Annotated in this window: 51 protein-coding genes (1 of these 51 cut by a window edge); 22 read left to right on the top strand and 29 right to left on the bottom strand. The window is 63.6% G+C overall.

Going from position 1 to position 55,957, the window contains the following annotated elements; all coding sequences use genetic code 11:
* The 4 genes in view from AC1DS5_RS20510 to AC1DS5_RS20495 are tightly spaced (at most 60 nt apart) and all read right to left on the bottom strand, a layout consistent with a single transcriptional unit that may run on beyond the window.
* Positions 1–329: the 5' portion of a DUF4136 domain-containing protein gene (locus AC1DS5_RS20510; RefSeq protein WP_477720102.1), read on the bottom strand. Its footprint begins 292 nt before the window's first position; only the first 329 of its 621 coding nucleotides appear in the window; its start codon is at positions 327–329; its stop codon lies beyond the left edge, outside the window.
* Between the two features lie 59 nt (positions 330–388).
* On the bottom strand, positions 389–1,339 hold the full coding sequence (gene ttcA, locus AC1DS5_RS20505; protein WP_477720164.1) for a tRNA 2-thiocytidine(32) synthetase TtcA: 951 nt from the start codon (positions 1,337–1,339) through the stop codon (positions 389–391).
* A 20-nt stretch (positions 1,340–1,359) separates the two neighbouring features.
* Positions 1,360–1,731, bottom strand: coding sequence for a dihydroneopterin aldolase (locus AC1DS5_RS20500; protein ID WP_477720101.1), 372 nt, complete (start codon positions 1,729–1,731; stop codon positions 1,360–1,362).
* A gap of 60 nt (positions 1,732–1,791) precedes the next feature.
* Positions 1,792–2,559 carry an SDR family oxidoreductase gene (locus AC1DS5_RS20495; RefSeq protein ID WP_477720100.1) on the bottom strand — a complete coding sequence of 256 codons (768 nt, stop codon included), beginning with the start codon at positions 2,557–2,559 and terminating at the stop codon, positions 1,792–1,794.
* 65 nt (positions 2,560–2,624) lie between these two features.
* Here AC1DS5_RS20495 and AC1DS5_RS20490 point away from each other — a divergent pair, with 65 nt between their 5' ends.
* The 3 genes from AC1DS5_RS20490 (at position 2,625) to AC1DS5_RS20480 (ending at position 5,249) form a co-directional block, all read left to right on the top strand.
* Entirely contained in the window at positions 2,625–3,836 is a 1,212-nt protein-coding gene (locus tag AC1DS5_RS20490; RefSeq protein WP_477720099.1) for a class I SAM-dependent methyltransferase, read from the top strand.
* Positions 3,837–4,063: 227 nt separating this feature from the next.
* Positions 4,064–4,258, top strand: coding sequence for a DUF2905 domain-containing protein (locus AC1DS5_RS20485; RefSeq protein ID WP_011484968.1), 195 nt, complete (start codon positions 4,064–4,066; stop codon positions 4,256–4,258).
* Between the two features lie 19 nt (positions 4,259–4,277).
* A complete protein-coding gene (locus AC1DS5_RS20480; protein WP_477720098.1) occupies positions 4,278–5,249 on the top strand; it encodes an ROK family protein in 972 nt (323 codons plus the stop codon).
* A 71-nt stretch (positions 5,250–5,320) separates the two neighbouring features.
* On the opposite strand, the gene AC1DS5_RS20475 is transcribed toward AC1DS5_RS20480, so the two are convergent.
* The gene (locus tag AC1DS5_RS20475; protein ID WP_477720097.1) at positions 5,321–6,238 is read right to left on the bottom strand and encodes a LysR substrate-binding domain-containing protein; all 918 of its coding nucleotides are present in this window, start codon (positions 6,236–6,238) and stop codon (positions 5,321–5,323) included.
* 225 nt (positions 6,239–6,463) lie between these two features.
* Here AC1DS5_RS20475 and AC1DS5_RS20470 point away from each other — a divergent pair, with 225 nt between their 5' ends.
* The gene (locus AC1DS5_RS20470; RefSeq protein ID WP_477720096.1) at positions 6,464–7,279 is read left to right on the top strand and encodes a class II aldolase/adducin family protein; all 816 of its coding nucleotides are present in this window, start codon (positions 6,464–6,466) and stop codon (positions 7,277–7,279) included.
* A 155-nt stretch (positions 7,280–7,434) separates the two neighbouring features.
* Here AC1DS5_RS20470 and AC1DS5_RS20465 read toward each other — a convergent pair whose 3' ends face one another.
* Positions 7,435–8,073 (bottom strand): cysteine hydrolase family protein, encoded by a 639-nt coding sequence (locus tag AC1DS5_RS20465; RefSeq protein ID WP_477720095.1) that lies wholly within the window; start codon positions 8,071–8,073, stop codon positions 7,435–7,437.
* 109 nt (positions 8,074–8,182) lie between these two features.
* On the opposite strand from AC1DS5_RS20465, the gene AC1DS5_RS20460 reads away from it, so the two are divergent.
* The gene (locus tag AC1DS5_RS20460) at positions 8,183–9,229 is read left to right on the top strand and encodes a GlxA family transcriptional regulator (protein ID WP_477720094.1); all 1,047 of its coding nucleotides are present in this window, start codon (positions 8,183–8,185) and stop codon (positions 9,227–9,229) included.
* Between the two features lie 89 nt (positions 9,230–9,318).
* On the opposite strand, the gene AC1DS5_RS20455 is transcribed toward AC1DS5_RS20460, so the two are convergent.
* The 6 genes from AC1DS5_RS20455 to AC1DS5_RS20430 all read right to left on the bottom strand — a co-directional run bounded on the left by AC1DS5_RS20455 (position 9,319) and on the right by AC1DS5_RS20430 (position 16,902).
* Complete coding sequence (locus tag AC1DS5_RS20455; protein ID WP_477720093.1) at positions 9,319–10,290, bottom strand: branched-chain amino acid ABC transporter permease; 972 nt, start codon at positions 10,288–10,290, stop codon at positions 9,319–9,321.
* A gap of 60 nt (positions 10,291–10,350) precedes the next feature.
* Complete coding sequence (locus AC1DS5_RS20450; RefSeq protein WP_477720092.1) at positions 10,351–11,235, bottom strand: branched-chain amino acid ABC transporter permease; 885 nt, start codon at positions 11,233–11,235, stop codon at positions 10,351–10,353.
* Between the two features lie 82 nt (positions 11,236–11,317).
* Complete coding sequence (locus tag AC1DS5_RS20445; RefSeq protein ID WP_477720091.1) at positions 11,318–12,511, bottom strand: ABC transporter substrate-binding protein; 1,194 nt, start codon at positions 12,509–12,511, stop codon at positions 11,318–11,320.
* Positions 12,512–12,592: 81 nt separating this feature from the next.
* Positions 12,593–13,297, bottom strand: a complete 705-nt coding sequence (locus AC1DS5_RS20440) for an ABC transporter ATP-binding protein (RefSeq protein WP_477720090.1) — start codon at positions 13,295–13,297, stop codon at positions 12,593–12,595.
* Positions 13,297–14,103, bottom strand: coding sequence for an ABC transporter ATP-binding protein (locus tag AC1DS5_RS20435; RefSeq protein ID WP_477720089.1), 807 nt, complete (start codon positions 14,101–14,103; stop codon positions 13,297–13,299). The genes AC1DS5_RS20440 and AC1DS5_RS20435 overlap by 1 nt, the downstream gene beginning before the upstream one ends.
* A gap of 408 nt (positions 14,104–14,511) precedes the next feature.
* Entirely contained in the window at positions 14,512–16,902 is a 2,391-nt protein-coding gene (locus AC1DS5_RS20430) for a DUF6600 domain-containing protein (protein ID WP_477720088.1), read from the bottom strand.
* A gap of 454 nt (positions 16,903–17,356) precedes the next feature.
* Between AC1DS5_RS20430 and AC1DS5_RS20425 the strand changes: the two genes are divergently transcribed.
* The gene (locus AC1DS5_RS20425) at positions 17,357–18,427 is read left to right on the top strand and encodes a DUF6352 family protein (RefSeq protein WP_477720087.1); all 1,071 of its coding nucleotides are present in this window, start codon (positions 17,357–17,359) and stop codon (positions 18,425–18,427) included.
* A 24-nt stretch (positions 18,428–18,451) separates the two neighbouring features.
* Here the strand turns inward: AC1DS5_RS20425 and AC1DS5_RS20420 are convergent, their stop codons facing one another.
* Positions 18,452–18,763: a cupin domain-containing protein gene (locus AC1DS5_RS20420; RefSeq protein WP_477720086.1), complete on the bottom strand. Its 312-nt coding sequence runs from the start codon at positions 18,761–18,763 to the stop codon at positions 18,452–18,454.
* Positions 18,764–18,974: 211 nt separating this feature from the next.
* On the opposite strand from AC1DS5_RS20420, the gene AC1DS5_RS20415 reads away from it, so the two are divergent.
* The 6 genes from AC1DS5_RS20415 to AC1DS5_RS20390 all read left to right on the top strand — a co-directional run bounded on the left by AC1DS5_RS20415 (position 18,975) and on the right by AC1DS5_RS20390 (position 24,080).
* Positions 18,975–19,808, top strand: coding sequence for an aldo/keto reductase (locus AC1DS5_RS20415; RefSeq protein WP_477720085.1), 834 nt, complete (start codon positions 18,975–18,977; stop codon positions 19,806–19,808).
* A 251-nt stretch (positions 19,809–20,059) separates the two neighbouring features.
* Positions 20,060–20,998 (top strand): Bug family tripartite tricarboxylate transporter substrate binding protein, encoded by a 939-nt coding sequence (locus tag AC1DS5_RS20410; protein ID WP_477720163.1) that lies wholly within the window; start codon positions 20,060–20,062, stop codon positions 20,996–20,998.
* A 193-nt stretch (positions 20,999–21,191) separates the two neighbouring features.
* Positions 21,192–21,932, top strand: a complete 741-nt coding sequence (locus AC1DS5_RS20405; RefSeq protein WP_477720084.1) for a GntR family transcriptional regulator — start codon at positions 21,192–21,194, stop codon at positions 21,930–21,932.
* 47 nt (positions 21,933–21,979) lie between these two features.
* Complete coding sequence (locus AC1DS5_RS20400; protein ID WP_477720083.1) at positions 21,980–22,999, top strand: tripartite tricarboxylate transporter substrate binding protein; 1,020 nt, start codon at positions 21,980–21,982, stop codon at positions 22,997–22,999.
* A 5-nt stretch (positions 23,000–23,004) separates the two neighbouring features.
* A complete protein-coding gene (locus AC1DS5_RS20395) occupies positions 23,005–23,841 on the top strand; it encodes an amidohydrolase family protein (protein ID WP_477720082.1) in 837 nt (278 codons plus the stop codon).
* 74 nt (positions 23,842–23,915) lie between these two features.
* Positions 23,916–24,080, top strand: a complete 165-nt coding sequence (locus AC1DS5_RS20390; RefSeq protein WP_477720081.1) for a hypothetical protein — start codon at positions 23,916–23,918, stop codon at positions 24,078–24,080.
* Positions 24,081–24,379: 299 nt separating this feature from the next.
* On the opposite strand, the gene icmF is transcribed toward AC1DS5_RS20390, so the two are convergent.
* The 5 genes from icmF to AC1DS5_RS20365 all read right to left on the bottom strand — a co-directional run bounded on the left by icmF (position 24,380) and on the right by AC1DS5_RS20365 (position 32,726).
* Positions 24,380–27,673 carry a fused isobutyryl-CoA mutase/GTPase IcmF gene (gene icmF / locus AC1DS5_RS20385; protein WP_477720080.1) on the bottom strand — a complete coding sequence of 1,098 codons (3,294 nt, stop codon included), beginning with the start codon at positions 27,671–27,673 and terminating at the stop codon, positions 24,380–24,382.
* 202 nt (positions 27,674–27,875) lie between these two features.
* Positions 27,876–29,834, bottom strand: coding sequence for a TRAP transporter large permease (locus AC1DS5_RS20380; RefSeq protein WP_477720162.1), 1,959 nt, complete (start codon positions 29,832–29,834; stop codon positions 27,876–27,878).
* 2 nt (positions 29,835–29,836) lie between these two features.
* A complete protein-coding gene (locus tag AC1DS5_RS20375; protein ID WP_477720161.1) occupies positions 29,837–30,463 on the bottom strand; it encodes a TRAP transporter small permease subunit in 627 nt (208 codons plus the stop codon).
* A gap of 76 nt (positions 30,464–30,539) precedes the next feature.
* A complete protein-coding gene (locus AC1DS5_RS20370; RefSeq protein ID WP_477720079.1) occupies positions 30,540–31,664 on the bottom strand; it encodes a TRAP transporter substrate-binding protein in 1,125 nt (374 codons plus the stop codon).
* 132 nt (positions 31,665–31,796) lie between these two features.
* The gene (locus AC1DS5_RS20365) at positions 31,797–32,726 is read right to left on the bottom strand and encodes a PPK2 family polyphosphate kinase (RefSeq protein ID WP_477720078.1); all 930 of its coding nucleotides are present in this window, start codon (positions 32,724–32,726) and stop codon (positions 31,797–31,799) included.
* A 214-nt stretch (positions 32,727–32,940) separates the two neighbouring features.
* Between AC1DS5_RS20365 and AC1DS5_RS20360 the strand changes: the two genes are divergently transcribed.
* Together AC1DS5_RS20360 and cqsA are read left to right on the top strand one after the other, a co-directional pair.
* The gene (locus tag AC1DS5_RS20360) at positions 32,941–33,384 is read left to right on the top strand and encodes a rhodanese-like domain-containing protein (RefSeq protein WP_477720077.1); all 444 of its coding nucleotides are present in this window, start codon (positions 32,941–32,943) and stop codon (positions 33,382–33,384) included.
* Positions 33,385–33,657: 273 nt separating this feature from the next.
* Positions 33,658–34,911, top strand: coding sequence for an alpha-hydroxyketone-type quorum-sensing autoinducer synthase (gene cqsA / locus AC1DS5_RS20355; protein ID WP_477720076.1), 1,254 nt, complete (start codon positions 33,658–33,660; stop codon positions 34,909–34,911).
* Positions 34,912–35,070: 159 nt separating this feature from the next.
* Here cqsA and AC1DS5_RS20350 read toward each other — a convergent pair whose 3' ends face one another.
* On the bottom strand, positions 35,071–36,057 hold the full coding sequence (locus tag AC1DS5_RS20350) for a response regulator (protein ID WP_477720075.1): 987 nt from the start codon (positions 36,055–36,057) through the stop codon (positions 35,071–35,073).
* Positions 36,058–36,265: 208 nt separating this feature from the next.
* Complete coding sequence (locus tag AC1DS5_RS20345) at positions 36,266–37,561, bottom strand: sensor histidine kinase (protein WP_477720074.1); 1,296 nt, start codon at positions 37,559–37,561, stop codon at positions 36,266–36,268.
* A gap of 90 nt (positions 37,562–37,651) precedes the next feature.
* Here AC1DS5_RS20345 and AC1DS5_RS20340 point away from each other — a divergent pair, with 90 nt between their 5' ends.
* Positions 37,652–38,320, top strand: a complete 669-nt coding sequence (locus tag AC1DS5_RS20340; protein ID WP_477720073.1) for a helix-turn-helix transcriptional regulator — start codon at positions 37,652–37,654, stop codon at positions 38,318–38,320.
* A 93-nt stretch (positions 38,321–38,413) separates the two neighbouring features.
* Complete coding sequence (locus AC1DS5_RS20335; RefSeq protein ID WP_477720072.1) at positions 38,414–39,181, top strand: type III pantothenate kinase; 768 nt, start codon at positions 38,414–38,416, stop codon at positions 39,179–39,181.
* Between the two features lie 140 nt (positions 39,182–39,321).
* Here AC1DS5_RS20335 and AC1DS5_RS20330 read toward each other — a convergent pair whose 3' ends face one another.
* The gene (locus AC1DS5_RS20330) at positions 39,322–40,962 is read right to left on the bottom strand and encodes a wax ester/triacylglycerol synthase family O-acyltransferase (protein ID WP_477720071.1); all 1,641 of its coding nucleotides are present in this window, start codon (positions 40,960–40,962) and stop codon (positions 39,322–39,324) included.
* Positions 40,963–41,175: 213 nt separating this feature from the next.
* Between AC1DS5_RS20330 and AC1DS5_RS20325 the strand changes: the two genes are divergently transcribed.
* Complete coding sequence (locus tag AC1DS5_RS20325) at positions 41,176–41,430, top strand: acyl-CoA-binding protein (RefSeq protein ID WP_477720070.1); 255 nt, start codon at positions 41,176–41,178, stop codon at positions 41,428–41,430.
* A 323-nt stretch (positions 41,431–41,753) separates the two neighbouring features.
* Here the strand turns inward: AC1DS5_RS20325 and AC1DS5_RS20320 are convergent, their stop codons facing one another.
* Genes AC1DS5_RS20320 through AC1DS5_RS20285 form a run of 8 tightly spaced genes read right to left on the bottom strand, consistent with a single transcriptional unit; the run spans position 41,754 to position 49,979 of the window.
* Positions 41,754–42,728, bottom strand: coding sequence for a Bug family tripartite tricarboxylate transporter substrate binding protein (locus tag AC1DS5_RS20320; protein WP_477720069.1), 975 nt, complete (start codon positions 42,726–42,728; stop codon positions 41,754–41,756).
* A 33-nt stretch (positions 42,729–42,761) separates the two neighbouring features.
* Positions 42,762–43,154 carry a VOC family protein gene (locus AC1DS5_RS20315; protein ID WP_477720068.1) on the bottom strand — a complete coding sequence of 131 codons (393 nt, stop codon included), beginning with the start codon at positions 43,152–43,154 and terminating at the stop codon, positions 42,762–42,764.
* Positions 43,151–44,101, bottom strand: a complete 951-nt coding sequence (locus AC1DS5_RS20310) for a hydroxymethylglutaryl-CoA lyase (protein WP_477720067.1) — start codon at positions 44,099–44,101, stop codon at positions 43,151–43,153. Before AC1DS5_RS20310 ends, AC1DS5_RS20315 begins: the two co-directional genes overlap by 4 nt.
* The gene (locus tag AC1DS5_RS20305; RefSeq protein ID WP_477720066.1) at positions 44,098–45,333 is read right to left on the bottom strand and encodes a CaiB/BaiF CoA transferase family protein; all 1,236 of its coding nucleotides are present in this window, start codon (positions 45,331–45,333) and stop codon (positions 44,098–44,100) included. Before AC1DS5_RS20305 ends, AC1DS5_RS20310 begins: the two co-directional genes overlap by 4 nt.
* Positions 45,334–45,370: 37 nt before the next feature.
* Complete coding sequence (locus AC1DS5_RS20300) at positions 45,371–46,312, bottom strand: LysR family transcriptional regulator (protein WP_477720065.1); 942 nt, start codon at positions 46,310–46,312, stop codon at positions 45,371–45,373.
* A gap of 12 nt (positions 46,313–46,324) precedes the next feature.
* Positions 46,325–46,729, bottom strand: coding sequence for a polyhydroxyalkanoic acid system family protein (locus AC1DS5_RS20295; protein ID WP_477720064.1), 405 nt, complete (start codon positions 46,727–46,729; stop codon positions 46,325–46,327).
* 26 nt (positions 46,730–46,755) lie between these two features.
* Entirely contained in the window at positions 46,756–47,865 is a 1,110-nt protein-coding gene (locus AC1DS5_RS20290; RefSeq protein ID WP_477720063.1) for an aminopeptidase, read from the bottom strand.
* The gene (locus tag AC1DS5_RS20285; protein ID WP_477720062.1) at positions 47,862–49,979 is read right to left on the bottom strand and encodes a molybdopterin-containing oxidoreductase family protein; all 2,118 of its coding nucleotides are present in this window, start codon (positions 49,977–49,979) and stop codon (positions 47,862–47,864) included. The genes AC1DS5_RS20290 and AC1DS5_RS20285 overlap by 4 nt, the downstream gene beginning before the upstream one ends.
* A gap of 51 nt (positions 49,980–50,030) precedes the next feature.
* On the opposite strand from AC1DS5_RS20285, the gene AC1DS5_RS20280 reads away from it, so the two are divergent.
* The 5 genes from AC1DS5_RS20280 (at position 50,031) to AC1DS5_RS20260 (ending at position 55,485) form a co-directional block, all read left to right on the top strand.
* On the top strand, positions 50,031–51,176 hold the full coding sequence (locus AC1DS5_RS20280) for an ABC transporter substrate-binding protein (RefSeq protein WP_477720061.1): 1,146 nt from the start codon (positions 50,031–50,033) through the stop codon (positions 51,174–51,176).
* A 176-nt stretch (positions 51,177–51,352) separates the two neighbouring features.
* Entirely contained in the window at positions 51,353–52,219 is an 867-nt protein-coding gene (locus AC1DS5_RS20275; protein ID WP_477720060.1) for a decaprenyl-phosphate phosphoribosyltransferase, read from the top strand.
* Positions 52,216–53,199, top strand: a complete 984-nt coding sequence (locus tag AC1DS5_RS20270) for a lysylphosphatidylglycerol synthase transmembrane domain-containing protein (RefSeq protein ID WP_477720059.1) — start codon at positions 52,216–52,218, stop codon at positions 53,197–53,199. Before AC1DS5_RS20275 ends, AC1DS5_RS20270 begins: the two co-directional genes overlap by 4 nt.
* 79 nt (positions 53,200–53,278) lie before the next feature.
* A complete protein-coding gene (locus tag AC1DS5_RS20265) occupies positions 53,279–54,844 on the top strand; it encodes an ArnT family glycosyltransferase (RefSeq protein WP_477720058.1) in 1,566 nt (521 codons plus the stop codon).
* Positions 54,832–55,485 carry an HAD family hydrolase gene (locus AC1DS5_RS20260; RefSeq protein WP_477720057.1) on the top strand — a complete coding sequence of 218 codons (654 nt, stop codon included), beginning with the start codon at positions 54,832–54,834 and terminating at the stop codon, positions 55,483–55,485. Before AC1DS5_RS20265 ends, AC1DS5_RS20260 begins: the two co-directional genes overlap by 13 nt.
* Positions 55,486–55,957 lie beyond the last annotated feature (472 nt).

Here is a 55,957-nt window from a genome sequence, read left to right as displayed (position 1 = left end):
TCATAACCCACACCGTCATACAGCCCGCGGTCCACGACCTGGGTGTTGAGCACCACCTGCACGCTGTAGCGCGCCGCAGCCGGGTTCAGTTCCATGCCCACCCGGGACAGGGCCGTGCGCGCCATCGCCTCAACATGGTCCTGCTGCGCCCCGACGGCCTGCTGCGAGGGCAGGCGTTCAAACCGGTACGCGGTGCCGGGACGGGGTGGCGCGGCGTTCCATTTTGAAAAAGCCGTGACGTCGCTATCGACCAGGCGCGTGGTCGAGCAGCCCACCGTGAGGAGGGCGAGAAATGCGACTGAAATGATAGCTAAAAATACTCGTCTCATAGTCTTATAAGGACATCAAGTGATCAGGTGCAAACGGATTGTGCTGAAGACTTTCATGCCTACAGCGACGTGACGTCGATCACGGACAGGCCGGGGCGCAGGGGCTCGCTGAATTCTTCGGCATCAAAAGCCTTGTCCCCCTCGGCATCGGCAACACCGGTGGTACGGATGTTTTTGAAGTCATGGCGCTTGCTGTCCATCAGGTGGGAGGGCACGATGTTCTGCAACGCGGAAAACATGTTCTCCAGCCGCCCCGGGTGCTTTTTCTCCCACTCGCGCAGCATGTTGCCGACCTGCTTGCGCTGCAGGTTTTCCTGGCTGCCGCACAGCGTGCAGGGAATGATGGGGAAGTCACGCACCTGGGCCCAGCGCGTCAGGTCTTTTTCAGGCACATAGGCCATGGGCCGGATCACAATGTTCTTGCCGTCATCGCTGACCAGCTTGGGCGGCATGCCCTTGAGCTTGGCTGCAAAAAACATGTTCAGGAAAAAAGTCTGCAGCATGTCGTCGCGGTGATGGCCCAGCGCGATCTTGGTCGCGCCGAGTTCGCCCGCCACACGGTACAAAATGCCCCGCCGCAGGCGTGAGCACAGCGAGCACAGTGTTTTGCCTTCCGGAATCACGCGCTTGACGATGCTGTAGGTATCCTGGTTTTCAATGTGAAACGGCACACCGAGCTTGCCCAGATAGTCAGGCAGTACATGCTCGGGAAAACCGGGCTGCTTCTGGTCCAGGTTGACGGCGATCAGCTCGAACCTGATGGGCGCGCGTTTTTGCAGTTTCAGCAGGATATCGAGCATGGCGTAGCTGTCCTTGCCGCCGGAGACGCACACCATGACCTTGTCGCCCTCTTCAATCATGTTGAAGTCGACAATTGCGCGGCCGACTTCGCGGCACAGGCGCTTTTCAAGCTTGTGGTCCTCGCGCTCGATTTTCATGCTGTTCTGCACGCGCGCGGAACTCTCTTCGCGCTCGTGCCGTTCAACAGCCTCGTCCCACACGGCGTTCATGTCGTTGGCTCCCATGTCGTTCACCACTGTCCCGTCTCGATGCGAATCGCCACTTCGCAGTCGTCAAAAATTTCAAGTTTGGCAATCTTCACCCGCACCCCCAGCACGCCGGGCAGCAGCATCAGCCGGTGCGCCAGCTTGCCGATCAGGCTTTCCAGCAGGTTCACATGCTCGGCCGTGCACTCGTTGATGATGATCTGGCGCACCTTGCGGTAGTCCAGCACATGCATGATGTCGTCGTCGCTGGGCAGCAGCGGCTGCGTGCCCAGGCTCAGTTCGGCATCAACCTGGATCGGTTGCGGTGCGGTTTTTTCGTGATCCAGAATGCCCAGGTTGGCGTCAAAACGCAAACCGGTGAGCGTCAGGATCTGGGTGCCTAGGGTGTTGTACATGGGGGGGGCAGTCTGAGTGATTGGGGCCGGGGTGTGCAGGCGGTTTTGCAGCGTTTGCGTTCACATCAACGAGAAATCGCGCTCGAATTTCATCAGGTGCTGGCCGCCGTCCACCAGCAGGGTGGTGCCTGTCATGGAACTGTTTTCCAGCGCGAACTTCACCGCGGCGGCCACGTCGGCCGGCGTGGAGGAGCGGCCCAGCGGCGCGAGCTTGTGCCGCGCCTCGAATTGCTCGTCGCTCAGCAGGTGGCTGGTCAGGGTGAGGCCGGGCGCCACACCGACCACGCGCACCTGTGGCGCCAGGGCCAGCGCCAGCATGGTGCCGGCCGCTTCCAGCGCTGCCTTGGACAGGGTGTAGCTGAAGAAATCGGGGTTCTGGTTCCACAGCTTCTGGTCCAGCAGGTTGACGACGGCGCCAGTGGCGTTGCGGGCACTCACATGCGCGTGCAGCGCCTGGGCCAGCAGGATGGCCGCGCCGGTATTGCTGTGCAGGTGCTTGTCCAGGGCGGCAAAGCCAAAGCTGGCGGCGCTGTCCTGCTCAAAGGTCGAGGCGTTGTTGACCACCGCGTCAACGCGGCCGAAATGCGCGGCAACGTGGGGCAGCAGGGCGCGAACGCCGGCTTCCTGCTCCAGGTCACACTGAAAAGCGGCGGCAGCCCCCGACAAACGGGTGCAATCAGCGACCGTTTTCAGGGCATCTTCTTCAGAGCCGCGGTAATGCACCGCCACCTGCCAGCCGCCGGCCGCCAGCGCCAGCGCGATCTCGCGGCCCAGCCGCTTGGCGGCGCCGGTCACGAGAACAACGGGGAGGGAGGGGGTTGCGGTCATCAGGCTGGAGGTTGGGTTTTTGGGGTAGGGGCTGCTGCGGGGCCAGGGCGGTATCGCCGACAATCATGGGCGTGACAAACAACAGCCACCCCCCCATTTTAACGACCGGGCTGCAGGCCCACATTGCCAAGGCTATTGGCGATGCTGGCGGCTGGATCGGCTTCGACCAGTTCATGGCGCTGGCGCTCTACACACCTGGCCTAGGCTACTACGCCAATGATTCCCGCAAATTCGGCCTGATGCCCGGCGGCACCAGCGGCGGTGGCAGCGATTTTGTGACGGCGCCCGAGCTCACGCCGCGTTTTGGCCAGGCGTTGGCGCGCCAGCTGGCGCAGGCCCTGCAGGCCACCGGCACCTCGGAAATCTGGGAGTTCGGCGCGGGCTCCGGCGCTCTGGCGCAGCAGCTTCTGGACGCGCTGGGGCCGCTGGTGGAGCGCTACACCATCGTGGACCTGTCCGGCAGCCTGCAGGCGCGCCAGCGTGAACGGCTGGCGGCGCACGGCAGCAAGGTGCAGTGGGCGACCGAGCTGCCGCCGCAGATGCGCGGCGTGGTGGTGGGCAATGAGGTGCTGGATGCCATGCCGGTGAAGCTGCTGTCACGGCTGAACGCCGCCTGGCATGAGCGCGGCGTGGTCATGGCCCCCACGCTTGTCGCTTCGCGTACTTCGCTGCCCCCCGAAGGGGGCCGTGTTTCCCTAGGGGCGGCCCGTCGGGAAACGCACGAAGAACGCTTCACCTGGGCCGACCAGCGCACTGAGTTGCGGCCACCGCTGGAAGTGGCCGGCAGCCATGATTACCTCACCGAAATTCACCCGCAGGCCGAAGGTTTTATCCGCACGCTGGCCGACCGGCTGGAAGCGGGCGCGGTGTTCCTGCTGGACTATGGCTTTCCCGAGCATGAGTATTACCATCCGCAGCGCAGCATGGGCACCGTGATGTGCCATCGCGGCCACCTGGCGGACACCGATGCGCTGCTGGATGTGGGCAGCAAGGACATCACCGCCCATGTCAACTTCACCGGCATCGCACTGGCCGGGCAGGACGCCGGCCTGCAGGTGCTGGGCTACACCAGCCAGGGCCGTTTCCTGCTCAACTGCGGGCTGCTGGAGGGCATGGAAGGCGGCGTTGACAGTACCAACCTCGCCGAGCGCGCCATGGTGCAGAAGCTGATTGCCGAGCACGAGATGGGCGAGCTGTTCAAGGTCATCGCATTCTCAAAAGGTGCGCCGTGGGAACCCATGGGTTTTTCCGCTGGTGACCGTACGCATACCCTATAGCCCGTCCCGGGGGGCTGCCGGTGGTTACAGGGCTTGTTACAGGGCTTTTGCCGCTCCCTCCCCTTCCGGGGGAGGGTTGGGGTGGGGGCCAGCGACGACCAGATAAGCACGGTGGCTCGACGCCCACGTCGTGAGCCCCCATCCCGGCCTTCCCCCAGCGGGGGAAGGAGATGGTCGTCACTGCACGCGGTGTGCTCACTGAACCGTATTACCCCTAAACTAGCAACATGATCCGCTGGTTCATCGTCATCTTTCTTGCACTGGTTTTCATCAGCTGGTTCAGCCCGCTGCTGCAAAAACTGGGCTTTGGCAAGCTGCCCGGCGACCTGCGCTTTCGCCTGTTTGGGCGGGAATGGTTTATCCCGCTGACCACCACGATCCTGCTGAGCTTTGTCGCCAGCCTGATTGCCCAGTTGATCTGAGGAATGTGAGAGGCCTGCCATGAAAGCCTGCGTGGATCTGGGAGGCACCAAGGTAGCGATCAGCCTGACGGCCGGTTTGACCGAACCCCACGCGGTGCCGCAGCCCTCGTCGCTGTCGGCCCGCCGCTCCGAGCCCACCGCCAAGACCGGCACGCCGGACGCCGTCGCACGGCAGATCCTGCGGATGCTGGGCGAGGCCTGCGCGCAAGCCGGCATCGGCGAGCGTGACATCACGGATGTGGGCGTGTCGTCCTGCGGCCCGTTTGTGATGAAGGCGGGCATGATTGAGCTCGCGGCACCCAACATCTGCGGCGGCCTGGCGGGGCCGGCGCGCGGCCTGCCCAACGACTGGAGCAGTGCCTTGCTGGAGGCGCCGTTGCGCGAGAAGTTTCGCGGCACCTCCACCACGCTGCGCATTGAAAACGATGGCATAGGCGCGCTGGAAGCCGAGCGCCGCTGGGGTGCGCTGCAAGGCATGGGCAACTGCGCCTATGTCACCTGGAGCACCGGCATTGGCTGCGGCCTGTGTGTCGACGGCCGCGTCCTGCGCGGCAAGCACGGCAATGCCGGCCATGCCGGGCACATGTTTGTCAGCGACAACGACGATGCGCTGTGCGGCTGCGGCAACATCGGCGATCTCGAAGGACTGGTGGCCGGCAATGCCATCGCCAGGCGTTTCTCCTCGGGAGGCGCCGCGGATGCGGCCAGCATTTTGGCCAAGGCGCGCTCGGGTGACGCTGCCGCCGTTGCGATGGTGGATGAGTTGTGCCGGGTCATGGGACGTGCGCTGTACAACCTCATCATCACGCTGGACCTGGAGCGCATCAGCTTGGGCGGCAGCGTGTTCTGGCATCACCGCGACTACCTGCTGCCGCGCCTGCAGGCGCAGATTGCCGGCAAACTGCCGGCACTGACCAGCGGATGCACGCTGGTGCCTGCCGGCCTGGGTGAGCGGGTCGGCGATTTCGGGGCTCTGGCGCTGGTCAGTTAGCCCACCGCACTCCATCGGGGCCGGCTTGACGGCCTTGGGGCTCGACTCAAAATCACCCCAGGTATCCGCCTTCAAGGAATGGGCGCGTTGCCCCGGCCCATATCGACGCCTGCCGCCTTGAAAAGCCATTCACGGAAAAGCCTGACCTTTTCCATGTGCTGCTCATTCACCCGGCAGGACACAAAGTGGGTTTCTTCCGCAATGGGACAAAAAATGTCCCTTCCCAGTTCGACCAGTTCGCCGCGGGAGATTTCGCGCTCGGCAAGACGGACGCTTTCCAGGGCGACGCCCATGGCGTCGACGGCGGCCGAAATGGAGAGCGCGGCGCGGTCGAACGACGGCCGGGGCCGCGCAGGCAGCGTGAGCCCGTTGCGCGCAAACCAGCCAGGCCAGGTGATGGCGCTGAGCTGGGAGTCGATCAGGACCAGGTCACCGATTTGCTGGCTGATGGGACGCGTGCCATCCACCAGTTGCGGTGCACACAGGGGAACGATGCGCTCGCGCCCCAGGGCGATGGAGAGCACGCCCGCCCGTTCCTGCACACGCCCGTAGGCAATCGCGACGTCGATTTCCCGCATGCGGGTGAGGTCGACAGGTTCTGCGCCCGAGGTCAGCCGGATGGTGATGTCGGCATGGGCCTGCATGAATTCGGGCAGGCGGGGCCCCAGCCATTTGGCGGCAAAGCTGGGTGCGCAATGCAGCGCCAGCACCTGCGCGCGCGGTGCCAGCGCCACCTCGTCGCAGGCCGCCTCGATGACATCAAACACCCGCGAAAGACTGTCAAGCAGCCGCCGCCCCTCCGGCACCAGTTCGACGCGACGGTTGCGCCGGATGAAAAGGGGTCGGCCGAAATAGTCCTCCAGTTCTCGCACCTGGTGGCTGATCGCCGACTGGGTCAGGTGCAATTCACGCGCGGCAAGCGTAAAGCTTTCCAGCCTGGCCGCAGCCTCAAACGCCCGCAGCAGGACGAAATTCGGGGCGCGCCTCATACTGCTCCTTGATTCATGAATGAAGTTCATCTTTTCATGAACACCTATCGTTTGTCAATGTCTGAAAAGAGCGCGAACATGGCTTCACCAGAAAGACGGGTGCGCGGTATGCAGCGGAGTCCTCATGGCCTTGGTTCGATGTGAAACCGCAAGACGCCTTCCCATGAGATTGATACAGAGACCAAAGACCTTAAGACCCAAACCCGAACCCAAAAGGAGCAAGAAATGTCTGCAGTGCTTGAAGCGCGCATTTCCATCTACCAACCGGAGCAGGCTGGCCTGATTTATCCGGCAACCCCCTGGTTTTCAAATGCCGCCGAGGAGCGCCGGCACTTGAAAGAGCGGCTTGTCGCCGCGTGCCGTGCATTTGCCGTGCAGGGTTTCGATTACGGTTTTGCCGGGCACTTGACCGTACGCGATCCGGAGAACCCCGGCTTGTACTGGACCAATCCCATGGCCGTGCATTTTTCCCAGGTCAAGGTGTCCAATCTGATTTTGGCCGATCACAGCGGCAAGGTCGTCGAGGGCCGCCACGCGATCAATCGCGCCGGCTTTGTCCTGCATTCAGCCGTGCATGAGGCGCATCCGGATATCGTCGCGATGTGCCACGCGCACACCGTCTATGGAACCGCTTTTGCCTCACTGGGCAAAAAGCTGGAGCCGATCAGCCAGGATGCGGCAGCCTTCTTTGAAGATCATGTGGTCATTGGCGATGAGGCGGGCCAGGTTGCCGTGGAGGTCAAGGCAGGGCACAAGGTGGCCCAGGCCTTCAAGGGTGTCAAGGCGGCCATTCACCAGAACCACGGGCTGCTCACGGCCAGCCGCCACAGCATCGAGGCGGCCGCCTTCTGGTTCATCGCGCTGGAACGCTGCTGCAAGCAACAACTGATGATCGACGCTGCCGGCATTGCACCGCGCCTGGTGACCCCTGAGCGCGCCCGCTACAGCCGTGAACATGTGGGCAGCGAATACATCGGCTGGCTGCATTTCCAGCCGATCTGGGATCACCTGGTCAAAACGCAGCCGGACATGTTTGACTGATGACCGGTTGAATCCGGGCCCAAGGCAAAAGCGTGAAGGTGCGCTCGCTGGAAGATCCGGGCATGTCCGGCGCCCAGTCAAGCATGATTGAAGGCTGCGGCTTTTTTGGGGGCGTGAGCCGCTTGAAAAAAACTGGTCGTCCGCTATGCCGGAAACTACCTCCTCGCGATGGCCGCCTGATTCGACACCAGAATATTGCTTTTGTTTAGCGCCTGGCCGCCTTGCACGGCGACGGCCCAGTCAGCGGTGGAGCCGACAGCGGCAAAGCGCGTGTGAAACACCACGCTGAAGATGCGGTGGATTTCTTCCGCGCTGGCCTGGCCGGCTTCGTTGGCATAAGGGATGGAGCCGCTCGCGTCGTGCAAAAACTCCACGTGCAGGCCCCGGTGCGTGGCCTCGAAAATCGTGGACGCGTCGCAGTTGTGCGTCATGTAGCCGACGACCGTGAGGGTATCGATGCTGTTTTTCTCCAGCCAGCCGTCAAAGTCGGTGCCGGTATAGACGTTGGGCCAGGCTTTCTCGATGAAGTGGTCGCGCGGGCGGCTCGCAACGGTTTCATGCAACGCCCACTGGGCCGAACCTTTGGCAAACAGCGGCGCGGTGGCGGACTCGCTGTGTTGCACCACCACGACAGGGATACCTGCCGCACGGGCCGCATCCATCGCGCGACCAATATTGGGCAGCGTCTGCTCCACCGGCGGGTATTCAATCAGCAGGCCGCCGGTGAAATACTCCATCTGGACATCGATGACGACAAGGGCGCGGCGTGGAGATTTTGCATCAGTGCTGGACATGGTGTGTTTTCCTTCAAAAGTTGAAACAGGTGGTTGATGGAGGTGATTGTTGGGCTGGCGGTGTTTTGGTGAAAGTGGCCCAAATGTCAATAGTCGATAGAATCGGGCCATGTCATCCAAAGCGCCCAAAAAGACATTCGGCAAAGCCCCGGGCAAGGCCAGAGCCGGCAGCGCGGCCAGCCCGGCAGTCGGCTCCGTAGTCGGGATCCGCACTGTTGCGGTGGTTGCCTTTGACGGCATCAGTCCCTTTCACCTGTCCGTGCCGTGCATGGTGTTCGGCAACGATTTTTCGGGTACCGACCTGCCGCGGTTCAAGCTGCTGGTGTGCGCCGACAAGCCGGGCATGCTGCAAACCACAGCCGGCTTCACCATTGCCGTACAACACGGCCTGGGCGTGCTGGCCAAAGCCGATACCGTGGTGGTGCCGTCATGGCGCGACCCCATGGAGCGCCCGCCCGAGGCTTTGCTAAGGGCCCTGCAGGCGGCGCACCGGCGCGGCGCGCGCGTCGTCGGCTTATGCCTGGGTGCTTTTGTCCTGGCCGAGGCCGGCCTGCTGGACGGCCGGCCCGCCGCCACGCACTGGGCCCTGGCGTCCGCTTTCGCCGAGCGTTACCCGCAGGTGCAGCTCCAGCCGGATGTGCTGTATGTGGACGACGGCGACGTGCTCACGTCTGCGGGCACCGCAGCCGCCATTGACTGCTGCCTGCATCTGCTGCGCCGCGAGCACGGTGCGGAGGTGGCCAATCGCGTGGCGCGCCGCATGGTGGTGGCGCCGCAGCGGCAGGGCGGGCAGGCCCAGTACGTCGAGCGGCCCGTGCCTGCCACCAGCACCGGCCACCGGCTTTCAGTCATTCTGGCCTGGGTGCAGGAAAACCTGAACCAGCCGCACAGCCTCGATGCGCTGGCCGATCGGGCCTTCATGAGCCGGCGCACCTTCACGCGGCATTTCCGGCAGATCACCGGCACCACGGTGGGCCGGTGGCTCACCGGCCAGCGGCTGGCGCTGGCGCAGCGGCAACTGGAGGCCACCGACCGCTCGATGGACCAGATTGCCATCGATGCCGGCTTTGGCTCCGTGGTGTCCCTACGGCAGCACTTCGCGACGACGCTGGGCACCTCGCCCTCCACCTACCGGCGTGAGTTTCGGGGCAGGTAGCGGTTCTTTTGGGAAATGGCTGTGGACCTGCCGGCTATAAAAACAGTAGCAATTGCAGCTTGTGCCGCAGAAGGCACTTGCTCGCCGGTTCAGGCCGGCGGCGGGGCGGCCTCGGCTGAGGCCTGACGGCGGCGATCGCGGAAGGCCTGCAGCTCACCCACCACGCCCTTGCGGAAGGCCAGCACGCAGAGCACGAAGATCACGCCAATGATGACCGTGACCCAGGAGCCGACCTTGTCGGCCAGCAGGTTTTGCAGCGAGATCACGATGCCCGCGCCAAAGACGGGGCCAAAGAAGGTGCCCACGCCACCCAGCAGGGTCATCAGGATCACCTCGCCGGAAGTGGACCAATGTACATCCGACAAGGTGGCAAAACCCATGACCAGGGTCTTGAGCGAGCCCGCCAGCCCGGCCAGCGCGGCCGACAGCACAAAGGCCAGCAGCTTGTAGCGGTCAACCTGGTAGCCCAGAGAGATGGCGCGCGCTTCGTTCTCGCGGATCATCTTGAGCACCTGGCCAAACGGCGAGTGCACGATGCGCGAGATCCCCAAAAAGCACAGCACGAAGACCGCGACCACAAAGTAGTACATGGTGGTGTCGGATTCGAGCGAGAGCAGGCCCAGCAGGCGGCCGCGCGGCACGCCCTGCAAGCCGTCTTCGCCGCCGGTAAACGGTGCTTGCAGGCAGACAAAAAACACCATCTGCGCAATCGCCAGCGTGATCATGGCGAAGTAAATGCCCTGGCGCCGGATGGCGACCGCGCCGACGACCAGGCCAATCAGCCCGGCGGCCACGGTGCCGGCAAGAATGCCCAGTTCAGGCGTCCAGCTTTGCGACTTAATGAACCAGCCGGTGACATAGGCGGCCGAGCCAAAAAATGCGGCGTGTCCGAAGGACAACAAGCCGGTAAAGCCCAGCAGCAGGTTAAAGGCGCAGGCAAACAGGGCAAAGCACAGCAGCTTCATGACAAACACCGGGTACAAGCCGATGGCGGGTGCCAGCAGCGCCAGCGCCAGCAATGCCAGGTAGGTGATACGGGTGAATTTTGCGGCTTGAGTCATGAGAGGCTTGGTCACAGGGACAGTCACAGAAGCATTGGCAGAGGCGGTTGGGGTCATGGCTCAGGTTTCCTTGCCAAACAGGCCCGCCGGCCTGACCATCAGCACGATGACCATGACGATAAACACCACGATGTTGGACGCTTCGGGGTAAAACACCCGGGTCATGCCTTCGATCAGGCCCAGGCCCAGGCCGGTAATGACGGAGCCCAGGATGGAGCCCATGCCTCCGATCACCACCACGGCAAACACCACGATGATGAGGTTCGAACCCATCAGCGGGTTAACCTGGATGATGGGGGCGGCCAGCACGCCGGCCAGCGCCGCCAGCGCCGCGCCGGCGCCATAGGTCAGCATGACCATCATGGGCACATTGATGCCGAAAGCCTGCACCAGCGCGGCGTTCTCAGTGCCGGCGCGCAGGTAGGCACCCAGCCGTGTTTTCTCGATGATGAACCAGGTGCCCAGGCAAACCACCAGTGACACCAGCACCACCCACGCCCGGTAATTCGGCAGCACCATGAATCCGAGATTGGTGGCGCCGGACAGCAGTTCCGGTACGTTGTAATTCTGTCCCGACACGCCATACAGCTCGCGGAAAATGCCTTCCGCGATCAGCGCCAGGCCAAAGGTCAGCAGCAGCCCGTAGAGCGGGTCGAGCTTGTACAGGTGCTTGAGAAAGAGGCGCTCAATCACCACGCCGAGCGCGCCCACGATGAGCGGCGCCAGTACCAGCGCATACCAGTAATTGATGCCGAGTTTGTCGAGCATGATCCAGGCCGCAAAGGCGCCCAGCATGTAGAGCGCCCCGTGGGCGAAGTTCACAATGCCCAGCAGGCCAAAGATGACGGCCAGCCCGAGGCTGAGCAGGGCGTAAAACGCGCCATTGACCAGGCCCAGCAGCAGCTGGCCCAGGAACGCTTGATGGGGAATACCGAAAATTTCCATGGAGGCCCGTCAGTTCACGCCTTGAGCATACAAAAAAGTAAGTGACCGATCGCTTGCGCGGCCGGCCACTGGTCCAACCAACTTACTTCTTGACCAGCGCGCACTTGGATTCGGCCGCCGTGGTGAAGGCCTGCTCGCCCGGCACCTTGGCGATGGTTTTGTAATAGTCCCAGGGTGTCGTGGAATCCTTGGCCGACTTGACCTCGAACAGGTACATATCGTGAATCATCCGGCCGTCCGCGCGGATCTGGCCCTTGCTGTAGAAGTCATCAAACTTCATGCTTTTCAGCGCGCCCATCACCTTGTCGGAGTCGGTGGTGCCGGCGGTTTGCACGGCCTTGAGGTAGTTGGCGGCGGCCGAGTAATCGGCTGCCTGCAGGCTGGACGGCATGCGCTTGTACTTGTCAAAGAAGCGCTTGGCAAACTTGCGCGAGGCGTCGTCCTGGTTCCAGTACCAGCTGTCGGCCAGCTGCAGGCCTTCGGTGTTGGCCAGGCCCAGGCTGTGCACGTCGTTGATAAACACCAGCAGGCCGGCCACCTTCATGGACTTGGTGATGCCGAACTCCTTGGCTGCCTTCATCGCATTGGTGAAGTCGCCCCCCGCATTGGCCAGGCCCAGGATCTGTGCCTTGGACGTTTGCGCCTGCAGCAGGAAAGAGGAGAAATCGGACGCATTGAGCGGATGGCGCACCGTGCCGGCCACGGTGCCGCCGTTGGCCTTGACGACAGTCGCCGCGTCGCCTTCGAGCGAGTGGCCGAACGCGTAGTCAGCGGTCAGGAAGAACCAGTTCTTGGCGCCAGCCTTGACCAGCGCCGAGCCGGCCACCTTGGCCAGCGACACCGTGTCATAGGCATAGTGCACGGTGTACGGTGAGCAGTCTTCATTGGTCAGGCGGGCGGAGCCGGCCCCGATCACGATGAAAGGGCGCTTCTTTTCAGTGGCCACCTTGGACATGGCGAGCGCCGTGCCGGAGTTGGTGCCGCCCATCAGCATCGACAGGCCATCCTTGTCAATCCATTCACGCGCTTTGGAACTGGCGACGTCAGCCTTGTTCTGGTGGTCGGCCGTCAGCACTTCAATCGGGCGGCCCAACACCTTGCCGCCGAAGTCCTGTGCCGCCCACTTGACCATTTCACCGCCGGCCGGGCCGTCGATGTCCGCATAGAGGCTGGACATGTCGGTGATGAAGCCGATTTTTACCGGTCCCGTGTTTTGCGCGGAAGCGGCGGCTCCCAGGCCGATGGCCATGGCGGCGATAAGAGTCTTGAGTTTCATGAGAGTCTCCTTCTTGAGGTGGTGAGATTGGAACCGGGTAAGCAAAAAAACGGGTCAAGCAGGGGGCTGGCGGCGAACCGCCTACACCCCCAAATACTCCTGCAGCATGCCCATGTTTTGCGACAACTCGGCCTGGGAAAACTGCTTGACGATACGGCCATGCTCCATGACGTAGAAACGGTCAGCCAGTGGCGCGGCAAAGCGGAAGTTCTGCTCGACCAGCACGATGGTGTAGCCCTTGGCTTTGAGCGTCAGGATCATTTCGGCTAGCTTTTGCACGATGACGGGTGCCAGGCCCTCGGAGATTTCATCGAGCAGCAACAGCCGCGCACCGGTGCGCAAAATGCGGGCGACGGCCAGCATTTGCTGCTCGCCGCCCGACAGGCGTGTGCCGGGGCTGCCTGCACGTTCCTTCAGATTGGGAAACATGGCATAGATTTCGGCAACGCTCATGCCACCGGGGGCAATATTGGGCGGCAGCATCAGGTTTTCTTCGGCCGACAGGCTGGCGAAAATACCGCGCTCTTCAGGGCAGTAGCCAATGCCCAGCCGGGCCACCTTGTGGGGCGCCAGCTTGATCGCCTCTTCGCCGTTGATCCTGATCGAGCCCTTGCGGGCGCCGGTCATGCCGACAATGGCCCGCATGGTGGTGGTGCGGCCGGCACCATTGCGGCCCAGAAGCGTCACCACCTCGCCTTCATTCACGGTCAGGTTCACACCATGCAGGATGTGCGACTCGCCGTACCAGGCGTGCAGGTCTTCTATGCGCAGGAGTTCTTTGCTCATCAATGCGCTCCCTGCAATTCGGTGTTCGCTGTTCCCATATAGGCCTCGATCACCAGCGGGTTGGCCGAAACCTCGGCGTAGGGGCCGTCGGCAATGATGGCGCCGCGCTGCAGCACCGTGATGCGGTCGGCAATCGACGACACCACATTCATGTTGTGCTCGACCATCAAAATGGTGCGGCCGGCGGAAACCTTTTTGATCAGCTGCGTGACGCGGTCCACGTCTTCATGGCCCATGCCCTGGGTAGGCTCGTCCAGCAGCATCAGCTCGGGTTCGAGCGCCAGGGTGGTGGCCAGTTCCAGCGCACGCTTGCGGCCGTAGGGCAGGTTCACGGTCAGCTCATCGGCAAAACCGCCCAGATCGACTTCGGCCAGCAACTCACGGGCACGCTCGTGCAGGTGGAACAGGGTGCTCTCGGCTTTCCAGAAATGAAACGAGGTGCCGAGGTTGCGCTGCAGCGCTGCGCGCACGTTTTCCAGCACCGTCATGTGGGGAAACACGGCCGAAATCTGGAAGGAACGCACAATGCCGCGCCGCGCAGTTTGCGCCGGCTGCTCGTGCGTGATGTCGGTGCCGTTGTAGGTGATGGTGCCCGAGGTGGGGTGCAGGAATTTGGTGAGCAGGTTGAAAAAGGTGGTCTTGCCGGCGCCGTTGGGTCCGATCAGCGCGTGAATATGCCCGCGCTGGACTTTGAGGTCCACCTGGTTGACGGCAACGAATCCCTTGAATTCCTTGGTCAACCCTCGCGTTTCAAGAATGAACTCCACTGACAAATTGCTCTCCGGCAGATGATGGGGTGAACTCATGGAGTCGGTGTGGCCGACCAGGTGGGCACAAACCGTGGTCCGATGAAAGACAGTTGGTCATACTAGCTATCCGGTTCCGGTGGCGATACCGGGTAAGACCCTTAGGTAGTTTTGCGTGATGGGCAACCCGAGTTTCGCTGCCGGCGAAGGCGAGTGAATCTGTCCGGAGAGACGGTGCGTCACGCAAATTTCTCCAGTGACCCGCCGGCCGTCCAGAGCCAGACGCCTTCACCTGCCATCACCTGCCGGGGCTGGCCGCTTTCAGATCCAGACGCGGGCAAAGGTGTCATGGGCGGCATCGTGCTCAAAACCTTGAACCGGAAGCGGCCCGGGTCCGGTGGGCAGGACCGCTTGATGCTGTTAACGCTGGTTCAATCCAGGGCCGTGACGAATCATGAAGCAGAAGGGTTACTGTTCCCGGAACCGGCCGGGCAAGCCCTCCGGCCGGGGGCCGGGTGCGTTGGCCGCGTCCGCCTCACGCGCCTGTTTCCGTTGCTGGGCCTTGCGCTGTTCCTGCTGCTGCTGTTGCTGTTGCTGCAGTTCGTGGGCCTGGCGTTGCTGCGCCTGCGCCTGTGCTTGCGCTGCTTGTGCTGCTTGTGCCCGCTGCGCCTGCTCGCGCAGGGCGCGTTGCCCCTGCAACTCTTCGTTTTGCCGGCGCTGCTGGTCCTGCTGGCGGATCAGCTCCCGTTGTTGCCGCTCCTGCTCGCGCTGGAGTTGCTGTTGTGCCCGCTGCGCCTGTTCGACGGCGCTGCGTTCTGCTGCTGCGGCCCGTTCACGCTGGGCGCGTTGAATCAGCGATTCTTCGTTTTGCCGGCGCTGCGCCTCCTGTTGCTGCGCCGCTTCGTGCTGCTTGCGCTCCTGCTCACGTTGCAGTTGCTGCTGCTCGCGCTGGAGTTGCTGTTGTGCCCGCTGCGCCTGTTCGACGGCGCCGCGTTCCGCTGCTGCGGCCCGTTCACGCTGGGCGCGCTGAATCAGCGACTCTTCGTTTTGCCGGCGCTGCGCCTCCTGTTGCTGCGCCGCTTCGCGCTGCTGGCGTTCCTGCTCACGTTGCAGTTGTTGTTGCTGCTGCTCGCGCCGCGCGCGTTGCTCCGTGTCGATGGCATTACGTTCTGCCGCGGTCCGTGCGTCCGGGCTGGCAGCGGGCATGCCGCCCTGCTGCCGTTCCCGCTGGGCGCGCTGAATCAGTGACTCTTCGCCCGGCCGGCGCTGCGCATCCTGTGGTCGTGTGGCTTCTTGCTGCTGGCGCTCCTGCTCACGTTGCAGTTGTTGCTGCTCGCGCCGGGCGCGTTGTTCCGTGTCGGCGGCACTGCGGTCCTGCAAGGCGGGGGGGATGATCTGCCCCGGTCGTGCTGGCGGCTGCGCGCCGATCAACCCCTGGGTTGCCGGTGCGGCCGGCAAGGCAGGCTGTGCCCTGCCGTCACGGCGCTCCTCGCGGCGTTCGTCCCGACCGCGTACCACGGGCTGCGTGACCACCGGCGCGGGCGGCAGCGCAGCCGCTGCGGCAAGCCGGGGCCGCTGCACGTCGGGGCGCTGGGGTATTGCGCTGCGGTCGACCACCACCGGCGCCCGGTTCAGCTCGGCCAGGTTCAGCGCAAGGTTGCCGCGCACGGGCCGGCCGCGGGAAAAGTCATCCGCGCTCACCACCGTGACGGCCGCAGGTTGGCGCTGATAGCGGTAGACGTTGGTCACGTTGACCGTGGTGTTGACCACGATGTTCTGGTTCACCTGCGTCACGTAGCGCGGGCTCACCCGGTAAATCGGCCGGAAGGCCTCGCCCGGGGCCAGCGGAAACCAGCCCAGAGCGGGCCGCGGCGCGCCGCCCGAACCGATCGAGATGCTCCAGTTCACACCGCCGCTGCTGCCGCCCACAAAGACGACCAGTGCGGGTGCGTACACCGGTCGCGCTGTCAGCCGGCCCGGCACCCAGGCCCAGCGCTGACCGATCAGCGCCCAGCGGCCATAGTGACACGGTGCAAATCCCCAGGGGGCGTCGTCAATCCAGGTCCAGCCCCAGGGCGCTATCCAGCTCCAGTAGCCCATGCGGTACGGCGCCCAGTGCACCGGCACGGCGCGGGGCAGCCAGACAGCACCGTAGGTCGGGTCCTGGCTCCAGTCGCCATACAGGTCGAGCTGCTGGTAGCCGGTGACTTCGCGGGGCACATAGCGCGCCGATACCGACTGGTCCTCAAGCCGGTCACGTTCCAGAGCCCAGAGGTCAAAGCTGTCGAGCACGGTGGAGCCCGGCGCCCCGGGCGTCAGCTGCGTGCCGGTGAAGCTGGCCTGCTGCTGGCTGGCCAGCGTGACAGGCAGGCCGCTGTCGCCGTAGACGGTGCCGCCGCCGGACTGCACCACCACGCGTGTGGTGTCGGTGGCCAGGTTGGCGTCCAGCCGGTAGTCGCCCGGCTGCGAAATCACGAATGCCAGATTGGGTGTGTTGATCTCCAGGCGCTGGCCCTCAAACAGGGTGCGCACGCGCAGCCGCAGGGTGCCTTGGGCCAGGCGTAACTGGACCACGTCGTCGTCCAGCACCAGGAAGTCCAGGCTGGTCTGCTCGCTCATGCGTACGGCCGTCGAACCGATATGCAGTTCGGCGCGCGCACGCGAGCCCGTCCACAAGCGGTCACCACGGGTCAGGGGGCGGTTCAGCATGGCGGGCGTCCAGGCGCTGGCGTCCTGGGAAGCGGCGATGTCGGCCGGCGAAAAACTCACGGCCCCCTCCATCAGGTTGAGCCGGGCCACGCGGCCGGGGGGGTCGATGTATGAGCCGGGCGCCTGCGCCCAGGCTGTGGCCTGCAGCACGGCCAGCAGTCCCGCGGCAACAAGCGCCGGAAAGCTCCGGCAAGCGCGCGAAAACTGGAAACAAAAGCCGGATAAAAAAGCCGGTAGTCGTAGTGTCGGTTGCGGTAATGGTGTCACGTTGCACACTCTCTTCCTGTCGATATGGCCCCTATGGGGGAAACCCGGCCGTGACATGCGATACCCGGTACTGCCGCTCAAGGGGCCTGGATAGTCCTGAATGCACGACCCTCACCCTCATAACGCGCCAGATATAAGTTCGACAGCTAAGGGCCGGTAAAGATTGCACCATTTATGTGCCGCCCTGAAACAGGATGTAATACTGCCGACAAAAGAGCGGGAGTGGGGAGTGGGGAGTGGGGAGTGGGGAGTGGGGAGTAGGGAGTAGGGAGTAGGGAGTAGGGAGTGGGGCGACCACACCCACTCGGTATGCCACTCGGTATGAGACGATTGCGTGATGCAGAATTTCTGGCCCTCCAGCGGCTTTGACCACCTCCAGCGCAACGAACGTGGCTGGCTCCAGCCCACGGACGATTACCTGCGGCTTTTTCTGGCCCGGCCCGAACTGGCGCCCGTGCCCGAGTCGTGCCAGGCTGAACTGGCGCTGCACGCCGCACTGGTGGAAGCACCGGGACAGCCCGTGACGCCTGCGGCACTGCAGGCCCTGCAGGACGCCGATGCCCGCGAAAGCTATGGGCTGTTTCTGCGCTTTCGCGACGGCTTGCTGGCTGCCGGCACGCTGGAGGCCTACTACCTGAGCCTGTTTCCCCGCGACGGCACGGGCCAGATCAACATACCGCCGCTTTTCATCGACTTGCTGACCCAGGCCATCACGCGCAACCTCCTTGACGACGCCACCGATGCCTACGAAGTGCGCGCCGGCGAGATGCTGTTTCGCAGCCAGCGCATCAGCACGGAGGGCGGGCAGGTGCTGAGCGGCGACCGTGAAACGCTGGACATGCTCAACGAGACGGGCGGCCTCGGCGATATCGGGCGCTTTCTCGCGGAAGCGAAGGCGCCGCTACGCGATGTCGAGGTGCGCGTGCTCAGTGATGACAATGCGCCCGACTATTGGCAGCAGGGGGATCGCTACGCTTATCTGCTCGACCTGACCCACGAAGTCAGCAACGACCTGAGCCACGGCCTGGTACTGACGATGACCCGGGCCCGCTCGGGCCTGAAGGCGCTGGCGAGCGTGCTGCAAAAATGGGTGCGGCATTTTCTGGGGGTAGACGTCACCATCACACCCGTGCAAAAGGTGGACGACGAAGCCTGGCGCTGGCATGTGGGGCTGGATGCGGAGGCGACGGCCTTGCTCAACGACCTGTATGAAGGCCGGGACGTGGCCCCCGACCGCCTGCAGCGCCTGGTGAGCCTGTTCCGGCTGGAGTTCGCGGACCCGCGCGAGATGCGCGCCGATGTGGCGGGCAAGCCGGTTTACCTGGGGCTCATGATGAGCGCCGATGGCGTGCTCAGGTTGAAGCCGCAGAACCTGTTGGTGAACCTCCCGCTGCCCGCGGCTTCGTGAGCACAAAGCGCCTCTGCCTCTGCCTCAGTCGCTGTTCTCAACTTCCACCACCAGAACCCGGGCGGCACCTACAGGCGCCGCCACATGCGCAGTGCCCGCGCTGGCGAAGAAAATGTCACCGGTCTCCAGCATGACCGAGCACTGGCCGCCGATATCGCGGTAACGCATTTCGACCCGGCCATCCAGCACGGCGAAGACCTCTTCGCCTTCGTTGACGTGCCACTTGTAGGGCTGGTCGGTCCAGTGCAGCCGGGTGGTGATGCCGTTCATGTTGGCGATCGTCATGGCGCCCCAGGCGCGGTCTGCAGTGAAATCCTTGCTGCGGATGATCTTCATATTCGTGTGTCTCCATCGTTATCGTGATGATTGCGGCGGGTTGCGGGTTATGCATTGAAAGCCCTCGCAATACTAGGGCGGGGCGCGGATGAAGCCATGATTTCTTCGGGCTCTATTGATTCCATGAACGCATTAATCAATGCGGCGTGTGCAGGCTGGGTCTTTCGCGTCCGGAGCCAGTAAGGCGCAATGCGGCGCTACCATGGCTGCCATGAAAAGCGTATTACTGCCTTGTGGCGAAGCCGTGCCGGCACTGGGAATGGGCACGTGGTGCATGGGTGAGGCGCCGGCGCAGCGGGTCGATGAACTGGCCACCCTCAGGCTGGGCCTGGACCTGGGCTGCACGCTGGTGGACACCGCGGAAATGTATGGCGAGGGCAGCGCCGAGGAACTGGTCGGCGAAGCACTGCAAGGGCGGCGTGATGAGGCCTTCATCGTGACCAAGGTGTATCCGCACAATGCCTCTCGGGAGGGTGCGGTGGCCGCCTGCGAGCGCAGCCTGCGCCGGCTGCGCACCGACCGCATTGACCTTTACCTGCTGCATTGGCGTGGCTCCGTGCCTTTGGCGGAAACCCTGCAGGCCTTCATGGCGCTGCAAAAGGCCGGCAAGATCCGGCACTACGGCGTCAGCAATCTCGACATGGCCGACATGAAGGCGTTGTGGTTGCTGCCGGGCGGGCCGGGCGTGCAGACCAACCAGCTGCTTTACAACCTCACACGCCGCGGCATTGAGTGGGACCTGCTGCCCTGGCTGCGCGAACGCAAGGTTCCCGTCATGGCGTATTCGCCCATGGAACAGTCGCGCCTGTTGCGCCATGCCGGGCTGGCTCGTTTTGCCCGGCGCCATCAGATGCAGCCCGGCCAGGCCGCGCTGGCGTGGCTGCTGGCTCAGGACGGCGTCATGGCCATCCCCAAGACAGGCCATGCGACGCGGCTGCGGGAGAATGTGGCGGCTGCCGACATCGAACTCGGCGGTGAGCAGCTCGCCGAGCTGGATGCGATCTTTCGTCCGCCGGCAGGCCCTGCGCCGCTGGAGATGATCTGACGCGGAACGCAGGCAGACTTCCTCCTGGCCTTGCCCCCATCGCCGGACGAGAGGCTGGTCCCCGCGGATCACAGCCCATGGGCGGTCAGCACAGACGGGCCGGCGAATAAAATTGCAGGCTCAACCGACATCAGGCGCCAAGCGTCAGGCGTCAAGTATTACGCATTGGGCCGACGCGCTGCTTGCATGCGCGTTCCGCGCCCGCAGACCCCCAAGGAGAGCCCACCGTGCTTCGCAAGTTTTTTTCTTTCATGGCCCTCGTGCTGGCGCTGTGCGCCGCGCAAGCCCAGCCCTATCCCGCCAAACCCGTGCGCCTGATCGTGCCTTTCCCGCCTGGCGGTGGCACCGACATCCTGTCGCGCCTGGTGGCCAACAAGCTGACCGAAGCGAGCAAATGGACGGTGGTTCCGGACAACCGCGCCGGTGCTGGCGGCACCATTGGCATCGCCGAAGCCGTGCGCGCCGCGCCCACTGGCTATGACATGGTGATGGGGCAAAAAGACAATATGGTGGTGGCGCCCTGGCTCTACAAAAACCTCAGCTACGACCCGACCAAAGACCTGGTGGCGGTGGCGCATGTGGCCTACACGCCGGTGGTGATCGTCACCAGCACCGCGTCGCGCTTCAAGTCGCTGGCAGAGGTGGTGACTGCTGCGCGGGCCGCGCCGGACTCGATCACCTATGGCTCGCCGGGCAACGGCACGACGATTCATCTGGCCGGTGAGATCTTCAAGAATGCCGCCCACATCAACATCCGGCATGTGCCTTACAAGGGCTCCAACCCCGCCTTGATGGATGTGCTCGCCGGCAACGTGGACCTGATGGTGTCTTCGCTGCCTTCGGCGATGGCTCAAATCAAGTCGGGCAAGCTGCGCCCGCTGGCCGTCACGTCGGCCCGCCGCAGCACCTCGCTGCCCGAGGTGCCGACGGTGGCTGAACTGGGCTACAAGGACTTTGACGTCAGCACCTGGTATGGGCTGTTCATGCCGGCTGGCACGCCCAAGGAGATCGTGGCCACGGTCAATGCCGAGGTCAACAAGCTGCTGGCTACGCCTGACATGAAGGCGGCCATCCATGCGCAGGGCGCCGAAGTGCAGAACATGACGCCAGAGCAATTCTCCACCCTGCTGAAGGCCGACTACCAGAAGTGGAAAAGCATCGTGCAGGCGTCCGGCGCCACCATCGAATAAGCAGCGCAAGGCGCAATGCCTTGTGCGCAGGCGGCGCGCCGTGCGCCCGTCCTTGCCCTTTTGTTCTTTACCCTTCCTGCAGGCGGCCCAGGCCCGCCTGCAGAGCCCGACAAATCCCTCGATAGGTGGAAACCCTGACGGCGCTCTTGTTGTCCTGTGACATGATCTAGTCATCTATAGGACTAGATCAATCATGGCGATTCCTTCCCTGACCGTGGTGCCCACCGAACCGGGCCAAAGCCGTTATGCGGCGCTGGCCGCTGCCATGCGTGCGCGGGTGGTGGCGGGCGAATGGCCACCGGGCAGCGCCTTGCCGGCCGAGCAGACCCTCGCCGCCGAACACGGCGTGGCGCTGGGCACCTTGCGCCGTGCCCTGGAGTTGATGGCCGACCAGGGCCTGATTGAGCGCATTCACGGGCGCGGCACCTTCGTGCGGTCAGGCCTGACGGGCGCCACCATGATGCGGTTTTTCCGCTTTGGCGAGGGGACGGGCGAGGTGCCCGCCTCACACATCGTGTCGCGCCAGACGCTGGTCGCACCTGCCGAGGTGGCGCGCCGCCTGGGGTTGGCACGCGGTGACACCGCCTTGCGCCTGCTGCGGGTTCGTTCTTTCGCGGGCCAGCCCGGCGTCTATGAAGAAATCTGGCTGCCACTGGCACTCTTTGCCGAGCTGGCCGATGGCGACACCGGCGCCTGGGGCGATTTGCTCTACCCCCTGTTTGCCGAGCGTTGCGGTGTCCATGTGCACCGCGCGGTGGATGAAATTGCCTTTGGTGCCCTCACGGCGGCGCAGGGCCGGCACCTTGCATTGCCTGCGGGCCACCCGTGCGCGCTGGTCACCCGCAATGCGTATGACCTCGCGGGTCATTGTGTCGAAGTGCGCTTCACGCGGGGCGACGCCCATGCCTTTCACTACACCATCGCGATCACCTGAACCAATGTCCCCTTTGATCATTTCCAGAAACATCGAAAGACCCCACCATGAAGCCGATTCGAGCCCTTGAATCCACCCACTCAGGCCACTTTTCCCGCCGGCAGGTTTTGCAGGCTACGGCGGCGACAGTTGCCGCGCCCTGGACGCTGGCGCGAGCCGCCGGCCAGATTGCGGGCGGCAAAACCATCACGCTGGTGGTGTCCTATGCGGCAGGCGGCGGTGCCGACTTGATGGCGCGCCTGATTGCCCCGAAACTGGCTGAAGCCCTGGGGCAGACTGTGGTGGTCGACAACAAGCCCGGCGCCAGCGGCCAGATTGCGGCGGGACAGGTGGCGCGGGCCATGCCTGACGGTACCCAGTTGCTGTTGGATGCCTCGTCTTTTGCGGTGAATCCGGCGCTCTTTCCCAAACTGCCCTATGACTCGGACAAGGCCTTCACGCCGCTGGCGGTGTTGGCACTGTTTCCCAATGTGCTGGTGTGCACGCCCGGTTTTGAAGCCAAAAACGTGAAGGACCTGATCCGGATGGCCAAGGCCAAACCGGGGCATATTTCGTACGCGTCATCGGGCAATGGGTCGGCCCAGCATTTGGCGGGGGCCCTGTTTGAAGACCGTGCCGGTGTCAGCCTGGTTCATGTGCCCTACCGTGGCGGCGGACCCGCCATGAACGATGTCATGGCAGGCCAGGTACCGCTGTTTTTTGCCAATGTAGCGTCTTCGCTGGGGCAGATTCAGTCGGGCCGCCTGCGTCCGCTGGCGGTGACGAGCCGCCGCCGCACGCGCGCCTTGCCCGACATTCCGACCATGGAAGAGGCCGGTGTGCCCGCATATGAGGTGCTGGAATGGAACCCGGTATTGGCACCCGCCGGAATGGACCTCAACGTCAAAACCACTCTGGTGGCTGCCTTGCGCAAAGCGATGGCAGACCCTGAGGTGCTGGGCCGCATCCGTGCCTTGAGCGGCGAGGTATTTCCTGACGGTCCGGAGGGTTTGGTGCCCGCTTTTCTCAAGGCACAGCAGGCACAGTGGGGGCGGGTGGTGCGCGACCGCAAAATCACGGTAGGTTGACATCAATGCCCGGTGATGTTGTAGACGTGCTTGCAGCGGGCTGGGATAGCCATGTCCATGTGTTTGACGGTGACGCCAGCGTGGCGCCTGGCCACTACAAGCCGGTGCACCGGCCGCTGGCCGACATTGAGGCGCTGGCACAGGGTCATGGCGTTGGCCATCTGGTGCTGGTACAGCCCAGTGTTTATGGCACCGACAACACGGTGCTGCTGAATGCCCTGCGTGCCGGCAAGGGGCGGCATCGCGGTGTCGTGGTGCTGGCGCCATCGGCTGACGATGCGGCGCTTGAAGCCATGCATGCGCTGGGTGTTCGGGGCGTGCGCTTTAACCTGGTCTCTCCGGTGGGAGACAGCCTGAATGGGCTGAACGGCCAGGCCACGTCGAACAGCTTTCAGGCGTTGGCCCCCCGCTTGCATGCACTCGGCTGGCACGTGCAGTGGTACGCCCGCCCGGAGGATTTGTCCGCCATCGCGGCCCTGCATGCCACCAGCCCGGTGCCCGCCGTGCTTGATCACCTGGCGGGCCTGCATGCGGGCCTGCCCTCAGGCCATGCGGCCTGGCAGTCGTTGGCGCAACTGGCGGAGCTGGGCGCCTGGGTCAAGCTGTCGGGCTGGTACCGCCTGCATGCCGCACCGCCTTATGAGGCACTGGATGATTCGATCCGGAAAGTGGCGCAGCTGTTTGAAGGGCGCATGGTCTGGGGCTCGGACTGGCCGCACACGGCTTTCGCACCGGATGCCATGCCGGCTTACGCGAGTATGTGGGAGCCCGTGGCGCGTGCCCTGTCTGCGGCGCAAAAAAGCCATGCATGGGACCGGGCGCCCTCGATGCTGTATGCCTGAGCGGCTCCTGGCGCGGCAACGGGCGTGGAGTGGCTTAAAATCACAGGTTAAGCCATTTTTAACCGGAGTCTTCCATGCCTAAAAAAATCAGAGTCGAAGCCGACATCTGCGCCCCCAAGCCAATCCCTCCCAAGGGCTACACCATCACCTCTGGCCGCGGCCAGAAGATCAGCCTGGAGCGCGGCACGTCCACCCGCAGCAAGAAGAACCCCGGCAAGCGCCCGAAAAAAGGCGGCTAAGCCCTCCCGTTTTCCCCGAGGTCTGGTTAACAGGCTAGCAGCCGGTGCTTCTGCCCAGTGCAGGAGCCCGGCTTTATTTTTTGGGTGCTGCCGGAGTGTGAGTGTGTGTTTGGCCGTGGCAGCACAGCTGACCGATTCCGCTTTGGCGGCTACCAGGAAGGCATCCATCGGCTCCAGCGGCTGGCGTACGCTGGCTGGGACTTCTCTTGAGGGTGGAGGGGGTGTGTTTGCCTGCCAAATGTTGCCTCACAGACCAACTATTCGACCGAACGAAAAAGCTTTTTGGAGCCCGCACCCGTTCACATATTCCGCCGGTACTGCCCGCCGACCTCAAACAGCGCATTGGTGATCTGCCCCAGCGAGCAGACCCGCACAGCCTCCATCAGCACCTCAAACACGTTGTTGTTCTCAATCACCGCTTTCTGCAGGCGTTTGAGCATGGCCGGTGATTCGCTGGCGTGACGCTGCTGGAAGTCTTCCAGCCGTTTGAGCTGGCTCTGCTTTTCCTCGTCGGTCGAGCGCGCCAGTTCCAGCTTGTCCTGCACGGCGTCGCCATGCGGGTTGCGGAAGGTGTTGACGCCGATGATGGGCAGCTCGCCGGTGTGCTTGAGCATCTCGTAGTGCATGGACTCGTCCTGGATGCGGCCGCGCTGGTAGCCGGTTTCCATGGCGCCCAGCACGCCGCCGCGCTCGGCGATGCGCTCGAATTCCAGCAGCACGGCCTCTTCCAGCAGTTCAGTGAGCTCTTCGATGATGAACGCGCCCTGTGAGGGGTTTTCGTTTTTCGCCAGGCCCCATTCGCGGTTGATGATGAGCTGGATGGCCATGGCGCGGCGCACCGACTCTTCGGTCGGCGTGGTGATGGCCTCGTCGAAGGCGTTGGTGTGCAGGCTGTTGCAATTGTCGTAAATCGCGATCAGTGCCTGCAGCGTGGTGCGGATGTCGTTGAACTGGATTTCCTGCGCATGCAGGCTGCGGCCCGAGGTCTGGATGTGGTATTTGAGCTTCTGGCTGCGCTCGTTGGCGCCGTACCGTTCCTTCATCGCCACGGCCCAGATGCGGCGCGCCACGCGGCCCATCACGGTGTACTCCGGGTCCATGCCGTTGCTGAAGAAAAAGCTCAGGTTGGGCGCGAAGTCGTCGATGTGCATGCCGCGCGCCAGGTAGGCTTCGACAAAGGTGAATCCGTTGGACAGCGTGAAGGCCAGCTGCGAAATCGGGTTGGCGCCGGCTTCGGCGATGTGGTAGCCGCTGATGGAGACGCTGTAGAAGTTGCGCACGTTGTGGTGCACGAAGTACTGCGCAATGTCGCCCATCACCTTCAGGCTGAACTCGGTCGAGAAGATGCAGGTGTTCTGGCCCTGGTCTTCCTTCAGGATGTCGGCCTGCACGGTGCCGCGCACATTGGCCAGCACCCATTCGCGAATCTTGGCCGCTTCGGTGTCGGTGGGCTCGCGGCCGTTGTCGGCCTTGAATTTCTCCAGGTTCTGGTCGATGGCGGTGTTCATGAACATCGCCAGGATGGTCGGCGCCGGGCCGTTGATGGTCATGCTCACGGAGGTGCTGGGGCTGCACAGGTCGAAGCCGCCGTAGAGCACCTTCATGTCGTCCAGCGTGGCAATGCTGACGCCGCTGTTGCCGACCTTGCCGTAGATGTCGGGGCGCACGGCGGGGTCGTTGCCGTACAGCGTGACCGAGTCAAAGGCGGTGGACAGGCGCTTGGCGGCCATGCCTTCGCTCAGCAGCTTGAAGCGTGTGTTCGTGCGGAAAGGGTCACCTTCGCCGGCAAACATGCGGGTCGGGTCCTCGCCCTCGCGCTTGAAGGCGAAGGTGCCGGCGGTGTAGGGATAGCTGCCGGGCACGTTGTCGAGCATCAGCCACTGCAGCGTCTCGCCGTGGTCTTCGTACTTGGGCAGGCAGACCTTGCGGATGGGGGTGCCCGAGAGCGATTTGGTGGTGAGCGCGGTGCGGATTTCCTTGTCGCGGATCTTCACCACGTATTCATCGCCGGCATAGGCTTTTTGCATGTCGGGCCATTGGCCGAGCAGGTGGCGGGCGTCGGCGTCCATGCTTGCCTTGCGCTGGCCTGCCAGGTCGAGCGCGGCCTCTGCGGCAGGCGCCCGCTCGGGTTTGTCGAGCTTGAGCATGGTGGCGGCGGCCTGCAGCTGCTGGACTTCGCGCGCCAGCCTGGCCTGCTCGCGCGCCCGTTTCTTGTAGCCGCGCACCGTGTCGCTGATTTCGGCCAGGTAGCGCGTACGGGCGGCGGGCACCACCGGCGTCTGGTTGGTGCTGTGGCGAACCTCCACCACCGGCAGGCCGCCCGGCTCGAGCGCAAGGCCCAGCGCGGCCAGCCGCGGCTTGAGCGCCTGGTACAGCGCGGTGACGCCGTCATCGTTGAAGCGTGCGGCCATGGTGCCAAAGACCGGCATCTGGTCGGCTGGCGTGGTCCAGGCTTCCTTGTTGCGCTGCACCTGCTTGGAGACGTCGCGCAAGGCGTCGAGCGAGCCCTTGCGGTCAAACTTGTTGATGGCCACAAACTCGGCAAAGTCCAGCATGTCGATTTTCTCGAGCTGGCTGGCAGCGCCGAACTCGGGCGTCATCACGTACATGGGCACATCGACATGCGGCACGATGGCAGCGTCGCCCTGGCCAATGCCGGACGTTTCGACGACGATCAGGTCAAAGCCGGCGGCCTTGCAGGCGGCAATCACGTCTGGCAGGGCGGCAGAGATTTCACTGCCGAATTCGCGGGTGGCCAGCGACCGCATGAAGACGCGCGGTCCCTGGCTCCAGGGGTTGATGGCATTCATGCGGATGCGGTCGCCCAGCAGGGCACCGCCGCTCTTGCGGCGCGACGGGTCAATGCTGATGACGGCCACGCGCAGCTGGTCGTTCTGGTCCAGCCGCAAACGGCGAATCAACTCGTCGGTCAGGGATGACTTGCCCGCGCCGCCGGTGCCGGTGATGCCCAGTACCGGTATCTTTTTGGTAGCAGCTTGGGCTCGCAGGGCCTCAACCAGGGCCGGGTCGGCCTTGTCGTTTTCCAGCGCCGTGATGAGCTGCGCCAGCGCCCGCCAGTTCATCTCGCCATGGCCTTCTATGACATGGATGTCCTTGGGGGCAAGGCCGGTCAGGTCCTTGTCGCAGCGCATCACCATCTCGCCAATCATCCCTGCCAGCCCCATTTTCTGGCCATCCTCGGGGCTGTAGATGCGCGCCACGCCATAGGCATGCAGCTCGCGGATTTCGGGCGGAACGATCACGCCGCCGCCGCCGCCAAAGACCTGGATGTGCTGTCCGCCGCGGCTTCTCAGCAAATCGACCATGTACTTGAAATACTCCACATGCCCGCCCTGGTAGGAGCTGATGGCAATACCCTGTACGTCCTCCTGCAGGGCGGCCGTCACCACTTCGTCCACGCTGCGGTTGTGGCCGAGGTGAATGACCTCGGCGCCCATGCCTTGCAGGATGCGCCGCATGATGTTGATGGCAGCATCGTGACCGTCAAACAGCGACGCTGCCGTGACAAAACGCACCTTGTGCGTGGGGCGGTAACTGGCCAGTGCCTTGTATTCTGCGGACAGATCGGTCATGAGTTGTCTCCGGGGTTGGCGCATATCAGGCGCCGGTGATCTTGATTGAGCGTGATTGACGTTTACGTAAACGTCAATCTTACCGTTTCGCGGGATGCCGTCAAGTTTCGCCTTCACGGTGTACCCTGGACACGGGCCATGAAGAAGAAAAAAAGGGCGCTTGCGCGCCCTTGATTCCCGAACGGCCACTGTGGCCGGGTGCTTATCCACCATAAAGGTATTTCGGCAGCCAGAGTGTCAGCCCCGGCCAGATGTACATGAACACCATGCACAGGATCACGATGAGCATGTAAGGCATCATGCCCGCGAATATCTGGTTGATCGTCACATGCGAAGGTGACACCCCTTTCAGATAGAAGGCCGACATGGCCACCGGTGGCGACAGGAAGGCCGCCTGCAGGTTGACGAACACCAGTACACCCCACAGCATCGGGTCGATCTGGAAGTGTTGCAGGAGCGGCAGGAAGATCGGCACAAAAATGACGATGATCTCGGTCCACTCCAGCGGCCAGCCCAGCACGAAGATGATGGCTTGCGACAGCAGCAGGAACTGCATTGGCGACAGGTCCATGGACAGCACCCATGTCTCGACCAGGCGTTGGCCGCCCAGAATCGCAAACACGGCCGAGAACAACGCCGAGCCGACAAACAGCCAGCACACCATGGAGGTGGTCTTGGCGGTCAGGAACACCGCTTCCTTGATCTTCTGGAAAGTCAGCGACTTGGCCTGCCAGGCCATCAGGAAGGCGCCAGCCGCCCCCACCGCCGCCGATTCGGTGGCAGTGGTGATGCCGAACAGGATCACCCCCAGCACCACAAAGGTCAGAATTCCCAGCGGTGCGACCGAATGGATCAGCATGGAGACAATCTCATACTGCTCGGCGTCGAACTGCCAGTAGTAGTAGCCCAGCAATGCCAGCGTGATGACGCAGGTAATCAGGAAGCCGTAGTAAAACTCCTGGGGCACCGGCTCGGTTTTAGGTGCGTTGGTCGCTTCCCCGCTGCCCATGTCCTGCAGGGGTTCATCCTTTTCGACCTTGGCGTCGCGCGGCGCGGAGCCGGGCGGCTCCGCCACGTCGCCAGAGTCAGGAGGTGCCTGCAGGGCACCTTCAGCCGGCGGCTCCTGCACGGCTCCCGTATCCGCCGGTGGCTCCTGCAGACCCCCGGTTGCCTCAGGCACTTTGGGTACTTGTACTTCGGTGCCTGCGACCTTGGCCTTCTGCGCCAGCTGCACAGCCGCGACGGGCGCCGGCTCGTCGCCCTGTTGCGAGTAGATGGTCACATACCACCAGACCGAGCCCAAGGTGACTACAGCCAGAATGACCGGCCCCAAAGCGCGCATCAGGGCGGCCAGCAAGCGCCACCAGTTCAGGTTCACGCCCTCGACGCCTTTGCGTAAAGCCTTGGCGGGCGAGAGCACCGCCGCCAGCAGCGCGGGCAGCATGAAGCGCGAATAGCTGGACGAGATATGCGCGACCCAGGGCGAGATCGGGGCCTTCATCTGCTCCGGCGGCAGCTTGGGCGCAATTCTTGGGTTGATCATGCACCAGCCGATCACATAGATCAGGTACAGAAAGGCCAGAAAAAAGCCTGGAAACATGGCGGCTGCATACAGCTTGACGACCGACTGACCCGCCACGGCCGCATAGACGATGATCATCACCGAAGGCGGGATCAAAATACCCAGCGTGCCCCCGGCGGTGATCACACCCGCGGCCAGCCGCGTGTCATAGCCTGCGTTGAGCATGGGGCGCATGGCGATCACCCCCATCAACACCACCACGGCGCCGACCAGGCCGCTGGCGATACCCCAGAAGGTGCAGATCACCAGCGTGGTCACGGCCAGCGAACCGGGCAGCTTGCGAAACGCGAGTTGAACGCTGTGAAACATTTTGTCCACCAGCGCGCCACGTTCCATGACGTAGCCCATCAGCACGAACAGCGGAATCGACAGTAAAACGTCGTTGTTCATGGCGCCGAAGGCGCGCTGAACCATCAGGTCGAAAATCTTGTTGTCCAGCCAGGGCGTGGCCGGGTCGTAAAAGGCAACGAAGCCAAACATCATGCCCAGGCCCATGAGCGTGAACGCGGTGGGAAAACCCATCATGATCACGACCACGATCAGGCACAGCATGGTTAAACCGAGTGCGGCGTGGCTCATCATCAACCCTTCATTCCTTTGGATTTCTCGATGGCCAGCCGCTTGGCTTCCTCATCGACGTACTCGCTGCTCGCCAGCTGCTGCGCCACCACATCAGACTCCTGGGCATCCTGGAGTCGGGGCGTCCACTCGCCGGTTTTCAGGCAGACCAGGCAGCGGATGATTTCGGAGATACCCTGCATCAGCACCAGGGCGCCCGCCAGGGGAATCATGAATTTGAAGGGGTAAATCGGCAGGGGGTCTGCGTTGAAGGTTTGTTCGTGGATGGCCAGTGAATCCTGAAAGTAGGTCCAGCCGGACCAGGTCAGGGCGGCAATGCCGGGCAGGAAGAACAACACATAAAGTGCCAGATCGATACTGGCCTGGGTACGCGGCTTGAAGCTTCCGTAGAGGAAGTCGCCGCGCACATGGCCGTCCTGGGCTAGGGTGTAGGCGCCGCCCATCATGAACAGGGTGCCGTAAAGCATGTTGCTGGCGTCGAAGACCCAGGCGGTTGGCGCATTGAGCGCATAGCGTTTGAAGACTTCAGTGACCACCAGCAGCATCAGCACCACGATGAGCCAGGCAAAAGCCTTGCCCACCCAGGTGCTGATCTCGTCAGCCGTATGTAGAAGTGTTTGGACTTTCATCATTTTCTTTTTAAAAAAACAAACCAGCCACCCGGCATCCCAGTGTGGCTGGCATGGTCAGATGACCGGCGTGCTGTCAGGCCTTTTTGGCACCTTTGGCGAAAAAGTGGTTGTAAGCCATCTTGAAATCAACCATATAGTCGTTCTGCCACTGGCAGGCACGCTCGGCATAGGCGCGCTGCGACTCAATCACCTTCTTGAACAACGCGTTCTCGCCGCTCTTCTTCTCAACGATCTTGTCCCACGAAGCCAATTGGGCTTTGAGGATGGAGTCGGGCGTCTTGTAGAACTTGATGCCCTGCTTCTTGAGCTCAATATAGTCCTTGGAGTTGCGCTCGATTGCCTTCCAGCTCATGTCCGCGCTGGCGGCCTGCACCGCATAGTCAATGATGGACTTCAGATCTTGCGGCAGCGCGTTGTACTTGCCCTTGTTGAAGAGAATCTCGAACTGCTCGCCGCTCTGGTGAAAGCTTTGCAGCATGCAGTTCTTCACCACATCGGGGAAGCCCAGGAGGCGATCGGAGGTGGCGTTGTTGAACTCGGCGCCATCGATCAGGCCGCGATCCAGCGCCGGCACGATCTCGCTACCGGGCAACGGGTTAACGGCTGCGCCCATGTCGGTGTACATGTCAACCGCCAGGCCTACGGTACGGAACTTGACGCCCTTCATCTGCGAGACGTTGGAGACCGGCTTCTTGAACCAGCCGAAGGGTTGGGTGGGCATGGGGCCGTACAGGTAGGACACCACGTCCATGTTGAGCGACTTGTAGATTTCCTCCAGCAAGGCCTTGCCGCCGCCATAGTTGTGCCAGGCCAGGACCATGTTGGGGTCCATGCCGAAGGCCGGACCGGAGCCCCACAGCGCCAGGGCCGTGTTCTTGCCGTAGTGGTAAGCCACCACGCCGTGACCGCCGTCCAGCGTGCCCTTGTTGACGGCTTCCAGCAGCTGGAATGCAGGCACTACCGCACCGGAGGGGAGCACCTCGATCTTGAGTTTGCCGCTGGCCATGTCGTTGACTTTTTTCGCAAAGTCGTTGGCGAACTCATGAAAGATATCCTTCGCTGGCCAGGTGCTCTGGAAACGCAGCGTGGTGGTGGTTTGCGCGGTCGCCAGCATGGGGGCGGACATGGCACCAGCGCCGGCGGCCATTGCCGCGCCCTTGAGCAGGCTGCGGCGGCGAGGGGTTTTGGGATCGGTCATCGACGTGTCTCCTGTTGTAAAAACATTACCTACCTAAGCATCATTTGCCATTGATTGGCTGCGGGGAAGAGGGTTTTTACCGACAGTAAGCCCGTTGATTGCCTCTGATTAGGTTCAAAGTGCTTTCCGCTCTTACGGAGGGGTCGTCAGCTTTTTGTCAACCTTCAGATTTTTGAGCCCCGGAACGGGTGGCGGGAAGCGCAGGTTCAACTGCTGAAGGCTGTTGCGCACCAGTGTGGCGATCATGAGGTTGCGATGGGTTTTGGAGTCAGCCGGCACCACCGTCCACGGCGCCCACGGCGTGCTGGTGGCGTTCAACAGGTCCTGGTAGGCGCGCTGGTAAAGCTTCCACTGCTTGCGTACCTGCAAATCATCCATGCTGAACTTCCAGTGCTTGGTGGGGTCGTCAATGCGCTCCTGCAGCCGCTGGCCCTGTTCCTCAAAGCTGATGTGCAGCATGAATTTCAGGATCACCGTACCGGTTTCGCTGAGCATGCGTTCAAAGTCGTTGATGTGCTGATAGCGTTGCAATGTCTGCGCCGGCGTGATCCAGCGATTGACGGCCGGCACCAGCACGTCTTCGTAGTGGCTGCGGTTGAACAGCATCATCTCGCCGGCGCCCGGTGCCCTCTGGTGAATGCGCCACAGGTAGTCGTGCGCGCGCTCGTCTTCGGTGGGGGCTTTCCAGGAGGTCGTGTGCACGCCCAGGGGGCTGATGCGCCCGAACACGCCACGCAGCGTACCGTCCTTGCCGGAGGTATCGGTGCCCTGCAGGACCACCAGCAGCTTGTAGCGTTTGTCTGCATAGAACAGGTTCTGCAGTTCGTCGAGCTCCAGGGCCAGGGCTTCGACCGCTGCCTTGTCGCGCTGTTTGTCCCCGCTGGAAAAAGGCTGGGCCGACGGGTCGAAGTCGGCCATGCCACTACCCCTGGCTCTCCTGGCTGGCTTGGCCTTCTTGCCATCCGCTGTCGCGCCTGCCACGGGCGGCTGCCATTGGGCCATGATTTGAGCCAGGGACTTGGGTGTCACGCGGGAGTTGGCACGGGGGTGGGTCGGGGGCATCATGGTCTCCGGTGGTAGCGGTGGTCGTTTGGCGTGAACCTGATTCTGCATCGTGTCCGGCGTTCATGCCGCATCCGCCGGTGCATTTCACCCCGTCACCTATGCGGTTGGCGCGGGGAGAATAAACTTGATTTGAATCCTCGCCCAGCCTGGCATCCTGCCTGGGCGGGCCGTGCAGAATAGATCAATAGACATAAAACACAGGAGTTCCGCCATGAATACCGTTGCCGCATCGAATGCTTCCACGTCACCTCAGGTCCGGCCCGCGTCGGGCTATGCCGGCGATATTCCGGTGCAGCTTGCCTATCAATGGATGCAGTCGGGCGAAGCGGTCCTGGTGGATGTGCGCACCGACGCCGAGCGCGAATGGGTGGGCTACGTGCCGGGCGCCATTGCCCTGGCCTGGAAACAGTGGCCCGGCATGGCCATGAATCCCCACTTCGACGAAGGTCTGAAAAGCGCGGTGTCGGCCGGCAAGAAAGCCGTGCTGCTGTGCCGCAGCGGCGTGCGTTCCATCGCTGCCGCGAAACGGGCGACCGAGTTGGGCATAGAGGCCTACAACATCCTGGAGGGCTTTGAGGGTGATGCCGATGAACAGGCGCAGCGGGGTCGAAAGGGCGGCTGGCGATTTCGGGGTTTGCCCTGGCGGCAAAACTGAGCGGGCGTGCCGGACGGGCGCGTTGCGAAGAATGTGAAGGAGCGTGAAGGAGTTCACAAAAGGCGCCTGGAAAGCGTGGCGCAAGCACAACTTTTTGTGACACAAATTGCAGGAGTGAGGTGTTGATTTCTGCTCGACTGTAAGTCGATAGTTAACAAAAAAACCGACTGAACAGCCAGTCTGGGGCCGCACCCTGTCAGTTCTGACAGGGGAGGGGACGTATCAATTTGTGATAGCGCTTTCAATGGGGTTTCTTTACCAAGGAGCGACCCCATGCAAGTTCTTGAACGCAAGCCAGACCTTTCCCCCAAGATATATCGTGAACCACCGCTGCTGCCGGGCCTGCGCGAGCGTCTGGACAAGCAGTTCATGCCGCACTGGAACACGCAGTGGGGCGGCAAGTGCATTCTGCACGGACGCAACCCGGGACCCGATTCCATTCGGCTCGATGGCAACGATTACCTCAACATCTCCGGGCATCCCGAGATCGTCAGCGCGCAGATTGCCACTTTGCGCCGCGACAACGACAGCGTGATCCAGTCGGGCGCCTTCCTGCTCGATGCGCATCCTTCCCGCCGGCTGGAGGCGTCCATGGCCGCATGGATTGGCAAGGAGGATGGCTTCATCTGCCAGTCCGGCTATGCCGCGAACGTCGGTTTGCTGCAGGCCATCGCCGACGAGAAGACGCCGGTGTATCTCGACACCCTGGCCCATACCTCGCTGTGGGAGGGCGTGCGTGCCGCGCGCGCCCCGGCCAATCCGTTTCGTCACAACGACCCGGCCCACCTCTCGCGCATGATTGCCCGCAACGGGCCTGGCGTGGTGGTGGTGGATTCGGTGTACAGCACCACAGGCGCTTTGTGCCCGCTGGTGGAAATGGTGGAGGTGGCAGAGGAGCACGGCTGCACCATCCTCGTTGACGAGTCGCATTCGCTGGGCACCCACGGCCCGCAGGGGGCCGGCCTGTGCGCCGAGCTCGGGCTGGTCGACCGCGTGCATTTCATCACCGCCAGCCTGGCCAAGGCCTTTGCGGGGCGGGCCGGCTTTTTCACGGTGCCGGCGGAGTTGCGCTACTACGTGCTGCACCACAGCTATCCCAATATCTTCAGCTCCTGCCTGCTGCCCCATGAAATCGCCGGACTGGCGGCCACGCTGGATGTCATTCGCGCCAGTGACGAGGCGCGTGAGCGCTTGCACACCAACACGCAGCGCCTGCGTGCCAGCTTGTCGGACATGGGTTACCCGATTCACCAGGGCAGCCAGCAGATCATTTCGCTGGAGGCCGGGACCGAGCCGGACACCATGGTGCTGCGCGACCGGCTCGAGGAGCGCCAGCTGTTCGGTGCCATCTTCTGTGCGCCGGCCACCAGCCGCAACCGCGCCATGGTCAGGCTGACGCTCAATGCCGGCCTGACAGCCTCGGAGCTGGACCGGATCGAGACGGTGGCGCGGGAAGTGGCGCCGCTCGTCAAACCCTGGGACTGGCCGATTGCGCGGCGTGCGCGCGCCGGCCAGGCTGAAATCTAGTACTCCGACCCAGAAATATCGAAACATGAAAGCGCGCCTTCGAACCCATGCCGTCGTTGCAAATCCTCGCCATAGCTACGGCTATGTCTGCGGTTTGCGCCTAGGCCTGGGTCCGAATCCATCGCTTTCATTGTGCTCCGATACCTCTGTGTCAAAGTACTAGTCCAGCAGTTTTCTCTCGCCCCGGGTCGCTATGAAGCGCTCATGGCTGTTCATGAACCCCGGGCTGAGGGCCTCGTCGACCGAAAAAAGAGCGGCGTACAGGAGGGGCGGCTCGGAAGCGATGGCAAATGCCTGGCGGGGCTGGGGTGGCTGGCTGGCCCCCAGCGCCAGTTGCAACTCGAGGTCGATGAGTTTTTTTCCGGTCCGGATGTCCTGGACCGTCGGCGCGTCCCAGCCCTGGGATTCAGCCATTTCCGCGAGTTCCGGCAGGTTTTCGGCCGGCTCCAGCTGCAGCCAGCTCACACGGCCTTTGGCGTCCAGTGCGAGCACGCCAAAAGGCGCGCCGATCACGACGTGTTCCACCCAGCCCTGCCTGAGCACCAGGCTTTCCAGCTCCTGGGCGATGGATGGGGCGCACAGCAGCGCGTGTTGCTCACGCGTCAGGGTGGCACGCCAGGTCTGCTGATGCCGTGGATCGGGAAGGCGGCGCAGGCCCTGGATGGCGTCGGTCAGGCGCAGGCGGATGCCAGGGGCCTGTTTGGGGATGAACTGCTCGATCAGCCCGCGATTGAATGCCGACACGGCCAGTTGCTCGTCCGCCCGGCCGGTGAGCAGCACGCGTGCGCCCGACCAGCCGTTCAGCTCGCTCAAAACGCGCAGTCCACTCATGGCCGGCATGGAATAGTCCACCACGCATACCCGGGTGAAGGCAAAGCGTGCCGTGCCGTCCTCACGCCAGTACTGCAGAATTTGTGGAAGCAGTGCGGCGCCCTCGCGCCAGCGGTTGATGATTTCCTGCTGGCGCCATGCGTCCGCTTCCCACAGGGGGGGCTCCTGCATCAACGTGTCGATGCAGCCCACCGGCCGCAGGAACAGCTGCACGTGCCAGTCAGGGGGCATGACTTGCGCCAGCATTTCGAGGTAGTCCGGATCATCGTCCAGAAAGACAACGCCGCCCGGGCGGCGATAGAGTGAAAAGGTCATGGTTGTCGGGTTTCTCGGGTTGTCAAATTCAGCCCTGTGCTAGTACTTCGACACAGAGGTATCGGAACAATATGAAAGCGATGGATTCAAGCCCAGGCCCAGGCCCAGGCGCAAACCGCAGACATAGCTGTAGCTATGGCGAGGATTTGCAACGACAGCATGGGTTCGAAGGCGCGCTTTCATGTTTCGATATTTCTGGATCGGAGTATTAGGTGCCTGTCAGGGGCAACTCAATGGTAAAGATCGCGCCGACGGCAAACTCTGATTTCACGTGAATCTTGCCGCCTGCACTTTGCACCACCTGTTGGCAAAAAGCCAGCCCAAGGCCATGGCCGGTGCCGCGGTTGCTGGAGAAAAAAGGTTTGAATATCTTGGCCTGCAAGGCGGAGTCAATCCCCATGCCATCGTCGGCCACCACGATGCGGCCGCGGTTGCGCGCCACGCCGACCTCGATGCGCAGCGCGCCATGGGGGTATTTCGAGTCGGCCGCCATCAGGGAGTGCAGCGCATTCTTGATCATGTTGTCAAGCACCTGGGAAAACTGCGTGAAGGAAGCGCGGAATTCGAAGTCGGTGCGGATGAGTACCTGCACGCATTCCCGCTGGCGCGTGGACTGGTAGGGGTAGTTGCTGGTGACCTCGTTGACCAGCTTGCTGGCCAGAATGCGCTGGTCGTAGCGCGGCAGCTGCAGCAATTTGGCATTGGCAATCTGGGTGTCGATCTGGTGGTTCATGTGGCGCACCAGGCCGTGCAGGCGCACCGCCAGCTTTTCGAATTGCTGCGCCCTCGGGTGATTCGGCTGACGCTCAATCTCCAGCTGGATCGCGTCCCCGATCAGCGCTGCCGTTGAAAGCGGCGTGCGCAGCTCATGCGCCATGATGCCGATGGTCGTCAGTGTGTGGGCCAGGTGTTCACGCCGCAGGTTGGCAGACGACAGCCCGAGCAGCATGGCGCAGCCCCAGCTGAAGGCGATCACCACGGCATCGACGGCGCCCAGGTTGGCGAGGCCAGCGAGGGGTGCGCCCAGGTGGGGCAGCCAGCTGAGCAGGCCCCACGCCACCAGCGCGCCGCTCACGGTCCCCACAGTGGCGATACGCCAGTCGGTCAGGTGGTAATAAATCAGGATCATCGCGCACATGCTCGACAGCCAGACCATGCCGCCGGCATTGTTGAGGTACATCCAGCTGAAGAAGAAGGGAAGTTCAATCCAGGTGATCACCGGAACGATCACGCGCGTGACCGGACTGGAAAGATCGCTGATCACCGGCGGAAGCATCAGGACCCCGCCCAGCGCGCTCATCACGCCGCGCAGCCAGGCGTTTTCGTAAGGCTGAATCAACCAGCTGGACCAGATCCAGCCAAACAGCGGATTGCCGAGCAGCAGCGACAGGCCGAGCAGGCGCAGCCGCCACGGCGATGGGTGCAGAATCGGCTCCAGGGGCGAGGGTACCCCGTGCGCAATAAGATGCCGGGAAAGCCATGGTGGGACACGAGATTTTCTCAAGTGCAGAAGATCTCCGGCGAAACTTGTGAGCTGACCAGGAATGCGTTTGGCATTTGCCTGTATTGTCCCTGTTTTGTTTTAGGCAAGCGAATGCAACTACCTGCTAACTTTGACAGTGTCAACCTGGACGGCGTGATCAGCGACTGGCTGTGTGCCCTGCGCGAGTTTTCGGTGGAGGCCCTGATGGTGCTGGGTCCGGATCCCTTTGGCGGCCAGGAGGATAGGCTGGTGCTGGCTTTGCATCCGCCGCGCCTGCTGGATGCGGCCGAGGCGCTGGCGGAGAGCCGGGACTTCGGTGCGCCCTGGCGGGACTCCGATGCCCCGCTCGTGGCCTGGCAGGATATTTCAAGGTCCGCCTTCGAAAACCTGGGCCGCTGGCGCAGGCTCTGGCTGGGCCATGGCTACCAGAGCGTCGTGCGCATCGCGTTTCCGCTGACCGTGGGGCGCGCGTTCGAATGCTATCTTTTCAGCCCGCGCCAGTGGCATGACCGCAGCGAAGCCGCGTTGCTTGCCTGGTCGGCACTCAATATCTGGCCTTTGCTCAAGCGCGTGCTGGCCGAGGCGCGCAGTCCCCTGAGTCCGCGCGAGCTGGAATGCCTGAGTCTGGCCTTTCAGGGCAGGACGGCGCGCGAAAGCGGCGACATCCTCGTTTGCAGCGAACGCACCGTGAACTTTCACCTCTCCAATGCGATGGCCAAGCTCAAGGTCGACAACAAGCTGGCGGCCATTCAGCGCGCCTGCTGGTTTGGCCTGATTTGAGGTCGCATCCCGGCAAGATGCCTGGAGCCTACTGGTAAACCCTTTGACCTACAGTCGGCCGGGGTGCGGCAAATCTGTTCATAATCCAGCCAAATGACCTTTCTTGCGCTTGACGTGGGCAACACCCGCCTGAAATGGGCCCAGTACGAGGCCCCTGCCGTCGGCGCCAGACTGCTGGCGCACGGGGCGGTGTTTCTGGAAAACATCGACAGGCTCGCCGAGGAGGAATGGAGCGAGATGCCCCCGCCGACGCGGATTCTCGGCTGCATTGTGGCCGGCGACGCGATCAAGCGCCGCGTGACCGAGCAGATGGAACTGTGGGATGTGGCGCCGCGCTGGGTGGTGTCGAGCCCGCAGGAGGCGGGCCTGATCAACGGCTACGAGCATCCGGCGCGGCTGGGCGCTGACCGCTGGGTGGCCATGATCGGTGCGCACCATCGCTTGCTGGCACGCGGCGTCAGCAAGCCCTGCATCGTGGTCATGGTCGGCACGGCTGTGACGGTCGAAGCCATAGACGCCTCCGGAAAATTTCTCGGCGGCATCATCCTGCCTGGCCACGGCATCATGCTGCGCGCGCTCGAATCCGGCACAGCCGGCCTGCATGTGCCGACCGGCGAAGTCCGCGACTTTCCCACCAACACCAGTGACGCGCTGACCAGCGGCGGAACCTTTGCGATCGCTGGCGCCGTGCAGCGCATGGTGGAAAACATCACGCGCCATTGCGGCGAGCCACCCGAGTGCATCATGACCGGCGGCGCGGGCTGGAAGATGGCGCCCAGCATGTCCGTCAAGTACGAACTGGTGGACAGCCTGATTTTTGATGGCTTGCTGGAGATCGCCTCGCGCCGCTTCGCCCCCTGATTCCGTTCCCAATTCCACACGATATGTCGTTGCGGCCCCTTGCCGTGCTAAAGCACTGTCTGCGGGGCCGCGCCTAATCTCGCGCGGAATTGGAAACGGAATGAGCGGCCTGCGCAGCTGCCGTTACAAGTCAAAATCCGTCACTCGCCCCAGGGCAGCATCAGCGTCACGATGGACAGCTTGGCAAACTCCGGCACAAACTCGTCAATGATGCGCTGCGGCTCGGGGCACAGGAGGCTGTCGGTGATCACGCCAAACTGCACACCGCCGCCGTAGCTGAGGATGGACACCCCCAGCCCCACGTCGCCCGACTGCGGCACCCAGAACATGCTTTGCTCCAGCGTGGCGCCGCAGAACTTGAGCTTTTCGCGCGGCCCCGGCACGTTGGTCATCACGGCCGTCGTTTTTTTGGAAAACAGGTTGAGCATCATGTCCTGCGCGGGCTTGATCAGCAGGCCCGCCACGGCCAGCAGGCTGAAGGCCAGCAGCGGTTGGTAGCTGCCCTTCAGGGCCGCCATGCGGCGGCGCACTTCGTACACGCGCTCGACCGGGTTGTCCATGCCGATGGGGAGCACCAGCGGCACCAGGCCAAAGCGGTTGCCAAGCTTGTAGGCCTGCTCCATGGGGCGCAGGTTCACCGGCACCATGGCGCGGATTTCCTGACCTGCCACATCGTCGCCGCAGGACTTGAGGTATTCACCGAGCGCACCCGCCACGCAGCTGAGCAACACATCGTTGATGGAGCAGTTGAGCGCCTTGCCAACGGCCTTGACCTCGTCCAGCGGGATCGGCTGGCACCAGGCCACCTTCTTGGCGCCGCCGGGCTTGCCCTTGAGGCGGGTTTTGGCGTCGTCCGGCATCAGGGCCAGCGCGGCCGAGTCCGAGATCAGCTGGAGCAGCACCCTGGCCATGTCGAGCGAGCCGCTCATGCCTTTTTCCAGACCCTGCGCCATGCCCTTTTTCGGATCGCCCAGCAGGCCCAGCGAGCGGGCCGCCCCTTCACCGACGGCGCCCAGCGCCTTGACGGTGATGTCGGTGAAGGGCTTGAGCAGGGTGTCGGTGATCCAGTCTTCGGCGCTGCCGGTGCCGGCCGCCTTCTGGCGGCGCTCGGGCGGCGGTGCGCCGCCATCGACCATCGACATGGTCACTGAGATCAGCGCAATGCCGTCGGCAATGCAGTGGTGGATGCGCACGATCATGGCGCTGCCCTTCACGCCATCCGCACCCAGGTAGTCCTCAATCAGGTGGATCTGCCAGAGCGGGCGCTTGCGGTCCAGCGGCTGGGCTGCGAGCTCGGCCACGCGATCCTGCAGCGCTTCCTGCTGGTGGCCCTGCGCGGTGCTGGCGGATGGCGGCAGCTTTTCCAGCACCACATGCCTGGCGAGATCAAAGTTCCGGTCGTTCACCCAGGTGGCGCCCGCTGCATCCTCGACCACGCGTTGCCGGAAGCGGTCGTACTTGAGCAGGCTGCCCCCAATGCGTTCGCACACGGCGGCGTACTTGACGCCCGGCGCCAGTTGCCACACGCCGACAATCATCATGAGGTTGGCGGCGCTGTCCATGCGCAGCCAGGCGGTGTCGATCTTGCTCATGCGCTCGCCCGACAAACCCAGCGTGCCGGAGACGGCCCGCCTGATATTGGCCTGAAGGTTTTTCTGAACGCTTCCAGCGCCTCCCTGAGCGCTTCCCTGAACGTCTTCCCGGGCGCCGTCCTGAACCCTTGCTGCCACTTTCTGGGCGGCTTTCCTGCCAGTAGCCTGGGCGGTAACGCGTGTGACCATGAACTTTTCCAAAATGAATAAATCGGGCGAGCTTGCCAAATTTCCGCCGGGCCGTCACAAGAAAAATCAGCCTCCCTCGGAGGGCAGCGCATGACACGCGGTGAAAAGCGTGGAGGCAAGCCTCTATTTTGCGGGCAAGCGTGTGGCTAAGATACCGGGCAGTTACCCCAAGCACCATCTTTGGTGCCCCACTTCTAAAAACGGAGCACGCTCATGTCAGACCTGAAAGCCGCCTTTGAGAAGGCCATGGCCGATTCGAAAAACCTCAGCGAGCGTCCCGACAACGCCACGCTGCTGAAAATCTACGCCCTCTACAAGCAGGGCAGCGCGGGCGACAACACCGAGAAGAAGCCGGGCTTCGGCGACATGGTGGCCCGGGCCAAGTGGGACGCCTGGAACAGCCTCAAGGGAGCCTCGCAGGACGACGCGATGCAGCAGTACATCGACCTGATTGCCGAGCTGAGCTGAGCCCAAATGCGGTTCAGTTAGCGCGCCGCGTGCAGTGCCGATCATCTCCTTCCCCCGCTGGGGGAAGGCCGGGATGGGGGCTCACGGCGTGGGCGTCGGACCACTGTGCTTGGCTGGTCGCCGCTGGCCCCCACCCCAGCCCTCCCCCGGAAGGGGAGGGAGTTTTACGGGTCCTTATGCCTCGAGAGCTACACGCAGTGAGCGAGCGTGGGGGTTCTTCATCCCAGCAGGGGCCGCGGGACTGGCTTTGCCAGACCGCAGGCGCAGCGGCCCCCTCGGGGGGCAGCGCAGTACACGCAGTGACAAGCGTGGGGGCTATATTTCTAGTCAGCCTTGATATTGGCCACTTTGACGATGCGTCCCCACATCTTGCGTTCGTTGCTACCCAGCGCATCCAGTTCCGCGCCATTCATGGCGATCGCCTTTGCGCCCTGTTCCTCGGCGCGTTTCCTGAAGTTGTCCGATTCGACCACCTGCCGGACGGCCAGGGAGAGGCGATTCTGCAGGTCCGCAGACAGACCCGTCGGGCCGTAGACTGCAAACCAGGAAGACGCCACCAGCGGCACTCCCATCTCGGTCGCGGTTTGCACATTGGGCAGTGCGGCCAGTCGCGTGCGACCGGTCACCATCAGCGCTTTCAGCTTGCCGGCACGGATGTGTGGCAGCAGTGGCGGCGGCGTGGTGATGGTGCAGTCCACCGTACCGGCCAGCAGGTCGTTCAGTGCCGGGCCCGTGCCGCGGTAAGGGATGTGCACCATGAAGGTTTTGGTCAGGTCCTTCAGCAGCTCGGTCGTGACATGCTGCAGTGATCCGTTGCCGCTGGACGCGTAGTTGACCTTGCCGGGATTGGCTTTGACGTAGTTGAGAAAATCCGCGAAGCTGTCGGCCGGGAAATTAGCGCGTACCACCATCAGTTGCGGCGCGTCGATCAGATGGCCCAGCGGCTTGAGGTTGGTGGCCGGGTCAAAGCCGGCCACCGGCTGGATCAGCGGTGTGATGCACTGGTAACCTGAATACTGCACCAGCAGGCTGGTACCGTCGGCCGGTCCGCGCGCGACGGTCTGGCCGGCAATGTTGCCGTTGCCGCCGCCCCGGTTGTCCACGACGACCGAGGTCTGCAAAATCCGCCCCAGCGGTTCGGCCAGCATGCGCGCCGCGATGTCCGTGGTGCCGCCGGCCGCCGCGGGAACGATCAGGGTGACCGGCTTGCCTGCGAGCTGCGCGCGCACCGGGTTCAGCCATGAGGCAGCGGCCAGGCCGGCAACGGTTACAAGGGTTCTGCGGGAAATGAAAGTCATTTTTTGTCTCCTGGAATGGTGATGGATGCCGGTTCAGGCCAATTCTGAAATCTCGATCAAGTTGAGGTCGGGGTCGCGTACATAGACCGAGCGGATTTTTTGCGTGGCGCCGGTGCGTAAAACAGGCCCTTCGACGATCGGCCAGCGTTCGCGCTCCAGCCGCTCCATCACCTGCTGCAGGGGCACGCTGGCGATGAAACACAAGTCCAGTGCGCCCGGCACCGGCAGATGCGCCTTGGGCTCGAACTCGGCGCCCTTGACATGCAGATTGATTTTCTGGTTGCCGAACTTGAAGGCCTTGCGCTCCACCGGCGGCGTGCCACCGACAAAGCTTTCCAGCGTCATGCCGAGCACCCGGGTATAAAAATCGACGCAGGCGGTTTCGTTGGACGTGGTCAGTACCAGATGGTCCAGATGGTTAATCACGCGAACTGCTCCCGCAGGGCCGCCACAAATTCCGGCGCCGGATGCAGGTCCTCAATGCGCCCCGCCTTGGCCACCTGGCCCGGCACCTCGTGGCCGACGATGTGCGGCATCTGCCGCGCCACTTCGAGCAGCCTAGGCAAATCGATGCCGGTGTCGTAGCCCATGGCGGCCAGCATGTGGATGGCATCTTCGCTGCTGATGTTGCCGCTGGCGCCGGGCGCGTAGGGGCAGCCGCCCAGGCCGCCGAGTGAGCCGTCAAAGCGCGTGATGCCGCCTTGCACGGCGGCCAGCACATTGGCCAGGCCCATGCCGCGCGTGTTGTGAAAGTGCAGCGTCAGTTGCAATTGCTCAAAGCGCTGCTGCAGCGCCTCCACCATGCGGCTGACCTGGGCCGGATGTGCCATGCCGGTGGTGTCGCAGATCGTGACGCCTCTGACCCGGTCCTCGCCCAGGTCGGCAAAGCGGTTGACCCAAGCCAGTACGCTTTCCTGCGGCACCTCGCCTTCCATCGGGCAGCCAAAGCAGCAGGACAGCGAGACGTTGATGGGGGTGCGGCCATCAACATGCGCAATCACGTCCGACAGCGCCGCAAAACTGCGCGCCATCGGCATGCGCAGGTTGGCCAGGTTGTGCGTCTCGGAGGTGGACATGACAAGGTTGAGCTCATCGGCCCGTGACTCCAGCGCGCGCTCGGCCCCACGCAGGTTGGGCACGAGCACCGTGTACTCGACACCGGGCACACGGCGTATGCGGCCCATCACCTCTTCGGCATCGCGCAGCATCGGGATCGCCTTGGGCGAGGTGAAGGAGGTCGCTTCGATCTTGGCGTAGCCGCATTCGCTCAGGGCATCAATCAGCGCCACCTTGGTGTCTGTGGGGATGAAGGTGGGCTCGATCTGAAAGCCGTCGCGCGTCGCCACCTCGTTGAAGTAGATCCGTGTTGTCATGATTGGGCTCCTGTAGCAGTGCACGAAACGATGCCTTTGTCCTTGAGGCCCTGGATCTGCGCGGGCGTGAGGCCGAGTTCGTGCAGCACGGCGTCGGTGTCCTGGCCCAGCACGGGGGCGTTGCGCCGGTGGCCACCGGGTGTGAGCGAGAGCTTGGGCGTGATGCCGGGCACGGTTAGCGTGCTGCCGTCGTCCATCTGCACGCTGTCCAGCATGCCGCGTGCCTGGTAGTGCGGGTCGGCGGCGATGTCGGCCACCGTGTAGATGCGGCCTGCCGGCACCGAGGCCTTGTCGAGCGCCGCCAGCGCCTCATCCACGGTGCCCTGCGCCGCCCACTGGCCGATCGCTTCGTCGATTTCGGCGACGCGCGCCACCCGGCCGGCGTTGTCTGCCAGCGCCGGGTCGGCGGCCAGGTCGCCACGGCCAATTACGGCCATCAGCCGCTTGAAAATGCTGTCGCCATTGCCCGCAATCAGGGCATAACCGTCGTCCTTGCAGCGGTAGGCATTGCTCGGTGCAATGCCGGGCAGGGCGCTGCCGGCCGGGCCGCGCACCGCGCCAAAGGCGCTGTATTCGGGCAGCAGGCTTTCCATGCAGTTGAAGACCGCTTCATACAGCGCCACGTCAATCACCTGGCCGACGCCGTGGGCCGTGCGATGGTGCAGCGCCAGCAGGATGCCGATCACGCCATGCAGTGCGGCCAGCGTGTCGCCAATGCTCACGCCGACGCGCACCGGCACGCGACCGGGTTCGGCCGTCAGGTGGCGCAGGCCGCTCATGGCTTCGGCCACCACGCCAAAGCCGGGGCGGTCGCGGTAGGGGCCGGTCTGGCCGTAGCCGCTGATGCGCAGCATGATCAGGCGCGGGTTCAGTTTGAGCAGTTCGTCGGGCCCCAGGCCCCAGCCTTCCATGGCGCCGGGCCGGAAGTTCTCGATCAGCACGTCGGCGTCCATGCTAAGTTTGCGCACGATGTCCTGGGCTTGCGGGTCTTTCAGGTCGAGCGCCAGCGAGCGCTTGTTGCGCGACTGCACCTGCCACCAGACAGAGGTGCCGTCCTTGAGCAGGCGCCACTTGCGCAGCGGGTCGCCCGCGCCGGGCGGTTCGATCTTGACGACGTCGGCGCCAAAGTCGGCCAGTGTTTTGGCGGCAAACGGCCCGGCGATCAGTTGCCCGAGTTCAAGAACCTTGAGGCCGGCCAGCGGGCCAGGATTGGCAGATGAGGTGGTGTCCATGGCTGCATAGTGTGCGGTTGCCACCCCCTCGCGTCCATTACTGTTTGTGGCGCGCAGCCTTCGCATTTTGCGAAGGCTGGATCAGAAAGTTCACCAGCGAAGCGATGGCCGCATCGCTTTCGTTGCCGCTGGTGGCGACCAGCAAGCGGCGCTGCGCCCAGCTGTCTGCCAGCGGCCGCCAGCTCAGCTTCATGGCCTTAAGGATAGGCAGGCTGGCCCCTTTGGGCAATATCGCAATGCCCAGGCCAGAGGCCACCATGTGGCACACCGCGTCAAAGCTGCGCACCTGCATGCGCAGCTTGAGCGGCCGGTTGGCCGCCAGGGCTGCCTGCTGCTGCTTCTGCAGCATGGCGGCGCCGGCGGTCAGGCTGATCCATTCCTCGTCCAGCGTGTCGGCAAAGGCGATTGGTGCCTTGGTGCCCGCCAGAGGGTGCTTGCCGGGCAGCACCAGCACCAGCTCGTCCTTGCGGAAAAGATGGGTGTCCAGGCCCACGGTGTCCGGCCCTTCGACAAACACCGCCACATCGGCACGGCCCTCGCGCAGGGTGGACACCACCGCTTCCGACACCTGCTCTTCCAGGTCGACATGCACCTGCGGATGCAGCTCGCCATAGCGGGCCAGCAGCGGCGGCAGGAACTGGCTGATAGCGGCGCTGCTGGCGCACAGGCGGATGTGGCGCGCAATGCCGCGCCGCAGGTCGGTCAACTCGGCGCCGAGCTGCTCCATGGTCTGCAGCAGCGTCAGGCCGTGCTTGACGAAGACGCGGCCGGCCGCGGTGGGCAGCAGGCCGCGCGCGTGGCGCTCGAACAGGGGGTCGCCCAGCGCATCTTCGAGTTCGCGGATGCGCCTGCTCGCGGCGGCCAGCGCAAGGTGCGAATCGCGTGCCGCCGCGGTCAGGCTGCCGCTCTGGGCGCAGGCGACAGCCAGGCGGATGGACACCAGGTCAAACCTGGCCAGGTTGTAGGTGGCGGTCGTCAAGGCGCTGCCGACTCAGGCTTTCCTGGCCGGAGCCTTCGGCGGGGAAGCCTTTTTTGCCGCGGGCTTTTTGGCGGCGGTCTGGTGGACGTCGGCTTGGGGGTCGGTGGTTTGGCGTGCTGCGGGTGCGTTTTCCGCGATCAGCACATCGAGGTTCCTGACGATTTCGCTCTCGATCTTGTCCTTGAAGGCACCGAGAAAAAAACCGAGCCTGGCCTGCAGCTCGAAGCTGTCCGGGGTGACGGTGAGGGTGCCCGAGACGCCCGAGCGCTTGAAGCTCACTTCGTCGGTGGTGTCGCCTTCTTCATAGACGCATTCCATGTCGAACTCTTCTTCGACCTGCTCTGCCCATTGAAAGGCCATCTTGCGCGCCTGCGCCAGGCCCAAGCCGTGCTGGCGATGGATGTGAATCTCTGCCATGGGCGTCTCCTTGCTTGCTTGTTGGTTTATTTATCGGTGTTATGGGTTTCAAGGGCCTGGCGCCGCGCTTCCTTGGGCAGGCTGGCCAGTCGCTTCACCGCATCATAAAACCGCCGCCAGTCGCCGCCTTCGCGCTTGAACAGTGCCTCAAAGCCGGGCACCAGTTCATCGTAGGCGGCCTGCGCGCCAAATGCGGCATTGTTGGCCTGGGCGACCCAGGGGTCGTAGCCGGCGAAGCCGCCCCAGCTGATTTTGAGTTGCTCATACTGTTGTTTGAAATCTGAAATGGCTATGCTTTTCATGGCAACTTGCGCGGCTCTGGCGGGGGCTGGCGCCCAATTCAAATCATAAATTGCATCCAGCCTGTGCCGCGTGGCCCGCACCAGCGTCTGGAATTGCTGGCGCCGGCCGTCAAAGGCCGCATACTCGGCACGGGCCGCCGGGCTGGCCTGGGTGGCGAGCCAGCGCTGGCCGCCCAGCCGTTCCACCGCCGTCGCAAATGATTCGTTGAACATGGTGTCATCCTGGGCGTAGACCACCTGGTGCGCCAGTTCATGAATGATCAGCCGGGCCAGCTCGCCTTCGGGGTAGGCGATGAAGGTGTTGAGCAGCGGATCGCCACCGGCCCAGTTCAGCCAGCCCAGGGTGGAGTAGGCCGGCACGCCGAAGACGCCGGCTTCCAGCCCCGCGGTTTGCAGCCGCGCCGCTTCGGCGCGCGCCTCGGTTTCGGAAAAATAACCGCGGTAGCCCACGCAGCCCGCTACCGGAAAGCACCAGGTCTTGAGGGTGAGCGACAACTCGGGAGCCGCCACCACGTTCCACACCACGGCCCGGCGCTGCAGGTCGGCGTAGCGGCGGTAGCTGGCGTTGTCGGGCAGCTTCAGTTCGCTCGCGGCAAAGCTGCGGATGCGCTGGCTCAGGGCCAGCCGGGTCTTGAGCTGCTCAGGGGTTTGCGCATCGTCCAGCCAGTCGCTGACCGGTCGTGCCGCGTTCATCATCTGCAGGTGGCCGCTGACCGACTGCCAGTAGTAGCCGATACCGGTACAGCCCGACAGGCCCAGGGCGGCAATGGCTGCCACGGCGGTGGCCCGGATGGCGGGCCAGGTGAGGGCCACTTGGGCCACCTGGGTTTTCACACCACAGGCTCCCCGGGCTGGCCGGCCTGAACTTCAACCAGACAGTCGTAAAACACCGGCCCCCGGCCCAGGTCGGTCAGGTGCTGGCTGGTGAGCTGGTTGACGTTGGTGCCGTCGAGCCCCAGCTTGCGCCACCAGATGCCCAGGCCATTGACCACGCCGGGGCGGGCGCGCGCCGAGACTTCTGCCTTGACGCGGTATTTTCCGCGTGCATTGAACACCGTGACGACAGCGCCGCTGTTGATACCGCGCGCTGCTGCGTCGTCGGCATGCATCTCCAGCACCGGCTCGCCCTCGATGTCGCGCAGGCTTTTCACATTGACGAAGCTGGAGTTGAGAAAGTTGCGCGCGGGCGGCGAGATCATGGCCAGAGGGTACTGGCTGGATGAACCTGGTATTTCGTAGTTGGGCACATGGTCGGGCAAGCCGTCCAGGCCAAGCGCGGCCAGCCGCTCGCTGAAAAACTCGCAGCGGCCCGAGGGCGTGGGAAAGTTGCCCGCAGCAAACGGGGCATCGGGCAAATTCAGCGTGACAAAGCCCTTGTCCAGCAGTTGCCCGAAGTCGATCCTGTCGCCATAGACGGTACGGCACAAGGTCTCGTCGTCCTCGGAAAAGCAGGGCTCGGTAAAGCCCATGTGGGCCGCCAGCTCGCGAAAGATCTGGGTGTTGGGTTTGGCCAGGCCGAGCGGCGCGATGGCAGGGCGGTTCAGCAGCGCGTCGGTGTGGCCATAGGCGCTGTGCACATCCCAGTGCTCCAGCTGCGTGGTGGCGGGGAGCAGGTAGTCGGCGTAATCCGCCGTGTCGGTCTTGAAATGCTCAAGCACCACGGTGAACAGGTCTTCACGCGCAAAGCCTTGCACCACCTTGCCCGATTCAGGCGCCACCGCCACCGGGTTGCTGTTGTAGACGATCAGCGCTTTGATTTTGGGGCCGAACTGCGGCGAGGCTTCGGCCAGCAGCGCATTGCCAATCGTGCTCATGTTGATGGTTCGCGGCTGCCGCCCCTGCAGAAGATCGGGCCGCTGCAACGCGGCCTTTTCCACCGGAAACTGCCCTGAACTGCTCAGCAGCACGCCGCCGGCGCGGTGCCGCCAGGCGCCTATCAGCGCCGGCAGGCAGGCCACCGCGCGGGCCGCGTTGCCGCCGCCGCGCACGCGCTGCATGCCGTAGTTCAGGCGAATCGCAGCGGGCTGCCGGTTCACAAAACACTGGCCATAGTCGCGGGCCAAGGCCCTGATCTGCTCAACCGGCACGCGGCACACCTCGGCGGCGCGTTCAGGGGGCCATTGCAGGGCACGTTCCTTCAGCGCCTGCCAGCCCAGCGTGTGGCGGGCAATATAGTCGTGGTCCAGCCAGTCGTGGGTGATCAGTTCGTGCATCAGCGCCAGCGCCAGCGCCGCGTCGGTGCCGGGCAGCAGCGCGATGTGTTCGTGGCATTTCTCGGCGGTTTCGCTTTTGCGCGGGTCTATACAGACCAGTTTGGCGCCATCGCGTTTGGCCTGCTGCGCATAGCGCCAGAAATGCAGATTGCTGCCAATCGAATTGCTGCCCCAGATGATGATGAGCTTGGACTCGGCAAAAAACTCCACCCGCATGCCGACCTTGCCGCCCAGGGTCTGCGTGAAGCCTTCGCCGCCCGCCGTGGCGCAAATCGTGCGGTCCAGAAACGACGCGCCGAGACGGTTGAAGAAGCGCGCCGCCATGCTTTCGCTCTGTACCTGGCCCATGGTGCCGGCATAGCTGTAAGGCACGATGGCCTCGGGGTTGCGCGCGGCGATGGCCTTCAGGCGCCCGGCAATGTCGGTGAGTGCGGCGTCCCAGCTCACCGGCTCGAATTGGCCCGAGCCCTTGGGCCCCACACGCTTTTGCGGCTGCAGCAGGCGCTCGGGGTGGTAGGTGCGCTCGGTGTAGCGTGAGACCTTGTTGCACAGCACGCCGCCGGTTTGCGGGTGCTCGGGGTTGCCGTGCACCTTGATGGCCACGCCATTTTCCACGGTCGTCAGCAGCGAGCAGGTGTCGGGGCAGTCGTGCGGGCAGGCGCCGCGCACCTGGACAGTCTGACTGTCAGCCTGCACGAAACTAACGCTAGGGGAGATGCTGATGGTATTGCGCATGGTGTAACTCTATATTGACAGCCATATCGGCAATCAGGAAAAGGGTAATTCATGTCTGTGATCAAAAACGGCGGGCAAGTGCTGAAAGCCCTGGCTCGGGTGTCCATGGTAACGGCCTTGCTGGCTGCCATGGCCGCCATGGCAACTGGGGCCAGCGCGCAGGATGGCTTGAGCAAAACCACTGTCACGCTGGGGCAGTCGGTGGCCATGACCGGTCCGGCTGCCGTGCTGGCACTGCCGTTTGCGCAGGGTGCCAGGCTTTATTTTGAGCGGGTCAATGCGGCGGGCGGTATCCATGGCCGCAAGATCGATCTGATTACCGCGGACGATGCCGGCAACCCCGAAACGACCCTGGCCAATACCAAAAAGCTGCTGGACCAGCGGGTTTTTTCGTTGTTTGGCTATTACGGCTCACCCCAGGTCACCGCCGTCAATCCTCTGCTCAAGGACAGCGACTTGCTGCTGTTTGGCCCCATGGCCGGGGCCGACGAGTTGCGCGGCTCGCTCTATCCCAATGTGTATTCGGTGCGACCCGGCTACTCGGAAGAGGCGCTCGTGATCACGCGCCATGCGGAAACCCTGGGGATGCGCAAGCTGGCCATATTGCATGCCAGGGATCCCGAATCGCTGGCGGCGCTGGACTCTGCCGAGCGCACCATGACCGGTATGGGCGCCAACCTGTTGCTCAAGGCACCGCTGGAGGGCACCGACAAAGTGCTGGCGGTCAAAGCGGAGTCCGTGCTTTTGATCAGTGCCCCCAAAGGCGCAGCCATCGCCATCCGCGACTTGCGCAGCAAGGGCTACAAAGGGCCTATTTACGGGTTCTCCAATACCGGGGAAAGCCTGTTGGCCGATCAGCTGGGGGCAGCGGGCTCGGGCGTGGTGGTGGTGCGGGTGACGCCCAAGTCAGACAATGCTAAAAGCAGCCTGGTGCGTGAGCTGCAGGCCGAGGCGGCCGCGGCCAAGCTGGGCAAGTCCAATGTCTACATGCTCGAAGGCTATATCGCCGCCTGGGCCTACACCGAAGCCCTGCGCAAGGCCGGCAAGGAGCCCACCCGCGTCAAGTTGCGCAAGGCGCTGGACACCATGCAGGAGATGGACCTGGGAGGCTTCCGGATCCATTTCGACGGCGACCGTGTGGGCTCCAGGTTGGTGGAGCTGAGTCTGATTGATTCGCAGGGCCGCGTGCGGGAGTGAGTCTGCGCGAAAGCGTTGTCGGGCTGGGGCCTGGTCACACCAAAACGGGCGTGCAAAGGAGGGGGTGATGCTGAAACTCTGGCCTGGTTTTCAGCCCATCTAGAGAAATAAAGAGCCGGCCCACTCAGTTATGCTTGAACGTCGTCCCCAGACCGGAGGCTTTCCCTCCACTATTGATGTTTTCTCTCCCCTCATCCCTGCTTGCGCTGCTCAGGCTCATTCGGCCGCACCAATGGCTTAAAAACGGTTTTGTGTTTGCCGGCCTGGTGTTCAGCCAGGCCTGGCAGGACGGCCCCCTCGTCGGGCGCGTCCTGTATGCTTTTGCCGCGTTTTGCTGCGTCTCCAGCATGGTCTACATCGTCAACGACTGGCATGACCGCGCCAGCGATGCCCTGCATCCTGTCAAAAACCGCCGTCCCCTGGCGAGCGGCGCCGTGGCCGTGCCCGTGGCGCTGGTGCTGGCGGGCCTGCTGCTGGCCAGTGGGCTGCTGCTGGCCGCCGGCAACCGCACCCTGCTTGCGCTGCTCGCGGCCTATGTGGTGTTCAACCTGGCCTATTCCTGGCGGCTCAAGCAGGTGCCGGTGGTCGATGTGTCCATCATTGCATCGGGTTTCATGCTCAGGCTGCTGGCGGGTACGGTGGCCGTCGGGATCCCGCCTTCGCGCTGGTTGCTGCTGACCGGTATTTTTGTCGCGCTTTTCCTGGGCTTTTGCAAGCGCAAGGCCGAAACCTTTCATGAGGAAGCCAGCCAGCGCGCCGTGCTGGCGCATTACCCGTCGGCCCTGCTCGATACCTTCATGGCCGTGACCATGACCGCCACACTGACCAACTACAGCCTGTTTGCCACCAGCCCCGAGGCCCAGCTGCAGCATGGCGAGCGCCTGCTCTACACCGTGCCCGTCGTCATTTTTGGCATGCTGCGCTACACCTACCAGGTGCACCGTGGCCGTGGCGAAGACGTCGCGCGCGATCTGCTGAGCGACCCGTGGATTCTGGCGGCCGGCGTGTTGTGGATGGCCATCTTTCTGGGTCACCGGCTGTGACGCCCGAGGACGCACCGCTGGCGGCGCGCCCTTCGACCACCGGCAAGGCGGACGAAGGGCCGGTTCACCTGCCCGTCAAACAGCTGCTGCTGGTGCTGGGTGTGGTGGCCACCGCCTACGCGGCCGCCCTGCTGGTGTGGGGCGACAGCCCGCGGGCCTCGCTGGCGCGCCTGGGGTCCTGGACCGGCGTGCAGGCCATCGCGTTGTGCCTGCTCAATTACCTGCTGCGCGGCATGCGCTGGCGCCTGTGGATGGCGCACTACGGGCGCCATTTTGGCTGGGCGAAGGGCCTGCGCCTGTACCTGGCGGGCTATGCCTTCACGCCCACCCCCGGCAATATCGGGGAGGCGGTGCGCGGCCTGATGCTGGCGCGCCAGCCCCTGGGCGCCGGGCAAAGCCTGGCGATTTTCGGCGCCGAGCGGCTGGCCGATCTGCTGTGCCTGCTGCTGCTGTGCCTGCCCGCCGCGTGGTGGGTGCTGACGCATGGCGCAGTGCGGGCGGCGCCCCTGTTTCTTGCCGGCCTGGTGGCAGTCGCTGTGCTGGTGGCCGCGATCCTGCTGGGCCTGGTGCTCAGGTACCGCGCCACGCTGCGCCATCGTTTTGCATGGCTGAAAGAGGCCTGGCATTGCTTGGCGGTGCGTCCGCTGACCTGGTTTGCGCTGACCCTGACCGCCTGGGCCGCGCAGGGGATGGCGGTCTGGCTGATCGCCCGTGACCTGGACATTCACCTGCCGCTGCTGACCGCGACGGGCTTTTACGCGCTGGCCATGGTGGCGGGTGCGCTGTCTGCCTTGCCCGCCGGCCTGGGCGGCACCGAAGCCGTGCTGACCGGCCTGCTGGTGGCGCAGGGCGCGACCCCCGGCGAAGCCCTGACCATCACCGTGCTGACCCGCCTGCTCACCCTGTGGCTGGCGGTTGCCATCGGCGTGGTGGCCTTGCTTTATAGTGCGGCCATTCGCAAGGAAATCAGCTTCCGGTAAAACCTGCCGACGGCCCCAGCTTGCGCCCATCGCGCCCATAGCGCTCCTTACGTCCTTTGCTCCCTTGCGTCAGCCTTCCATGCCCCAGAATCACCGCCCCGACCCCTTGGCAGCCTCGCTGCGCACCACTTCATTGAGCCGATGGCTGCTGGGCGTGGGGCTGGCGTCGTTGCTGCTCAGACTCTGGATTTCCGCGACATTCCCGATCAGCGGGGACGAGGCTTTCTTCTACTGGTGGGGCGTCTACCCCAACTGGGGCTACTCGGACCATCCGCCCATGGTGGGCTGGCTGATCGCCCTGATGCGCGCCACGTTCGGCGACAGTATCTGGTCGATTCGCCTGCCGGTGGTGCTGCTGCCGCTGGGCGTGGGCGCTGCGCTCTGGTGGGGGCTCAAGCCTCTCGACCGGGAGCGTGCGGCCTGGGCCGTGCTGCTGTTCTGGCTGGCGCCGCTGAACTGGCTCAACATGCTGATCACCACCGACACGCCGCTGATTTTCTGGTCGGCGCTGTCGGTGGCCGCCTTGCTGCGCGCCGAACGCCGCGAGCAGCTTGACCGGGCGGCCTATGGCCTGTATGCGCTGTCGGGCCTGTTTCTGGGCTGCGCGTTTTTGTCGAAGTATTTCTCGGTGGTGCTGGGCCTGACCTACCTCGTGTACTTTGCGCTCTACCGCCGCCAGCGGCTCGCGGGCTTTGCCCTGCTGGTGGTCTGCGCGCTGCCCGGGCCGGCCATCAACATCGCCTGGAACATGTCGCACGGTTGGCCGAACATCATGTTCAACGTGTACAACCGCAACGAGGAGGCCTCGTTCGAGTGGCGCAAGCCCTTGCTCTATGTCGTCATGATGGCCTACCTGATCACGCCGGTGGCGGTGTGGCTGGCCTTCAAATACCGCAAGATGCTGGTGGCCAGCGCGGCGCTGGCGGCGCCGGCCCAGCGCCTGCTGGCTTGCCTGGTGGTGGTGCCTCTGCTGTTTTTTGCGCTGCTGTCGGCCAAAAAGGTGATCGGCCTGCACTGGGTGCTGTCGTTTTACCCCTTCGGCTTTGCGTTTCTGGCGTTTGCCTTGCCGGCCGACAAACTCAAGACCTGCGCCAAGGGTCTCGCCGTGTTTGCGGGCCTGCATGTGCTGGTGGTGGCCGGCCTTCACCTGACCACGCTGGACACCTGGCGCAGCACCAAGCTTTATCCGCAAATCATCCGCAGCTATAAAACCGCCGAGATCCTGCGGCAAGTCAGCAGCCCGGGCGTGGTGCTGATGGGCGATGCCTTCACGCCGGCCTCGATTTACGGCTTTGAGCGCCGGCAGTACATGCCGGTGTTTGGTGTCGGGAAGTTCCACTCCCGGCAGGACGATCAGCTGGTTGATTTTTCGCTCTACCAAGGAAAAACCATACGCGTCATCACGTTCGGCAGCCCCAGACTGGAGGACTTCCAGCCCTATTTTGAAGCGGTGCGTGTGCTCAGCTTCACCCAGAATGGTGCGCCGTTTTATGCGGTGGAGGGCACCGGGTTCAAGTACCAAGCCTACCGCGAAGGGGTGTTGGGGACTATTTTCAAGCACTACTACAACATACCCTCCGCATTGCCGATGACCGGGTGCCCGTTTTGCGAACGCTATTGCGGGCAGGTGCGATGTCCGAGGTAGCCGGCCCCGTTGTCGCCGCGTTTGACTTCGACGGCACGCTGACCCGGCGCGACACCCTGCTGCCGTTTCTTGCCCGTGGCCTGGGCTGGCCCGGATTTTTACGGGCCCTGCTGCTGAGCGGGCCGTGGATGGCTGGTTATGCGCTGAAGCTGGTACGCAATGACGTGGCCAAGGCGCGCCTGCTCAAAATGGCGCTGACCGGGCGCAGCAGTGTCGAGGTGGCGCACTGGGCGGCTGACTGGGCCGGGCGTGACTTGCCGCACCAGTTGCAGGACTGGGCCATGGCGCGGCTGGCGCAGCACCGGCAGGCCGGGCACTGCTGCGTGATTGTCAGTGCCTCGCCCGATATTTACCTGCAGCACGCGGCCCGGCAACTGGGCTTTGACGCGCTGATCTGTACCGGCCTTGAGGTGGTGGATGGCCGCCTGACCGGACGCATGAGCACCGCCAATTGTCACGGCGAGGAAAAGGTGCGTCGGCTCAAGGCGTGGCTGCCGGAACGCTTTGGCGCTTATGCCGCCAGCCAGGTGACGCTCTATGCTTACGGCGACACGGCGGGGGACAAGCCCATGTTGCGTCTGGCCCGGCATGCCTGGTACCGGGGGGAGCCGTGGAGTGATGTGCCGTCGCGGGGTGAATGAGCTTTCCCGTTCTTAGGGTTCAGGCATCGTTTGCTATTGAGTTGATAGCTGGTTGGCTTTGCTGAGGGTGGCTGGCCGGGGGTAGCCCGGCGGCTACTCACTTTTCTTTTGCTTCGCCAAAATAAAAGTAAGCAAAAGTTCACGCAGTGGGGATTCGCTCACTTCGCAAAGCGAAGTTACGCGAATACCAAAAGGCGACCCTGCTGTCTGCGTCCCTTCGCTTCGCTACGGGCAGCCTGCGGTGCTTATATGGACGCCTTCCGTGAGGCAAGTGCTGATTGGAAGTTCTGGCCGGGCGGATTGACTGCTTGCTTATATCCGGCCTTTTCGTTGCAAAGCGGCTTTCAGAACCCTCGCCTTGCTGGCCCCTATGGTGATTCGCGAAGTCGGGGCTTATCTCGGTAAAGGACTTCGCCCCAGGCGTGTCCAAGCACCGCACCAGCTTTACCGACCCACGGTCCGACCGCTTTGC

It is taken from the genome of Polaromonas sp. P4_H1, assembly GCF_056400945.1.
This window is presented reverse-complemented; position numbering and strand designations above follow the sequence as displayed.

Excerpts from the sequence above, each read along its gene's own strand:
- AC1DS5_RS20495 (WP_477720100.1), bottom strand. The coding sequence starts at position 2,559 with ATGACCGCAACCCCCTCCCTCCCCGTTGTTCTCGTGACCGGCGCCGCC.
- AC1DS5_RS20490 (WP_477720099.1), top strand. The coding sequence starts at position 2,625 with ATGGGCGTGACAAACAACAGCCACCCCCCCATTTTAACGACCGGGCTG.
- AC1DS5_RS20400 (WP_477720083.1), top strand. The coding sequence starts at position 21,980 with ATGAAGCCGATTCGAGCCCTTGAATCCACCCACTCAGGCCACTTTTCC.
- AC1DS5_RS20470 (WP_477720096.1), top strand. The coding sequence starts at position 6,464 with ATGTCTGCAGTGCTTGAAGCGCGCATTTCCATCTACCAACCGGAGCAG.
- AC1DS5_RS20265 (WP_477720058.1), top strand. The coding sequence starts at position 53,279 with ATGCCCCAGAATCACCGCCCCGACCCCTTGGCAGCCTCGCTGCGCACC.
- AC1DS5_RS20295 (WP_477720064.1), bottom strand. The coding sequence starts at position 46,729 with ATGGCAGAGATTCACATCCATCGCCAGCACGGCTTGGGCCTGGCGCAG.
- AC1DS5_RS20445 (WP_477720091.1), bottom strand. The coding sequence starts at position 12,511 with ATGAAACTCAAGACTCTTATCGCCGCCATGGCCATCGGCCTGGGAGCC.
- AC1DS5_RS20335 (WP_477720072.1), top strand. The coding sequence starts at position 38,414 with ATGACCTTTCTTGCGCTTGACGTGGGCAACACCCGCCTGAAATGGGCC.
- AC1DS5_RS20285 (WP_477720062.1), bottom strand. The coding sequence starts at position 49,979 with ATGCGCAATACCATCAGCATCTCCCCTAGCGTTAGTTTCGTGCAGGCT.
- AC1DS5_RS20425 (WP_477720087.1), top strand. The coding sequence starts at position 17,357 with ATGCAGAATTTCTGGCCCTCCAGCGGCTTTGACCACCTCCAGCGCAAC.
- AC1DS5_RS20415 (WP_477720085.1), top strand. The coding sequence starts at position 18,975 with ATGAAAAGCGTATTACTGCCTTGTGGCGAAGCCGTGCCGGCACTGGGA.
- AC1DS5_RS20340 (WP_477720073.1), top strand. The coding sequence starts at position 37,652 with ATGCAACTACCTGCTAACTTTGACAGTGTCAACCTGGACGGCGTGATC.
- AC1DS5_RS20455 (WP_477720093.1), bottom strand. The coding sequence starts at position 10,290 with ATGACTCAAGCCGCAAAATTCACCCGTATCACCTACCTGGCATTGCTG.
- AC1DS5_RS20375 (WP_477720161.1), bottom strand. The coding sequence starts at position 30,463 with ATGAAAGTCCAAACACTTCTACATACGGCTGACGAGATCAGCACCTGG.
- AC1DS5_RS20260 (WP_477720057.1), top strand. The coding sequence starts at position 54,832 with ATGTCCGAGGTAGCCGGCCCCGTTGTCGCCGCGTTTGACTTCGACGGC.
- AC1DS5_RS20410 (WP_477720163.1), top strand. The coding sequence starts at position 20,060 with ATGGCCCTCGTGCTGGCGCTGTGCGCCGCGCAAGCCCAGCCCTATCCC.
- AC1DS5_RS20320 (WP_477720069.1), bottom strand. The coding sequence starts at position 42,728 with ATGACTTTCATTTCCCGCAGAACCCTTGTAACCGTTGCCGGCCTGGCC.
- AC1DS5_RS20475 (WP_477720097.1), bottom strand. The coding sequence starts at position 6,238 with ATGAGGCGCGCCCCGAATTTCGTCCTGCTGCGGGCGTTTGAGGCTGCG.
- AC1DS5_RS20370 (WP_477720079.1), bottom strand. The coding sequence starts at position 31,664 with ATGACCGATCCCAAAACCCCTCGCCGCCGCAGCCTGCTCAAGGGCGCG.
- AC1DS5_RS20330 (WP_477720071.1), bottom strand. The coding sequence starts at position 40,962 with ATGGTCACACGCGTTACCGCCCAGGCTACTGGCAGGAAAGCCGCCCAG.
- AC1DS5_RS20275 (WP_477720060.1), top strand. The coding sequence starts at position 51,353 with ATGTTTTCTCTCCCCTCATCCCTGCTTGCGCTGCTCAGGCTCATTCGG.
- AC1DS5_RS20305 (WP_477720066.1), bottom strand. The coding sequence starts at position 45,333 with ATGGACACCACCTCATCTGCCAATCCTGGCCCGCTGGCCGGCCTCAAG.
- AC1DS5_RS20350 (WP_477720075.1), bottom strand. The coding sequence starts at position 36,057 with ATGACCTTTTCACTCTATCGCCGCCCGGGCGGCGTTGTCTTTCTGGAC.
- AC1DS5_RS20500 (WP_477720101.1), bottom strand. The coding sequence starts at position 1,731 with ATGTACAACACCCTAGGCACCCAGATCCTGACGCTCACCGGTTTGCGT.
- AC1DS5_RS20465 (WP_477720095.1), bottom strand. The coding sequence starts at position 8,073 with ATGTCCAGCACTGATGCAAAATCTCCACGCCGCGCCCTTGTCGTCATC.
- AC1DS5_RS20395 (WP_477720082.1), top strand. The coding sequence starts at position 23,005 with ATGCCCGGTGATGTTGTAGACGTGCTTGCAGCGGGCTGGGATAGCCAT.
- ttcA (WP_477720164.1), bottom strand. The coding sequence starts at position 1,339 with ATGAACGCCGTGTGGGACGAGGCTGTTGAACGGCACGAGCGCGAAGAG.
- AC1DS5_RS20360 (WP_477720077.1), top strand. The coding sequence starts at position 32,941 with ATGAATACCGTTGCCGCATCGAATGCTTCCACGTCACCTCAGGTCCGG.
- AC1DS5_RS20450 (WP_477720092.1), bottom strand. The coding sequence starts at position 11,235 with ATGGAAATTTTCGGTATTCCCCATCAAGCGTTCCTGGGCCAGCTGCTG.
- icmF (WP_477720080.1), bottom strand. The coding sequence starts at position 27,673 with ATGACCGATCTGTCCGCAGAATACAAGGCACTGGCCAGTTACCGCCCC.
- AC1DS5_RS20485 (WP_011484968.1), top strand. The coding sequence starts at position 4,064 with ATGATCCGCTGGTTCATCGTCATCTTTCTTGCACTGGTTTTCATCAGC.
- cqsA (WP_477720076.1), top strand. The coding sequence starts at position 33,658 with ATGCAAGTTCTTGAACGCAAGCCAGACCTTTCCCCCAAGATATATCGT.
- AC1DS5_RS20460 (WP_477720094.1), top strand. The coding sequence starts at position 8,183 with ATGTCATCCAAAGCGCCCAAAAAGACATTCGGCAAAGCCCCGGGCAAG.
- AC1DS5_RS20365 (WP_477720078.1), bottom strand. The coding sequence starts at position 32,726 with ATGCCCCCGACCCACCCCCGTGCCAACTCCCGCGTGACACCCAAGTCC.
- AC1DS5_RS20480 (WP_477720098.1), top strand. The coding sequence starts at position 4,278 with ATGAAAGCCTGCGTGGATCTGGGAGGCACCAAGGTAGCGATCAGCCTG.
- AC1DS5_RS20325 (WP_477720070.1), top strand. The coding sequence starts at position 41,176 with ATGTCAGACCTGAAAGCCGCCTTTGAGAAGGCCATGGCCGATTCGAAA.
- AC1DS5_RS20440 (WP_477720090.1), bottom strand. The coding sequence starts at position 13,297 with ATGAGCAAAGAACTCCTGCGCATAGAAGACCTGCACGCCTGGTACGGC.
- AC1DS5_RS20390 (WP_477720081.1), top strand. The coding sequence starts at position 23,916 with ATGCCTAAAAAAATCAGAGTCGAAGCCGACATCTGCGCCCCCAAGCCA.
- AC1DS5_RS20280 (WP_477720061.1), top strand. The coding sequence starts at position 50,031 with ATGTCTGTGATCAAAAACGGCGGGCAAGTGCTGAAAGCCCTGGCTCGG.
- AC1DS5_RS20420 (WP_477720086.1), bottom strand. The coding sequence starts at position 18,763 with ATGAAGATCATCCGCAGCAAGGATTTCACTGCAGACCGCGCCTGGGGC.
- AC1DS5_RS20380 (WP_477720162.1), bottom strand. The coding sequence starts at position 29,834 with ATGAGCCACGCCGCACTCGGTTTAACCATGCTGTGCCTGATCGTGGTC.
- AC1DS5_RS20435 (WP_477720089.1), bottom strand. The coding sequence starts at position 14,103 with ATGAGTTCACCCCATCATCTGCCGGAGAGCAATTTGTCAGTGGAGTTC.
- AC1DS5_RS20310 (WP_477720067.1), bottom strand. The coding sequence starts at position 44,101 with ATGACAACACGGATCTACTTCAACGAGGTGGCGACGCGCGACGGCTTT.
- AC1DS5_RS20405 (WP_477720084.1), top strand. The coding sequence starts at position 21,192 with ATGGCGATTCCTTCCCTGACCGTGGTGCCCACCGAACCGGGCCAAAGC.